Annotated in this window: 44 protein-coding genes and 2 tRNA genes; 28 read left to right on the forward strand and 18 right to left on the reverse strand. The window is 40.4% G+C overall.

What is annotated here, in order from left to right; all coding sequences use genetic code 11:
* The first annotated feature begins 823 nt into the window (after positions 1-823).
* The 13 genes from miaA to LPH68_RS13945 all read left to right on the forward strand — a co-directional run bounded on the left by miaA (position 824) and on the right by LPH68_RS13945 (position 15,771).
* Complete coding sequence (miaA, locus tag LPH68_RS13885) at positions 824-1,744, forward strand: tRNA (adenosine(37)-N6)-dimethylallyltransferase MiaA (protein WP_004316676.1); 921 nt, start codon at positions 824-826, stop codon at positions 1,742-1,744.
* A gap of 57 nt (positions 1,745-1,801) precedes the next feature.
* Complete coding sequence (locus LPH68_RS13890; RefSeq protein WP_004316677.1) at positions 1,802-2,728, forward strand: diacylglycerol kinase family protein; 927 nt, start codon at positions 1,802-1,804, stop codon at positions 2,726-2,728.
* A gap of 114 nt (positions 2,729-2,842) precedes the next feature.
* Complete coding sequence (gene kdsA, locus LPH68_RS13895) at positions 2,843-3,643, forward strand: 3-deoxy-8-phosphooctulonate synthase (RefSeq protein WP_004316678.1); 801 nt, start codon at positions 2,843-2,845, stop codon at positions 3,641-3,643.
* A gap of 81 nt (positions 3,644-3,724) precedes the next feature.
* The gene (locus LPH68_RS13900) at positions 3,725-6,562 is read left to right on the forward strand and encodes a pitrilysin family protein (protein WP_151923556.1); all 2,838 of its coding nucleotides are present in this window, start codon (positions 3,725-3,727) and stop codon (positions 6,560-6,562) included.
* A 24-nt stretch (positions 6,563-6,586) separates the two neighbouring features.
* Positions 6,587-8,080, forward strand: a complete 1,494-nt coding sequence (locus LPH68_RS13905; protein WP_008020902.1) for a DUF5687 family protein — start codon at positions 6,587-6,589, stop codon at positions 8,078-8,080.
* Positions 8,081-8,118: 38 nt separating this feature from the next.
* Positions 8,119-8,826 carry an ABC transporter ATP-binding protein gene (locus LPH68_RS13910; protein WP_074708534.1) on the forward strand — a complete coding sequence of 236 codons (708 nt, stop codon included), beginning with the start codon at positions 8,119-8,121 and terminating at the stop codon, positions 8,824-8,826.
* A 46-nt stretch (positions 8,827-8,872) separates the two neighbouring features.
* On the forward strand, positions 8,873-9,403 hold the full coding sequence (locus LPH68_RS13915) for a C40 family peptidase (protein ID WP_004316687.1): 531 nt from the start codon (positions 8,873-8,875) through the stop codon (positions 9,401-9,403).
* A 26-nt stretch (positions 9,404-9,429) separates the two neighbouring features.
* Positions 9,430-10,314, forward strand: coding sequence for a TraB/GumN family protein (locus LPH68_RS13920; protein WP_151923555.1), 885 nt, complete (start codon positions 9,430-9,432; stop codon positions 10,312-10,314).
* A gap of 38 nt (positions 10,315-10,352) precedes the next feature.
* Positions 10,353-10,991: an HAD-IA family hydrolase gene (locus LPH68_RS13925; protein ID WP_151923554.1), complete on the forward strand. Its 639-nt coding sequence runs from the start codon at positions 10,353-10,355 to the stop codon at positions 10,989-10,991.
* A gap of 193 nt (positions 10,992-11,184) precedes the next feature.
* A complete protein-coding gene (gene rplU, locus LPH68_RS13930) occupies positions 11,185-11,502 on the forward strand; it encodes a 50S ribosomal protein L21 (RefSeq protein ID WP_004316691.1) in 318 nt (105 codons plus the stop codon).
* A 21-nt stretch (positions 11,503-11,523) separates the two neighbouring features.
* The gene (gene rpmA / locus LPH68_RS13935) at positions 11,524-11,787 is read left to right on the forward strand and encodes a 50S ribosomal protein L27 (RefSeq protein ID WP_004316697.1); all 264 of its coding nucleotides are present in this window, start codon (positions 11,524-11,526) and stop codon (positions 11,785-11,787) included.
* Positions 11,788-12,037: 250 nt separating this feature from the next.
* Complete coding sequence (gene serS, locus LPH68_RS13940) at positions 12,038-13,312, forward strand: serine--tRNA ligase (protein WP_004316699.1); 1,275 nt, start codon at positions 12,038-12,040, stop codon at positions 13,310-13,312.
* A gap of 158 nt (positions 13,313-13,470) precedes the next feature.
* Positions 13,471-15,771 (forward strand): bifunctional dihydroorotate dehydrogenase B NAD binding subunit/NADPH-dependent glutamate synthase, encoded by a 2,301-nt coding sequence (locus LPH68_RS13945; protein WP_074910206.1) that lies wholly within the window; start codon positions 13,471-13,473, stop codon positions 15,769-15,771.
* A 144-nt stretch (positions 15,772-15,915) separates the two neighbouring features.
* On the opposite strand, the gene panD is transcribed toward LPH68_RS13945, so the two are convergent.
* Together panD and panC are read right to left on the reverse strand one after the other, a co-directional pair.
* Positions 15,916-16,269, reverse strand: coding sequence for an aspartate 1-decarboxylase (panD, locus tag LPH68_RS13950; protein ID WP_004316702.1), 354 nt, complete (start codon positions 16,267-16,269; stop codon positions 15,916-15,918).
* 18 nt (positions 16,270-16,287) lie between these two features.
* Complete coding sequence (gene panC / locus LPH68_RS13955) at positions 16,288-17,133, reverse strand: pantoate--beta-alanine ligase (RefSeq protein ID WP_074910211.1); 846 nt, start codon at positions 17,131-17,133, stop codon at positions 16,288-16,290.
* A gap of 142 nt (positions 17,134-17,275) precedes the next feature.
* On the opposite strand from panC, the gene LPH68_RS13960 reads away from it, so the two are divergent.
* Together LPH68_RS13960 and LPH68_RS13965 are read left to right on the forward strand one after the other, a co-directional pair.
* Positions 17,276-18,109 (forward strand): glycogen/starch synthase, encoded by an 834-nt coding sequence (locus LPH68_RS13960; protein WP_008020874.1) that lies wholly within the window; start codon positions 17,276-17,278, stop codon positions 18,107-18,109.
* Positions 18,110-18,131: 22 nt separating this feature from the next.
* The gene (locus LPH68_RS13965) at positions 18,132-19,871 is read left to right on the forward strand and encodes a DUF4270 domain-containing protein (protein WP_004316706.1); all 1,740 of its coding nucleotides are present in this window, start codon (positions 18,132-18,134) and stop codon (positions 19,869-19,871) included.
* A gap of 375 nt (positions 19,872-20,246) precedes the next feature.
* Here the strand turns inward: LPH68_RS13965 and LPH68_RS13970 are convergent, their stop codons facing one another.
* From LPH68_RS13970 to LPH68_RS13980, 3 genes are read right to left on the reverse strand one after another with little or no spacing between them, the layout of a single operon-like run.
* The gene (locus tag LPH68_RS13970) at positions 20,247-21,701 is read right to left on the reverse strand and encodes a glycoside hydrolase family 57 protein (RefSeq protein ID WP_004316708.1); all 1,455 of its coding nucleotides are present in this window, start codon (positions 21,699-21,701) and stop codon (positions 20,247-20,249) included.
* Between the two features lie 17 nt (positions 21,702-21,718).
* Entirely contained in the window at positions 21,719-22,984 is a 1,266-nt protein-coding gene (locus LPH68_RS13975) for a glycosyltransferase family 4 protein (protein ID WP_004316709.1), read from the reverse strand.
* A gap of 16 nt (positions 22,985-23,000) precedes the next feature.
* Positions 23,001-24,938, reverse strand: coding sequence for a glycogen debranching enzyme N-terminal domain-containing protein (locus LPH68_RS13980; protein WP_008019777.1), 1,938 nt, complete (start codon positions 24,936-24,938; stop codon positions 23,001-23,003).
* 213 nt (positions 24,939-25,151) lie between these two features.
* Here LPH68_RS13980 and LPH68_RS13985 point away from each other — a divergent pair, with 213 nt between their 5' ends.
* Positions 25,152-25,787 (forward strand): rhomboid family intramembrane serine protease, encoded by a 636-nt coding sequence (locus tag LPH68_RS13985; RefSeq protein ID WP_032851259.1) that lies wholly within the window; start codon positions 25,152-25,154, stop codon positions 25,785-25,787.
* 179 nt (positions 25,788-25,966) lie between these two features.
* On the opposite strand, the gene LPH68_RS13990 is transcribed toward LPH68_RS13985, so the two are convergent.
* From LPH68_RS13990 to LPH68_RS14030, 9 genes are all read right to left on the reverse strand, one after another.
* Positions 25,967-27,088, reverse strand: coding sequence for a DUF4972 domain-containing protein (locus LPH68_RS13990; RefSeq protein ID WP_004316715.1), 1,122 nt, complete (start codon positions 27,086-27,088; stop codon positions 25,967-25,969).
* 26 nt (positions 27,089-27,114) lie between these two features.
* Positions 27,115-28,278, reverse strand: coding sequence for a glycoside hydrolase family 99 protein (locus LPH68_RS13995; protein WP_004316718.1), 1,164 nt, complete (start codon positions 28,276-28,278; stop codon positions 27,115-27,117).
* A gap of 30 nt (positions 28,279-28,308) precedes the next feature.
* Positions 28,309-30,546 (reverse strand): GH92 family glycosyl hydrolase, encoded by a 2,238-nt coding sequence (locus LPH68_RS14000; protein ID WP_008645637.1) that lies wholly within the window; start codon positions 30,544-30,546, stop codon positions 28,309-28,311.
* Between the two features lie 15 nt (positions 30,547-30,561).
* On the reverse strand, positions 30,562-31,254 hold the full coding sequence (locus tag LPH68_RS14005; protein ID WP_151923552.1) for a DUF3823 domain-containing protein: 693 nt from the start codon (positions 31,252-31,254) through the stop codon (positions 30,562-30,564).
* 32 nt (positions 31,255-31,286) lie between these two features.
* Entirely contained in the window at positions 31,287-33,245 is a 1,959-nt protein-coding gene (locus LPH68_RS14010; RefSeq protein WP_008645635.1) for a RagB/SusD family nutrient uptake outer membrane protein, read from the reverse strand.
* Between the two features lie 6 nt (positions 33,246-33,251).
* Positions 33,252-36,380 carry a TonB-dependent receptor gene (locus tag LPH68_RS14015; protein WP_049701982.1) on the reverse strand — a complete coding sequence of 1,043 codons (3,129 nt, stop codon included), beginning with the start codon at positions 36,378-36,380 and terminating at the stop codon, positions 33,252-33,254.
* A 353-nt stretch (positions 36,381-36,733) separates the two neighbouring features.
* The gene (locus LPH68_RS14020; protein ID WP_049701981.1) at positions 36,734-39,331 is read right to left on the reverse strand and encodes a hypothetical protein; all 2,598 of its coding nucleotides are present in this window, start codon (positions 39,329-39,331) and stop codon (positions 36,734-36,736) included.
* Positions 39,332-39,561: 230 nt separating this feature from the next.
* The gene (locus tag LPH68_RS14025) at positions 39,562-40,173 is read right to left on the reverse strand and encodes an HU family DNA-binding protein (RefSeq protein ID WP_151923850.1); all 612 of its coding nucleotides are present in this window, start codon (positions 40,171-40,173) and stop codon (positions 39,562-39,564) included.
* Positions 40,174-40,419: 246 nt separating this feature from the next.
* Positions 40,420-41,019 (reverse strand): MarC family protein, encoded by a 600-nt coding sequence (locus LPH68_RS14030; RefSeq protein ID WP_004316176.1) that lies wholly within the window; start codon positions 41,017-41,019, stop codon positions 40,420-40,422.
* Positions 41,020-41,156: 137 nt separating this feature from the next.
* Between LPH68_RS14030 and LPH68_RS14035 the strand changes: the two genes are divergently transcribed.
* Positions 41,157-41,825 (forward strand): Crp/Fnr family transcriptional regulator, encoded by a 669-nt coding sequence (locus LPH68_RS14035; RefSeq protein ID WP_074708558.1) that lies wholly within the window; start codon positions 41,157-41,159, stop codon positions 41,823-41,825.
* A gap of 94 nt (positions 41,826-41,919) precedes the next feature.
* Here the strand turns inward: LPH68_RS14035 and guaA are convergent, their stop codons facing one another.
* Positions 41,920-43,443 (reverse strand): glutamine-hydrolyzing GMP synthase, encoded by a 1,524-nt coding sequence (gene guaA / locus LPH68_RS14040; protein ID WP_074708561.1) that lies wholly within the window; start codon positions 43,441-43,443, stop codon positions 41,920-41,922.
* A gap of 131 nt (positions 43,444-43,574) precedes the next feature.
* The gene (gene mscL / locus LPH68_RS14045; RefSeq protein WP_004316173.1) at positions 43,575-44,021 is read right to left on the reverse strand and encodes a large-conductance mechanosensitive channel protein MscL; all 447 of its coding nucleotides are present in this window, start codon (positions 44,019-44,021) and stop codon (positions 43,575-43,577) included.
* A 142-nt stretch (positions 44,022-44,163) separates the two neighbouring features.
* On the opposite strand from mscL, the gene gap reads away from it, so the two are divergent.
* From gap to LPH68_RS14080, 7 genes are all read left to right on the forward strand, one after another.
* Positions 44,164-45,174, forward strand: coding sequence for a type I glyceraldehyde-3-phosphate dehydrogenase (gene gap / locus LPH68_RS14050; protein ID WP_004316172.1), 1,011 nt, complete (start codon positions 44,164-44,166; stop codon positions 45,172-45,174).
* Positions 45,175-45,347: 173 nt separating this feature from the next.
* Positions 45,348-47,408 (forward strand): M3 family metallopeptidase, encoded by a 2,061-nt coding sequence (locus LPH68_RS14055; RefSeq protein ID WP_074708564.1) that lies wholly within the window; start codon positions 45,348-45,350, stop codon positions 47,406-47,408.
* Between the two features lie 38 nt (positions 47,409-47,446).
* Positions 47,447-47,962 (forward strand): DUF4847 family protein, encoded by a 516-nt coding sequence (locus tag LPH68_RS14060; RefSeq protein WP_087318520.1) that lies wholly within the window; start codon positions 47,447-47,449, stop codon positions 47,960-47,962.
* Positions 47,963-47,970: 8 nt separating this feature from the next.
* Complete coding sequence (locus LPH68_RS14065) at positions 47,971-48,420, forward strand: dCMP deaminase family protein (protein ID WP_008020857.1); 450 nt, start codon at positions 47,971-47,973, stop codon at positions 48,418-48,420.
* 30 nt (positions 48,421-48,450) lie between these two features.
* Positions 48,451-50,202, forward strand: coding sequence for a S41 family peptidase (locus LPH68_RS14070; protein WP_151923851.1), 1,752 nt, complete (start codon positions 48,451-48,453; stop codon positions 50,200-50,202).
* Positions 50,180-50,707: a 5-formyltetrahydrofolate cyclo-ligase gene (locus LPH68_RS14075; protein WP_004316167.1), complete on the forward strand. Its 528-nt coding sequence runs from the start codon at positions 50,180-50,182 to the stop codon at positions 50,705-50,707. Before LPH68_RS14070 ends, LPH68_RS14075 begins: the two co-directional genes overlap by 23 nt.
* Positions 50,652-51,443, forward strand: a complete 792-nt coding sequence (locus LPH68_RS14080; RefSeq protein WP_008771137.1) for a histidinol-phosphatase — start codon at positions 50,652-50,654, stop codon at positions 51,441-51,443. The genes LPH68_RS14075 and LPH68_RS14080 overlap by 56 nt, the downstream gene beginning before the upstream one ends.
* Here LPH68_RS14080 and LPH68_RS14085 read toward each other — a convergent pair.
* Together LPH68_RS14085 and LPH68_RS14090 are read right to left on the reverse strand one after the other, a co-directional pair.
* Entirely contained in the window at positions 51,430-51,717 is a 288-nt protein-coding gene (locus LPH68_RS14085) for a DUF721 domain-containing protein (protein ID WP_004316165.1), read from the reverse strand. The two genes, LPH68_RS14080 and LPH68_RS14085, sit on opposite strands and share 14 nt — an antisense overlap.
* Positions 51,704-52,822: a DNA replication/repair protein RecF gene (locus tag LPH68_RS14090; RefSeq protein WP_008645622.1), complete on the reverse strand. Its 1,119-nt coding sequence runs from the start codon at positions 52,820-52,822 to the stop codon at positions 51,704-51,706. The genes LPH68_RS14085 and LPH68_RS14090 overlap by 14 nt, the downstream gene beginning before the upstream one ends.
* A 160-nt stretch (positions 52,823-52,982) precedes the next feature.
* On the opposite strand from LPH68_RS14090, the gene LPH68_RS14095 reads away from it, so the two are divergent.
* The 4 genes from LPH68_RS14095 (at position 52,983) to LPH68_RS14110 (ending at position 54,525) form a co-directional block, all read left to right on the forward strand.
* Positions 52,983-53,666, forward strand: a complete 684-nt coding sequence (locus LPH68_RS14095) for a tetratricopeptide repeat protein (protein ID WP_004316163.1) — start codon at positions 52,983-52,985, stop codon at positions 53,664-53,666.
* A 150-nt stretch (positions 53,667-53,816) separates the two neighbouring features.
* A complete protein-coding gene (gene ribH / locus LPH68_RS14100) occupies positions 53,817-54,311 on the forward strand; it encodes a 6,7-dimethyl-8-ribityllumazine synthase (protein ID WP_004301766.1) in 495 nt (164 codons plus the stop codon).
* 50 nt (positions 54,312-54,361) lie between these two features.
* Positions 54,362-54,444 (forward strand) — tRNA-Tyr (locus LPH68_RS14105).
* 8 nt (positions 54,445-54,452) lie between these two features.
* A tRNA-Gly gene (locus LPH68_RS14110) sits at positions 54,453-54,525 on the forward strand.
* Positions 54,526-54,810: the final 285 nt, after the last annotated feature.

The raw sequence follows: 54,810 nt of genomic DNA on the forward strand, positions 1-54,810 counted from the left end.
AAAGTGAGTAAAAAGGGATAATTATTAACTTGGAAATAAAGAGATAAAGAATTTACCACCAAATTTGACGAAGAACCCGATTTTTCATTTTCATTTCTCATATTCTCATTGTTTTTAGATAAACGGAAGATAATCAGATTAATATCTTATGAGAAATACTTTTTAAAACGGTATTTCTCATAAGTTTATCCGTATTTTAGCTCTAAATAGACCTTATTCTCATAGTGTTTCAAGGTATTTCTCATAGTGTAATGTGCCGGAAGCCGGCATTAAATAAATAGAACGATGTATTCCTTTTGCTTGTTTCCATATACAGTGCCTTAGTCCCATATATTGTGGGAAAAGATTCCCAACAGCTTGGGAATCTTTTCCCACAATATATGGGACAATCGGAACTAATGAGCATCTTCAAGCAAAAAGCCACTATTTTATCTAAATAGTAGCTTCATTTCCTGATAAAAATAAGGTAAGTCGAAAGAAAAAAGGAAGGACGAATGGCTTTTGACTATGAGAAATACCCTGAAACACTATGAGAATAAGGTCGATTTTGAGCCAAAATACGGGTAAACTTATGAGAAATGCCGTTTTAAAAAGTATTTCTCATAAAATATCTATCTGATTATCTTTCGTTTATCAAAAACAATGAGAATATGAGAAATGAAATGAAAAATTCTTTTTCAGTGCGTGGAGGTGGGAATTCATTTTGTACAAGAACGAAAACATAAAGAATCCTTCTCCCTCTCCTTATCTTGATAAAAAAGTGATTGAATATCAAACAGGTTAAAATTATTTCGTAATTTTGCAGATATAAAAGAATGAAGCTATGCCGGACTATGATTTAATCGCCATACTCGGACCTACAGCCTCGGGTAAAACTCCCTTTGCCGCGGCCTTGGCCTATGAACTCAATACAGAAATTATCAGTGCCGACTCTCGTCAGATATACAGAGGGATGGATCTCGGTACGGGAAAAGACTTGGCAGACTATACAGTAAACGGACGTACAATCCCCTACCACTTAATCGATATTGCAGATCCCGGATATAAATATAATGTATTCGAATATCAACGCGATTTCCTGATTTCTTACGAATCAATCAAACAAAAAGGCTGTCTCCCCGTTTTATGTGGAGGGACAGGCATGTATCTGGAATCCGTATTGAAAGGATATAAGCTGATGCCCGTGCCGGAAAACCCTGAATTACGTATTCGTTTGGCAAATCATTCGCTCGAAGAGTTGACGGAAATATTAGGCCGGTACAAAACATTACACAATTCTACCGATGTAGATACCGTGAAACGTGCTATCCGTGCGATAGAGATTGAAGAATATTATGCTGCCCATCCGGTTCCCGAACGGGAGTTTCCTGAATTGAACAGCCTCATTATCGGAGTGGATATTGACCGGGAACTGCGTCGTGAAAAGATCACCCGCCGATTGAAACAACGGTTGGACGAAGGAATGGTAGATGAAGTGCGGCAATTGATCGAGCAAGGAATTGCGCCGGATGATTTAATCTATTATGGGTTGGAATATAAATACCTGACATTGTATGTTATTGGAAAACTAACCTATGAAGAGATGTTCAACGGTCTGGAAATTGCGATCCATCAGTTTGCCAAACGACAAATGACCTGGTTTCGCGGCATGGAAAGAAGAGGATTTACCATCCATTGGATGAATGCGGAACTGCCGATGAAAGAAAAGATAGCTTTTGTAAAAGAGAAACTGGAAGGGATTTAGTATCTTTGTCAGTTATATAGTGTGATTTTTAATACACAATAGGATAGATATACGAATATGAGTGTAGAACCAAAGAAATGGGGAGTGATTTACAACCCGAAAGCTGGTACCCGAAAGGTAAAAAAGCGCTGGAAAGAAATTAAGGAGTACATGGACAGTAAAGGCGTGGACTATGACTATGTACAATCCGAAGGTTTCGGTTCGGTGGAACGTCTCGCCAAGATTTTGGCCAACAATGGTTATCGCACGATTGTCATTGTGGGCGGTGATGGGGCATTAAATGATGCCATCAACGGCATTATGCTATCCGATGCCGAAGATAAAGAAAACATCGCTCTCGGCATGATTCCCAATGGTATCGGAAACGACTTCGCCAAATATTGGGGACTTAGTACCGAATATAAACCGGCTGTCGACTGTATCATTAATCACCGGCTGAAGAAAATAGATGTGGGGTACTGCAATTTCTACGATGGAAAAGAACACCAACGCCGCTACTTCCTCAATGCTGTTAATATCGGACTGGGGGCACGAATCGTTAAAATTACCGATCAGACCAAACGCTTCTGGGGGGTGAAATTCCTTTCCTACGTGGCCGCCTTGTTTTCTCTTATATTTGAACGGAAACTTTATAGGATGCACCTCCGCATCAACGACGAGCATATCCGCGGACGCATCATGACCGTATGCATAGGCAGTGCCTGGGGATGGGGACAGACGCCTAGCGCCGTTCCTTATAACGGATGGCTGGATGTCTCCGTTATCTACCGACCGGAATTCCTGCAAATTATCTCCGGACTATGGATGCTGATTCAGGGAAGAATCCTGAATCATAAGGTAGTGAAAAGCTACCGGACGAAGAAAGTGAAAGTACTACGGGCACAAAACGCCGCTGTGGATTTGGACGGGCGGTTGTTGCCCAGGCATTTCCCGCTGGAAGTAGGGGTACTTTCGGAAAAAACAACGCTTATTATTCCAAATTGATAAATTCAGGCACGGATTACGCGGATTACACGATTTTTAGTAAATCTACATCTGCAAAAGCTGTATAGTCCGCGTAATCCGTGCCAGAAACATAAACTTATAATTATATTAAAAATGATAGAACTTAAGAACAATCCTGCCGGTAACTTCTTTCTGTTGGCAGGTCCATGCGTTATAGAAGGTGAAGAGATGGCAATGCGCATTGCCGAACGAGTAGTAAAAATCACCGAAGCTCTACAAATTCCATACGTATTCAAAGGCTCTTACCGCAAGGCTAACCGCTCACGCCTGGATTCGTTTACAGGTATCGGTGACGAAAAAGCACTCAAAGTATTAAGAAAGGTACATGAAACTTTCGGAGTTCCGACTGTGACAGATATTCACAGTGCAGATGAAGCAGCTATGGCAGCCGAATATGTAGATGTACTTCAAATCCCGGCTTTCCTTTGCCGCCAGACCGATTTGTTGGTTGCAGCAGCGAAAACCGGAAAAACAATTAACATCAAAAAAGGACAGTTCCTTTCTCCGCTGGCAATGCAGTTTGCTGCCGATAAAGTGGTGGAAGCAGGAAATAAAAATGTGATGCTTACCGAACGCGGAACGACTTTCGGTTATCAGGACCTTGTTGTAGACTATCGCGGCATCCCTGAAATGCAATCATTCGGTTATCCGGTTATTCTGGATGTTACCCATTCCCTACAGCAGCCCAACCAGACCAGTGGAGTAACCGGTGGAATGCCGCAACTGATAGAGACTGTAGCTAAAGCAGGTATCGCTGTGGGTGCTGACGGGATATTCATTGAGACACATGAGAATCCTGCGGTAGCAAAAAGTGACGGTGCCAATATGCTAAAGTTAGACCTCCTGGAAGGGCTGTTAACGAAGTTAGTCAGGATACGGGAAGCTATAAAATAACTCTTTTCCCTGTCTATTTGTGATTTACAACCAAACACGACGACAAATAACAAAGAAATATTTATTTAAACTAAATAGAACATGAAACATTTATTACGTGGATTATTTATTGCAGTCCTTTTTATATGCTGCAATTTCCAGCTCGTACTTGCACAACCCATGCAAGAACTGCCTGTGGACAAAAACGTCCGCATCGGTAAACTGGACAACGGGCTTACCTATTACATTCGACACAATGCACTTCCTGAAAAACGAGTAGAATTCTACATCGCACAGAAAGTAGGTTCCATCCTTGAAGAACCGCAACAACGTGGTTTGGCTCACTTCCTGGAGCACATGGCTTTCAATGGAACCAAAAACTTCCCGGGTGATGAGACAGGTCTTGGCATTATACCTTGGTGCGAAACGAAAGGTATCAAATTCGGTACAAACCTGAATGCATATACCAGCGTCGATCAGACGGTATATAATATCAGCAACGTACCGACTGAAAACATTAATGTAGTAGACTCTTGCTTGCTTATCCTTCACGACTGGTCGAGCGCTATCGATCTTGCTGACAAGGAAATAGACAAAGAACGTGGCGTAATCCGCGAAGAATGGAGAAGCCGTAACAGCGGTATGCTCCGTATCATGACCAATGCACAGCCTACGATGTATCCGGATTCTAAATATTCAGACTGTATGCCTATCGGAAGCATTGACGTTATCAACAACTTCCCGTATCAGGATATCCGCGATTATTACGCCAAATGGTATCGTCCGGACCTGCAAGGTATCGTTATTGTAGGTGACATCAACGTAGATGAAATTGAAGCCAAACTTAAAAAAGTATTCGCAGACGTAAAAGCTCCGGTAAATCCGGCCGAACGTATCTACTATCCGGTAGCAGACAATCAGGAACCACTTATCTATATCGGTACTGACAAAGAAGTGAAAAATCCTTCTGTCAACATCTTCTTCAAACAAGATGCGACTCCGGATTCTTTGAAAAATACCATCGCTTATTACGCAACGAGCTATATGGTCAGCATGGCTATGAATATGCTGAACAACCGTTTGAACGAACTTCGCCAGACTGCTAATCCTCCTTTCACAAGTGCCGGTGCAGAATATGGAGAATATTTCCTTGCCAAAACTAAAGAAGCATTCAGTATCAGCGCAAGCAGCAAAATCGACGGAATCGATTTAGCTACGAAGACTATCCTGGAAGAAGCAGAACGCGCACGCCGCTTCGGATTTACAGCAACAGAATATGACCGCGCACGCGCCAACTATCTGCAAGCCGTAGAATCTGCTTACAACGAACGTGAAAAAACCAAAAGCGGCTCTTATGTCAACGAATACGTTAACAACTTCCTTGATAAAGAACCGATTCCGGGAATCGAAGTTGAATATACGCTTTTGAACAAATTGGCTCCGAATATTCCGGTAGAAGCTGTTAACCAGATCATGCAACAACTGATTACTGATAATAACCAGGTAGTTCTGCTGGCCGGTCCGGAAAAAGAAGGAGTAAAATATCCTACTAAAGAAGAGATTGCCGCTCTGCTGAAACAAATGAAGTCATTCGACTTGAAGCCTTATGAAGACAAAGTCTCTAACGAACCGCTGATCTCGGAAGAACTGAAAGGTGGCAAAATTGTTTCTGAAAAAGCCGGAGACATTTATGGTACGACTAAGTTAGTGCTTTCCAACGGTGTAACTGTATATGTGAAGCCTACTGATTTCAAAGCTGACCAAATTGTTATGAAAGGAGTAAGTTTCGGTGGTACGAGCATATTCCCGAACGAAGAGATCATCAATATTGCTCAATTAAACGGAGTAGCCCTGGTGGGTGGTATCGGTAATTTCAGCAAGGTTGACTTGGGTAAAGCTCTTGCCGGTAAACGTGCAAACGTGGCCGCCGGTATCGGCAATACAACAGAAACGGTTTCCGGTAGCTGTGCACCGAAAGATTTTGAGACAATGATGCAGCTCACTTATCTGACTTTCACTTCTCCACGCAAGGACAATGAAGCATTCGAATCTTACAAGAATCGTTTGAAAGCCGAACTTCAGAATGCGGATGCCAACCCGATGACTGCTTTCAGTGACACTATTACAAGTGTATTATATGGTCATCATCCGCGTGCTATCCGAATGAAAGAATATATGGTAGACCAGATCAACTACGACCGTATTCTCGAAATGTACAAAGACCGCTACAAAGACGCAAGCGACTTTACTTTCTACCTGGTGGGAAATGTAGATTTGGCAACGATGAAACCGTTGATCGCCAAATATCTGGGTAGCCTGCCATCTATCAACCGTAAAGAGACTTTCAAGGACAACCACATGGATATCCGCAAAGGACAGATCAAGAATGTATTCGCAAAAGCACAGGAAACTCCGATGGCTACCATCATGTTCCTTTATAGCGGTAGTTGCAAATACGACTTGCGCAACAATGTCCTGCTTAGCTTCTTAGATCAGGCTCTGGATTTGGTTTACACAGCAGAAATCCGTGAAAAAGAAGGTGGTACATACGGCGTAAGCTGTAACGGCAGCCTGGGTAAATATCCGAAAGAAGAATTGGCGCTTCAAATCGTATTCCAGACTGATCCTGCCAAGAAAGACCACCTTTCTGCGATCGTTGTGGAACAACTCCACAAAATGGCCAAAGAAGGTCCGTCTGCCGAACACATGCAGAAGATCAAAGAATATATGCTGAAGAAGTATAAAGACGCCCAAAAAGAAAATGGCTACTGGCTCAATAACATGGACGAATACTTCTACACCGGTATCGATAATACAAAAGACTATGAAAAGTTGGTCAACAGCATCACTGCTAAAGAAGTACAAGACTTCCTTGCCAAGTTGCTGAAACAGAACAACGAAATTCAAGTCATTATGACTGTACCGGAAGAAAACAAATAAATATTTCTCTAGTATATCTACTGAATGATGATATTCAACGAATTACGTAAACATGGAAGGCTCGCCGCCAAACGGCACCCGATGTATGAAAAGAACAAAGTTGCTAAAATACTCGGTTATGTCATGGGCGCATTTTGGGCCGGTTACCTGATATTTTTCGGTACGACGTTCGCGTTCGGTTTTTCAGATATGGTTCCCAACCGGGAACCATATCATGTAATGAACGCAGTGGTTCTGATCTTTATCCTGGCACTGGACTTCCTGTTGCGTGTTCCGTTACAAAAAACACCGACACAGGAGGTAAAACCTTACCTCCTGTTGCCGGTTAAACGAATTCGTGTCATCGACTTTTTACTGATCCGCTCGGGACTAAGTCTGTTCAACCTGTTCTGGTTGTTTCTGTTTGTCCCTTTTTCCTTCATCACTATTACCAAGTTTTTCGGTATCTCCGGTGTTATCACCTATCTTATCGGTATCCTGCTATTAATTATTGCCAACAATTACTGGTACTTGCTTTGCCGCACTCTTATCAACGAACGTATTTGGTGGATTCTATTACCTATCGCTTTCTACGGTGGAATAGGCTGCCTTCTTTTTATCCCCGAAGATAGTCCCCTCTTCTATTTCTTCATGGATCTGGGAGACGGATATATACAGGGAAACATTTTCTATTTTCTCGGCACCATACTTGTGATTGCCCTTTTATGGCTGATTAACCGTAAAATCATGTCTGGGCTGATTTATGCAGAGCTAGCCAAAGTGGATGATACCCAAATAAAACACGTCTCCGAATATAAATTCTTCGAACGCTACGGAGAAGTGGGCGAATATATGCGGCTGGAACTGAAAATGCTCTTACGCAACCGCCGCTGCAAAGGTGCACTACGCAATATCTCTATCGTAATTGTAGCTTTCTCCGTTGCACTTAGCTTTTCCAGTGTCTATGACGGTAATTTCATGACCTCTTTTATTTGTGTGTACAACTTTGCCGTATTCGGAATGATTATCCTTTCACAGATTATGTCATTCGAGGGCAACTACATTGATGGTCTGATGTCTCGCAAAGAATCGATTATGAGTTTGCTGAAAGCTAAATATTACACATATAGTATTGGTGAGATTATACCTTTCATACTGATGATCCCCGCTATCATCATGAACAAACTTACCTTACTGGGTGCTTTTGCCTGGTTTTTCTATACCATTGGCTTTATCTATTTCTGCTTCTTCCAACTGGCTGTTTACAACAAACAGACAGTACCTCTGAACGAAAAAGTGACAAGCCGACAAAACAATAGCGCCATACAGATGTTGGTCAATTTCGGTGCTTTCGGCGTACCGCTTATCTTATACAGCCTGTTAAATGCACTTTGGGGAGAAACAATCACTTACACAATCCTGTTAGTGATTGGTCTCGGATTTACCCTGACCTCTCCTTTATGGATAAAAAATGTATATCATCGCTTCATGAAACGGCGGTACGAAAATATGGAAGGCTTCAGAGACAGCCGCCAATAAACGTTCATGAATCATTAACTATATAAACATTGAAGATCATGATTACCATTGATAAACTTAAAAAGAATTTCGGTGAAAAGGTTGCCGTAGACATAGAACATTACGAAATCAATCAAGGCGACATGCTCGGATTGGTGGGTAACAACGGTGCCGGTAAAACAACTCTTTTCCGATTGATGTTGGATCTGCTGAAAGCAGACGATGGAAAAGTGATTATAAATGATATTGATGTCAGCCAGAGTGAAGACTGGAAAAGCATTACCGGTGCTTTCATTGACGATGGCTTCCTGATCGATTATCTCACTCCGGAAGAATATTTCTATTTCATCGGGAAAATGTATGGACTCAAAAAAGAAGAAGTAGACGAACGTCTTATCCCTTTCGAACGCTTTATGAGCGGAGAAGTGATCGGACACAAAAAATTAATTCGCAACTACTCTGCCGGTAACAAGCAAAAGATCGGGATAATCTCCGCCATGCTTCATTATCCGCAATTATTAATCTTGGATGAACCGTTCAATTTCCTCGATCCAAGTTCACAGTCTATCATTAAACATCTGCTTAAGAAATACAACGAGGAGCATCAGGCTACGGTTATCATATCCAGTCACAACCTCAATCATACCGTAGATGTATGTCCACGGATCGCTTTACTGGAACACGGGGTCATCATCCGGGATATTATCAACGAAGATAACTCCGCAGAAAAAGAACTGGAGGATTATTTTAATGTAGAAGAAGAGTGAGGGAGATTTATGAGTTATGAGTTATGATTGATGGGGTTGATAATTAATGATTGAGATACAGTTGATGAAGGCAAAATTAAAATTTATCTATCTATTAGTTGGGCTGGCTGCTATATTTAGTTCCTGTCGCACTTCCGCTCCCCGGCTGGACTATCAAGCATTGGCACGAGCTTCTATTTTATTAGGTGTAGATGTCAATCTGGAAGATAATCATAAGCTCTATCTCGAAGCAGCCGATTGGATAGGGGTTCCTTATCGTGGTGGAGGTGATTCTAAACGAGGAACAGATTGTTCGGGGCTGGTTTATCAAGTGTATCGAAAGGTATACCGCACCCAAGTGCCACGCAATACAGAGGACTTGAAAAAAGAAAGTAATAAGGTCGCTAAGCGAAACCTTCGGGAAGGAGACTTGGTATTCTTTACCAGTAGCCGTTCAAAAAAGAAAGTAGCTCATGTAGGTATTTATCTGAAAAACGGAAAGTTCATTCATTCCAGTACCAGTAAAGGAGTGATCGTCAGCAACTTGAACGAGAGTTATTATACCAAACACTGGATAAGCGGAGGCAGAATACGTTAATTATCAACTTCTAATGATATAAAATTATGAAATCATTCATCGGAGCAGTTATATTTATCTGTGTGGCATTCAGTGCCAATGCACAACTTTTATGGAAAGTGTCCGGTAACGGACTAACCCAACCTTCCTACATCATAGGTACTCATCACCTGGCACCATTCAGCATCATGGACAGCATTGCCGGACTTCAAAAAGCGATGAATGAAACGCAACAGGTGTATGGAGAACTGAAAATGTCGGAAATGCAGTCGCCCGCCACCATGGGAAAGATGCAAAAGGCAATGATGATTGAAAGTGATACCACACTGACCTCCCTCCTTTCTCCGGAAGACTTTGAGAGTGCTAACAAATTCTGCAAAGAAAACCTGATGGTAGACTTAAATATGGCTCCGAAGCTAAAACCTGCCTTCCTGTTGAATAATGTAGTGGTAATGGCTTACGTAAAACATGTAGGAAAGTTCAACCCGCAAGAGCAACTCGACACGTTCTTTCAAAGCCAAGCCGCCCAAAACGGAAAAAAGGTGGACGGGCTGGAAACTGCCGAATTCCAATTCAACCTGCTTTTCAACGGTAGTTCACTACAACGACAAGCACAGCTACTCATGTGCACTCTTAATAATATAGAAGCAGAAGTAGAAAACCTAAAAAAGCTCACGAACGCTTACATGAAACAGGATTTGAACACTATGTTCAAAATCAGCGAAGAGCGCAAAGGCAATCAATGCGACGCACTTCCCAGCGAAGAAGATGCCCTAATTTACAACCGTAATAAAATATGGGCTGAAAAATTACCGGCTATCATGAAAGCCGCTCCGACTTTTGTTGCGGTAGGCGCCCTGCACCTTCCCGGGGAAAAAGGATTATTAAAGTTACTAAAAAGCCAAGGATACACAGTAGAACCTGTGAAATAAGAAAAGTATTTAGTACTTTTGCGGAAAAGTTTTCCCCAATGAACTACAAAACCTATTTATTCGATTTCGACTATACATTAGCCGATTCGTCGCGTGGTATCGTTAAATGTTTCAGAATTGTGCTCACCCGGCACCAGTATTTAACCGTTACCGATGAAGCTATCAAGCGCACGATCGGCAAAACACTGGAAGAATCATTCAGTATCCTTACCGGAATTACCGACCCGGAACAGTTAGAATCTTTCCGGCAGGAATACAGACTGGAAGCTGATGTACACATGAATGTAAATACCCGTCTTTTTCCTGATACATTATCTACACTGAAAGGATTGAAGAAACGGGGTGCCCGCGTCGGAATTATCTCTACCAAGTATCGCTTCCGGATATTGAGTTATCTGGAAGAATATCTGCCAAAAGATTTTCTCGATATAGTTGTGGGAGGAGAAGATGTAAAAGCACCGAAACCTTCACCGGAAGGGGTACTATTTGCTTTGGAACATTTGGGAAGTACACCCGAAGAAACTTTGTATATCGGAGATAGCACGGTAGATGCTGAAACGGCCCGAAATGCAGAAGTAGATTTTGCAGGCGTATTGAACGGAATGACAACAGCCGAGGAACTCCGTAACTATCCACACAAAATCATTATGCAGAATTTGGGAGAGTTGGTCCAATAGACTGCAATGAGAGTTAAAATGCTCATTTATTTACTGTAATCATTTTATCTCCTACAAAAAATAAAAGAAATATTTGTCGGGAACGAATAAAAATAGTACTTTTGTGCCCGATTATTCCGCAACGGGTTCGATAAAGAGTTCTTTAAGTGATTAAAGACCACCCGCCGGAGCTAACTTATACATTATATATAAGATGTACGCAATTGTAGAAATTAACGGTCAGCAGTTTAAAGCAGAAGCTGGTCAAAAGTTGTTTGTTCACCACATCGAAGGTGCAGAAAACGGTTCAACAGTAGAATTTGAAAAAGTTCTTTTGGTAGACAAAGACGGAAACGTTACAGTAGGTGCTCCTACCGTAGAAGGTGCTAAAGTTGTTTGCCAGGTTGTTTCAAACTTGGTTAAAGGCGACAAAGTTCTTGTTTTCCACAAGAAAAGAAGAAAAGGACACAGAAAACTGAACGGTCACCGTCAACAGTTCACTGAATTAACAATTACAGAAGTAGTAGCTTAATCAATTAAAAAGTAAGAAGAAATGGCACATAAAAAAGGTGTCGGTAGTTCTAAGAACGGCCGCGAATCACAGAGCAAGAGATTAGGCGTTAAGATATTTGGTGGCGAAGCTTGCAAAGCAGGTAACATCATCGTTCGTCAAAGAGGTACTGAATTCCACCCGGGTGAAAACATCGGAATGGGTAAAGACCACACTCTTTTCGCTTTAGTAGACGGAACAGTTAATTTCAAAGTAGGTAAAGAAGATAGAAGATATGTTTCTATCGTTCCTGCAACAGAAGCATAATTATCCGGACTGAAAATAGTTAAGACAAGGAGATGCAATCCACAAGATTGTATCTCCTTTCTTTTTATACCAAAACATACTTTATCGCCTGACAAGTATACGCCTTTTTAACATTCAAATATTCACCTCATGGATATTTTTCATTTTTTCCATCCTTATTATTGCCAAAATATTACAGAAGTGTAATATCGTTTATTTTTTTATCTATCTTTGTAGACTTAAAAAAAGGTTTTTCATAAAAAGTATAGATATGCTTACCATTAAACAAATTACAGAAAACACAGAGGCGGTACTCCGCGGACTGGAAAAGAAGCATTTCAAGAATGCAAAGGAAACGATCGATCAGGTGATCGCTCTTAACAACAAGAGACGTAGCACACAAAATGAATTAGATAAAAACCTGGCAGAGGTTAACTCACTTTCGCGCACCATCGGTCAACTGATGAAAGAAGGCAAAAAAGAGGAAGCAGAAACTGCACGTGCCCGCGTTGCCGAACTAAAAGAAGGCAACAAAGAACTAGATGCTGCCATGACACAGGCTGCAACGGATATGCAGAATGTACTTTATACCATCCCCAACATTCCTTATGACAGCGTACCGGAAGGCGTAGGTGCCGAAGATAACGTCGTAGAAAAAATGGGAGGTATGGAAACCGAACTTCCTAAAGATGCACTCCCCCACTGGGAACTGGCAAAGAAATATGATTTAATAGACTTCGATCTGGGTGTAAAAATCACAGGTGCGGGTTTCCCTGTATACAAAGGTAAAGGAGCACAACTTCAACGCGCCCTTATCAACTTCTTCCTGGATGAAGCACGCAAATCCGGATATACCGAAATCATGCCGCCGACAGTAGTCAACGCCGCTTCCGGCTATGGCACCGGACAGCTTCCGGACAAAGAAGGACAGATGTATCATTGTGAAGTAGATGATTTATACCTGATCCCGACAGCGGAAGTTCCCGTTACTAATATCTACCGTGATGTGATTCTGGAAGAGAAACAATTGCCTATAATGAATTGTGCGTATACACAATGTTTCCGTCGCGAAGCAGGTTCTTATGGTAAAGATGTACGTGGCCTGAATCGTCTGCACGAGTTCTCCAAAGTAGAATTGGTTCGTATCGACAAACCGGAGCATTCTAAACAATCTCATCAGGAAATGCTGGACCATGTAGAAGGACTGTTGCAAAAACTGGAACTCCCCTATCGCATTCTCCGTCTTTGCGGTGGAGATATGAGTTTCACTGCTGCTCTTTGTTTCGACTTCGAAGTATATTCTGAAGCACAGAAGCGTTGGTTGGAAGTAAGTTCCGTATCCAATTTCGACACTTATCAGGCCAACCGCCTGAAATGCCGTTACCGTAATGCAGAAAAGAAAACCGAACTCTGCCACACACTGAACGGTTCAGCATTAGCATTACCACGCATCGTTGCTGCCCTACTCGAAAACAACCAGACTCCGGAAGGTATCAGAATTCCGAAAGCATTGGTTCCGTATTGCGGCTTTGACATGATAGACTAAGACTTGGCATGACAGACTAATAAAAGTACCCATATACAGAGAGCCACTCATCAAAAGAGTGGCTTTTCTTTTATATTTCGTAAATTAGCTGTATCTTTGCCAAAATTTATATCATTCTGATAGCAGTTACGTAATAAAAACAACAAATTAATTAGATAATGAACAAAATCATTAGCAAGGAACGCTTTTCTGAAAAAGTATTCAAATTTGAAATTGAAGCTCCTTTAATTGCTAAATCCCGTAAGGCCGGACACTTTGTCATCGTGCGTGTAGGTGAAAAAGGAGAACGTATGCCATTGACTATCGCAGGTTCTGACCTCAAAAAAGGTACCATTACTCTGGTAGTGCAGGAAGTCGGGCTTTCTTCTACCCGTCTCTGTGAACTGAATGAAGGCGATTACATCACTGACGTAGTAGGCCCGCTCGGACAAGCTACCCATATAGAGAAATTCGGAACAGTAGTCTGCGCTGGTGGTGGTGTAGGCGTAGCTCCGATGCTTCCTATCGTACAGGCTTTGAAAGCAGCCGGCAACCGTGTTATCACTGTACTGGCCGGACGCAACAAAGACCTGATTATTTTAGAAAAAGAAATGCGTGAAAGCTCTGACGAAGTAATTATCATGACAGATGACGGCTCTTACGGTCGTAAAGGTCTGGTGACAGAAGGCGTAGAAGAAGTTATCAAACGCGAGAAAGTGGACAAATGCTTCGCTATCGGTCCTGCCATCATGATGAAGTTCGTTTGCTTGCTGACTAAGAAATATGAAATTCCGACTGATGTTTCATTGAACACCATCATGGTGGATGGAACTGGTATGTGTGGTGCTTGCCGTATCACTGTAGGAGGAAAGACTAAATTCGTTTGTGTAGACGGTCCCGAATTCGACGGTCACCAAGTGAATTTTGATGAAATGCTGAAGCGTATGGGCGCGTTCAAAAATATCGAGCGCGAAGAAATGCATAAACTGCAACCGGAATGTGAAGCAACCAAAGAAATCGACGAGAAAAGCCGTAATGCAGCCTGGAGACAGGAATTACGCAAATCAATGAAACCGAAAGAACGTACGGCCATTCCCCGTGTAGAAATGAACGAGCTTGACGCTGAATATCGTTCACACAGCCGTAAAGAGGAAGTAAATCAAGGATTAACAGCAGAACAGGCTGTTACAGAAGCTAAACGTTGTCTCGACTGTGCTAATCCGGGATGTATGGAAGGCTGTCCGGTAGGTATTGATATTCCTCGCTTCATTAAGAATATCGAACGTGGAGAGTTTCTTGAAGCTGCTAAAACATTGAAAGAAACAAGTGCGCTTCCGGCTGTTTGCGGTCGTGTGTGTCCACAAGAAAAACAATGCGAATCAAAATGTATTCATTTGAAAATGAATGAAAAGCCCGTCGCTATCGGTTATCTGGAACGTTTCGCAGCTGATTACGAACGTGAAAGCGGGCAAATCTCCGTACCTGTCATTGCAGAGAAGAACGGCATCAAAATAGCTGTAATCGGTTCGGGACCTGCAGGATTGGCATTTGCCGGAGATATGGCTAAATATGGATATGATGTAACTGTATTCGAAGCATTGCATGAGATTGGTGGTGTGTTGAAATATGGTATTCCAGAATTCCGTTTGCCCAACAAGATTGTAGACGTAGAAATCGAGAACCTTAGCAAGATGGGTGTTAACTTCATCAAAGACTGTATCGTAGGAAAAACAATCGGCGTAGAGGACTTGAAAGCTGAAGGTTTCAAAGGAATATTTGTGGCTTCCGGTGCCGGGCTGCCTAACTTTATGAATATCCCGGGAGAGAATTCCATCAATATCATGTCGTCCAACGAATACCTCACTCGCGTTAATCTGATGGACGCTGCCAGTGAAGATTCGGACACTCCGGTAGCTTTCGGTAAAAACGTAGCAGTAATCGGTGGTGGTAATACAGCGATGGACTCTGTTCGTACTGCCAAACGTCTTGGTGCAGAGCGCGCTATCATTATCTATCGTCGTTCGGAAGAGGAAATGCCTGCACGTATCGAGGAAGTAAAACATGCTAAAGAAGAAGGAGTTGAATTCCTTACTCTACATAATCCGATCGAATATATTGCTGATGAACAAGGTTGCGTAAAACAGGTTATTTTGCAAAAGATGGAATTAGGCGAGCCGGATGCTTCCGGACGTCGTAGTCCTGTAGCCATCCCGGGAGCAACAGAAACAATTGATATCGACCTGGCAATTGTCAGCGTCGGAGTATCCCCTAACCCAATTGTTCCAAGCTCCATCAAAGGACTGGAACTAGGACGAAAAGGAACCATCACTGTGGATGACAACATGGAATCTTCCATCCCTATGATTTATGCAGGAGGCGATATCGTTCGCGGTGGAGCTACTGTTATTCTGGCGATGGGCGATGGCCGTAAAGCCGCTGCCGCCATGAATGAACAATTGAAGGCAAACGCCGGTAACTAATTGCCGCTTATTAACAGGTGGGCTAAAACCAACTCACACGTGGGCGGAACATCACTCGTCCCCCGGCATAAAAATAAAATAAGAAAAGCCCCGTCTACAAAATGTAAACGGGGCTTTTCTTATTTCAAATATCAAAGATACTTTCTACTTTACCACTTTGTTCGTCGCAGGATCGGGGAAGATTACAGCCGGTTTAAACGACTTGGCTTCCTCAAAATCCATCAATGCATAGGACATGATTATAACAATATCATCCGGTTGCACCTTGCGGGCAGCAGCACCATTCAGGCAAATTTTACCCGAACCGCGTTCACCTTTGATAATGTAGGTTTCAAAGCGTTCACCATTGTTATTATCAGCGATATACACTTTCTCTCCCGCAATCATGTTTGCAGCATCCAACAGGTCTTCATCAATCGTGATACTACCCATGTAGTTCAGATTGGCCTCTGTGACACGTGCACAATGAATTTTCGACTTCAACACTTCAATCATCATAAGGTTTCGTCTTTTTAGTTATTCTTTATATTTAATATTATCAATCAGCCGGACTTCTCCACAGAATACTGTGATGCATCCAACTGCATAGGAAGTATCTTCCCAATTACTAATTTTCTGCAATGTGTTTCCGTCTACAATCTCAAAATACTCCATGCGCAAGCCCGGAGCAGCTTCGATTGCATCTTCTACCATCTTTTGCGTCTCGCTCACCGTGTGAGTGGCTGCAAAGTTACGACTTTTAAATAAAGTCCGGGAAATATTTAAAGCATTTTCACGTTCTTCTGCCGATAAACGTTTATTCCGGCTACTCAATGCCAGTCCGTCTTCCTCACGCACAATTGAACAACCAACAATTTCAAGGTTATATTTCAATTGTCGAACCATCTCACGAATAATTGCTAACTGCTGAAAATCTTTCTCCCCGAAATATGCGCAGTCCGGCTGTACGGCATTAAACAGTTTGCTGACAATCTGGCAAACACCGTTAAAATGCCCCGGACGGAAAGCACCTTCCATCACCGTATCTAATGGTGCATAGCTAAATTGACGGGTATCCGGTTCCGGGTACATTTCGCTTACCGAAGGAGCAAAAGCGAAATCCGCCCCGCATTCTTCCAACAAACGGCAATCTGCATCCAATGTACGCGGATATTTCTCCAAATCGTTTTTATCGTTAAACTGTGTGGGATTCACAAAAACACTCACAACAGTTACACCATTCTCACTTACGCTGCGCTTTACCAGAGATGCATGTCCCGCATGTAAAGCACCCATTGTAGGAACCAGTCCCACCTTTTTACCTTGGGCTCTCAAGGCAGTCAATTCTGCCTGTAAGTCCTTGATAGTGTGCACTACTTTCATTTTCGTCAATTGGTTTATGTTTTACTCGTTTGCAAAAACTCTGCAAAATAAACTAATATTTGCCACATAAAGAAAGAATATCTTATTTAATGTGTCTTTTTTTTCGTATCTTTGCAGAATATTATAGTGAACTATTGTTATTATGACAAAGGCGAATAAAGTTTTATTTATTACTCAAGAGATTACACCTTACGTTTCAGAATCCGAAATGGCCAATATAGGTAGAAACCTTCCACAGGCGATACAAGAAAAAGGCCGTGAAATCAGAACCTTTATGCCTAAATGGGGAAATATCAATGAGCGCAGAAACCAGCTGCACGAAGTGATCCGCCTCTCCGGTATGAACCTGATCATCGACGATACTGACCACCCCTTGATTATAAAAGTTGCATCTATCCAATCCGCACGCATGCAGGTATATTTCATCGATAACGATGATTATTTCCAGAATCGTATGCAGACAGCGGACGAAAATGGTGTAGAATATGAAGATAATGATAGTCGTGCCGTTTTCTACGCACGCGGCGTATTGGAAACAGTGAAAAAACTTCGCTGGTGTCCTGATGTCATTCACTGTCATGGCTGGATGACAGCTCTAGCTCCTCTTTATATAAAGAAAGCCTATAAAGACGAACCTTCTTTCCGCGATGCCAAAGTGGTATTCTCTGTTTATGAAGATGACTTCAAGAATACACTTAGCGATGATTTCGCAGCCAAATTGATGCTGAAAGGTATTTCCAAAAAAGATTTAGGTGATTTGAAAGAGCCGGTAGACTATGCTGCTCTGTGCAAACTCGCTGTTGATTATTCGGATGGAGTCATACAAAACAGCGAAAAAGTAGACGAGTCTATTATTGAATATGCCCGCCAATCTGGCAAATTGGTACTTGACTACCAGAACCCGGAAAACTATGCAGATGCCTGCAACGAGTTCTACGATCAGGTATGGGATGCTACTGCAAACGAAGAAGAATAAAAAAAATCAAGATACGACGATCATGAAAGCAAAATACGCCTTAATAGCTTTACTGGCAATCACTTTTTGGGGTTGTGATGATAACACTGCCGGACTGGGATTGGGAATGTTTCCGGGAAGCGACCAGAATATCAATGGAAAGCTATCTACCTTTGATGTGACTACAGAATCCGTTCATGCCGGTAAGATATATGCAATGACTAATGTGGGGTATGTAGGTAAGTTCACTGATGAAACATTCGGAACTTATCAGGCAGGGTTCTTAGCAGAACTCAACTGTCCGTCAGGAATGACATTCCCTGGAGTATACAATGGTACTGCTCTTAACGATAAAAAGAAAGCTACCAATATAATGGTAGACGAAGCTGGGCTTGGAGACGACGCTATTGGAATATACAATACAGATAATATAAATGATCCAAAAAGAAAACTCATAGGCAACATTCATACTATTGAGCTTTATTTGTGGTATAGCAGTTACTTTGGAGACTCATTAACAGCTTGCCGTTTAAGTGTCTATGCATTAAATGAAAATTTAGATACAAAGAACGCCTATTATACAGATATTACTCCAGAGGATTATTACGATGCAAATACTGATAACAGTCTATTAGGAACGAAAGCTTATACAGCTGTTGATCTTTCAGTAAAAGACTCCATTCGTAAACTTAGTACATATGTTCCCAGCGTACACGTTTCTTTCAGAGATAAAGCTGCTAAAGAAATTGGAAAAGAAATTATTAAAAGAGCCAACGAGTTAGGTGTCAATTTTGACAATAAGGAGTTTAGAAAGATTTTTAAGGGAATTTATGTAAAGAGTGATTACGGCGATGGTACTGTGCTTTACATAGACCAAGCTCAAATGAACGTAGTATATAAATGCTATGCAGTTGATACACTTACAGGTGTTAAACTGGAAAAGAAAGTAGTAAAAGAAGGAGAGTCTAAAGACTCTACTTATTATGGATATCGTACCTTTGCCACTACTCGTGAAGTAATTCAAGCTAATCAGTTAGACAATGATAAGGATGCCATTCAAAAATGCATTAATGAGGATACGTGGACTTATTTAAAGAGTCCAGCAGGGATTTTCACTCAAATAACTCTTCCTATTAGCCAAATAGCAGATTCACTTCTTAACCAAACAGCAGAAAAGCGTCAAAGTGACATACTAAATGCTGTTAAACTAGGAATACCTATCTATAATGAAACCAGTGACAAAAAGTTTGGTATGTCGACTCCTAGCAATGTTTTATTAATACGTAAAAAGTACAAAGACAGTTTCTTTGAAAAAAACCAGCTTAGTGATGAAATAACTTCATCTCTATTTAGACCCACCACAACTAGCTTTACTCAATACACATTCAACAATATCACTCAAATGATTAATGATTGTTTAGCAGATAGGGAAAAAGCAGAGAAAGAAATACATGAAAAGGGGTCTATAACAATCAAAATAACCGATTTAGATGGAAATAGTAAAGATGAAACCGTCAATAATATTAAAGATTGGGAAGACTTAAGCGAATGGAACAAATTCGTACTTATCCCAGTACTTGTGACCACAGATTCTTCTTCAAGTAATAGCTACTATGGTTCCAGCAATGTTATTAGTATACAACATGATTTAAAACCTGGCTATGCACGTTTAAAAGGAGGCAAGAAAGGAACTATACAAGATGCCAAAGGTAACCCTGTATATCCAGAGTATGTGCTCAAGCTTGAAGTTGTTTCTACAAACTTTGGAACAAAATCAAAATAAGAAATAGTTGAAATATTATAAAGCAATAGCGCAGGTTACTCAATGTAACTTGCGCTATTGCTTTATAATATATTTATAGAGAAGTCAGATAAAATAATTCCATAATAAAACCGCTCAAACAGCAATCTTTGCTAGCGTACGTTATAGTTATAAATAAGCCTAAGATTCCTGATTAATATAGAAGAAATAGTGACGGTATATGCTTAGGATATTAACGGTATCGTCACCATATAGCGTCACTATTTCTATCGGATAGCGTTATTACTATCTTACAAAAGTATATTCTCCTACAAAGATCTTAACTTAATCCATAATAAAAACCGTGAGTTTGATTTTATCTCACTCACGGTTCCATATAATAGATTCTTATACTTCTTATTTAACAGCAGCCTTTTTAGCTTTCCCCGTAGACTTCTTCGACTCGGCTGTTGCTTTCTTTACTTCAGCTTTCTTTGCAGCAGGTTTTGATTTAGTAGCAGGGGCCTCTTTCACTACCGGCTCTTTAGCATTAGTAGCCTTTTTGACCGCCGTTTTCTTTGCCGCTTCTACTTTTGCCTGTAATTTAGCCAATACCTTTTCCAATTCAGTAATCTCATCCCCCTGATTCTTAATGGTAGTCAACAAAGAATTTAGTTCTTCACTGTCTACATCAACAGGATACAGTGCATCTACCCGTTTGATAAAGTCACCCAAAATATTCATATAGTTGGTGAAAGCATCATAAGGAGAATCATAGATACCACGGTTCAACCACATCCCATTGTTCTTCGTTGTCATAAAACGGAAGTTATTGCTGGCCTGCAAGTAATCCCAATCCTGCTTAATACGACGATCATCACATAAATGAACACGTTCGGCTACACTATACAGTTTATTGAAAGCCTCACGTTGCATAACATTACCCAGCCAACAACTAGTATCTCTTTCTTCATCTACCCATGACATCGGATAGGCAACATCAAGCTGCGACACTGATTTCAGCTTCGTTACGATTTCCGTCGGTGTAGAGAACGTGATTCCCTTAGCTTTTGCACATTCAGGCAGTGCCTTCATAAATTCAAGAATATTGGAAGATAACGGTTGAGCCATACCAAGTGCACTCAATTCCATAAAGATATTGATGACTTGTTCTTCTTGTGGCAATGCATCGATCCAATTAATATACTTATCGGCAAACAAAGGATATTCCGCCCAATCTGAATTAGAGAAACGCAAACTGATGTCGTCAGAGAGTTTGAAATCCCGCAACAAGAGCTTAAGACTTGGAGCCTGATTACAGTGATAAACATAATGCGGGCTCTTCCATCCCAACACATGTTTAGCACCTTCCGTCAACATCCCTTTGAAGCCCATAGAAGCTACCAATCCACCAATTTCATCAGAATAAATCAGACTAGAATTGCGGAACACTTTCGGTTCTTTACCAAACATCTGTTTCATCTTATCACGTTGACGAAGTACTTCTTCACGGAAGCAATCCTCATTGGCCAGTGAAGACAAGCCATGAGAATAAGGCTCACATAAGAACTCGCAACACCCAGTTTCATTCAACTGGTGCAATAAATCAATGACTGCCGGAGCATGAATTTCCAATTGCTCCAAGGCTACTCCCGAGATAGAAAGCGCTACTTTAAAAGCTCCCCCCGAATTTTTCGCCATCTCAATCAATGTATTGAGAGCAGGAATATACGAACGTTCAGCGACCTCATTCATACCCGTTTCGTTGGCATAATCATCATAATAATAATGGTCATTACCAATATCGAAGAAACGATAACGTTTCAAATGGATAATTTGATGTATTTCAAAATAAAGACAGATAGTTCTCATTTTTATTTATTGTTTTGTTATTTACCATAGTTTCTTAACACAGACTCGTAGAGAGCACGGATTCTCAAGCCGACTTTTTCCCACGTAATCCCATCTACTTCCTTCTTTCCCTCTTCTTTGAGATATTCGAAAAGAGACGGATTGGTACACAGAGAATGGATAGCGTCAGCCATCGCATGAATATCCCAATAGTCAGTTTTTATCACCTTATCAAGAATCTCGCCACATCCAGATTGCTTAGAAATGATGGAAGGTGTTCCACACTGCATAGCTTCCAGCGGAGCGATACCGAAAGGTTCAGAGACAGACGGCATGACAAATACATCACTGTTCTTATAAACCTCATATACCTGTCTACCTTTCATGAAGCCCGGGAAGTGGAATCGATCGGCAATACCACGTTCGGCCACCAGGTTAATCATGGCATTCAACATATCGCCCGACCCCGCCATTACAAAACGAATATTACGAGTACGCTGCAATACAAGCGCAGCAGCTTCTACAAAATATTCCGGTCCTTTCTGCATCGTAATACGTCCGAGGAAAGTGACCACCTTTTCTTTTGAGTGATCGGGACGCGGAATATCCAGCAGTTCCTGCGACAATGGATAAACAGCATTATGCATTGCAAATACCTTTCTGGGGTCCTGATGATACTCGTTAATAACAGTGCGACGAGTAAGCTCGGATACGCACATGATACAATCGGCATGATCCATACCATTCTTCTCAATCGAATAAACAGTAGGATTGACTTTGCCACGAGAACGGTCAAAATCCGTAGCATGCACATGGATGCAAAGCGGCTTTCCGCTAACCATTTTGGCATGTACTCCGGCAGGGTAAGTCAGCCAGTCATGCGCATGAATGATATCAAACTCCTGCTGACGGGCTACGACTCCGGCAATGATCGAGAAATTATTAATTTCTTCGTGCAAGTTCCCGGGATAACCACCTGCAAATTCCATACATCCCAAATCATTCACATGCATATAAGAAAAATCAGCATAGATATGATCGCGGAAGGAGTAATATTCTTCCGGTGTCATTTCCAACAAACGTGATTTCAAGTAGTCATAGTGGACATCACGCCACACGATGGGTACTTGATTCATACCGATTATTTTCAAGAACTTCTCTTCTTCGCCGCTAGGTTTAGGCATACAGAAAATCGTCTCCATATCACCTTGCAGACTCAATCCTTTAGTTATTCCATAAGAAGCAACCGCAAGACCACCATATATTTTGGGAGGGAATTCCCATCCAAACATTAAAACTTTCATCTTCGTTCCTCCTTTTTTAATAATACTTAGACAGTAGCTTTAAGACACGCAGTATTTCTGCTACATTCATCGCAAACGATACTGCGCCACGTCCTTTGAAAGGCGGGTTCCCATCAAACAATTCGGGAATGGAACCAACACAGTGGCTTGTCATCTCATCATCATAACTAATCAGCTGACGTTCAACGAATGACAACCCGCTCATCTTATAAATTCGAAGATAAGCTTCCAGATAGAATCCCATCAACCAAGGCCAAGCAGTACCCTGATGATAAGCATAATCCCGTTGTATCTGCGGACCTACATAGTTCGGATTATATCCACCGCTCTTCGGACTCAACGAACGAATTCCTTTCGGAGTGAGCAGCTCTTTGGTCACAATATCGAGCACCTGTTTCTTTTGCGCACGATCCAAAGGAGAATAATCAAACGCTACGGTAAATATCATATTAGGACGTACACTCCAGTCCATCATATTACCATCTACGTAATCAAGCAAATAACCATATTCATTACGGAATACCTCGACAAAAGATTTTCCTGTCACTTCTGCCTGTGCATCAAGTTCATCTGCCAAGTACACATCACCACCTTCACGCACCAGATCAGCGATGAAACGCAACGCATTATACCATAAGGCATTAAATTCAACAATATATCCAGTACGAGGAATCACCGGATGGCCGTTCACAGTAGAATTCATCCATGTAATCGCTTTGTCCGTACCATTGGCAAAAAGTAATCCATTATCATGCAAGAAAAGATTCTCATGTCTTCGCTGACGGATAAACTCCATAATATCTTTCAGAAGCTCTCCATATTTCTGACGGCATTGTTCGCGGGAAGTCTCTTTGGCATATTGCTGCATAGCCCAGACAGCCCAAAGCAAAACGTCAGGATGCTCCATTTCATAAATCTTGTATCCAACAGGTTCTTCATTAATAAAATTACGAATCGCCTTTTCCGCCGTTTTCATCACATCCTCAAACTGGTCGATCTCATCAAGCGCAAGCGTCAGTCCAGGCAAGGCGATAAACATATCACGAGCACGGCATTTAAACCACGGATAACCGGCAAGAATATAATGTTCATCTTCCTGTTGGTTATGGAACTGATGAGCGGAATTTTTCAGACAGTGGTAAAAGCTATCACGTGGGGTACGATCAGCTACTTCAGCCTCAAATGTTTGTTTCAGTCTACGAGGAGTTACTTCTGAAGTTCCGGCAGAGAATACAATACTCTCTCCTTTCTTTATATCCACTTCGAAATAGCCGGGAACATAAAGGTCTTCATTGAAGTCATACCCACGTTCCTGTTCTTTCGGGTATTCAATCCCCCGATACCAGTCGGGCATGAAATGAAATTCACACTTTTTATTCAACTGCATATAAAGTTCCGGATAACCGGGATACATACAGGTTTTAATACCATTTTCCACCAGTTGATACTCGCGACTTGCCTGTGGGTTTTCGTGAGTGTACTCACGTACACTTCTGAAAGCAAGGAACGGCCGGAAGCGCAGGGTTGTAGCCGAGTGCGCATCAAGTAAAGTATAACGAATCAGGATTCTATTTTCATGATGTACAAAGATTTTTTCTTTGCGGAGGATTACACCTCCGACACGGTAAGTTGTTGCCGGGATATGCTCACAGTCAAACTCACGGATATACTTGTGTCCGTTAGGACTAAAGTTGTTTCCCTGATATTTGTGCAACCCCAAGTTAAACTCCGCACCGTGTTGAATTACCGTTTCATCAAGAGAAGATAGCAGCACATGATTTTCATCGTCGAGATTGGGAACTGGAATTACCAACAGGCCGTGATATTTGCGTGTGTTACAATCAACAATCGTCGTACAATGATAAGCTCCTGCTTTGTTCGTCCGGAGGATTTCTCTCTGAAGAGATTCTTCCAGATTCGTCATGAGGGTCTTGTCAAATCGTAAATAACTCATAGTTGTGCATTATTAAAGGTTAATTATTGGTCATTATATCGTATATCTATTTATTGTTACATACCGTATATATTGGCTGTAGCAGCATATACAATAGGTATAACGCCCAAATGTACAAATTATAGATAAAAACAAAAATAAAAAGGCTTTTTATTTTCAGATTTTGTGCAAATATTCGTAGTATTGCGTAAAATATCTAAAGAAAAGAATGTCATGAAGCAAGATATTCAGCGTATCATGCTGGCTGCAGCAAAGCCTTTGTTCCTTATTTTTATTCTCTATATACTCAAGATTATGGAAGTCGGGATGGACTGGGACTTCTCTCGCTTGGGGGTATATCCTATGGAGAAACGGGGACTGACCGGCATTTTAACCCATCCGCTGATACACAGCGGGTTCAGTCATCTATTAGCAAATACAATCCCTTTATTCTTCTTGTCATGGTGTCTTTTTTACTTTTACCGGGGAATAGCCGGTAAAATTTTTATTCTCATTTGGCTCGGAAGCGGACTACTTACTTTCCTGATCGGAAAACCGGGATGGCACATCGGTGCCAGCGGACTGATCTATGGCTTTGCCTTCTTTCTCTTTTTCAGTGGTATTCTCCGCAAATATGTTCCACTCATTGCCATCTCTTTACTTGTCACCTTTTTATATGGAGGAATTATATGGCATATGTTTCCTTATTTCTCCCCTACCAATATGTCGTGGGAAGGACATCTTAGCGGAGGAATTATGGGAACGCTCTGCGCTTTCGTTTTCGTAAATCACGGACCGCAACGGCCGGAACCTTTTGCAGATGAAACGGAAGAGGAAAATAATGAAGAAGAGAAGGGAAAAAGCCCTTAAAGGGCTGAAATAGCAGAGTAAACAGACCACATTTAATTTATCAAATAAAAGTAAAGCTGTCAAAAGCCTGTTTTACTATCTGATTGATTAGAGACAAAATATCCCAAACATAGTAAATCCAAACTTCTGACAGCCTCAAAAAGCTTCTGCCCTACCAAAGGAAGCAGATAAAGAATCTTTTATTCCAAAGGAATCCACTTATACTCTCCAAGCAACTTAGCAGAATATTTGCCTGTCAAATCAGGTATATTAGTATCATCCTCCACTGTTGCATCAAACTCCCATCCACAAACTAAATCATCTTCCTGTCCTGTAACCCTAATTTCCTCATTCATCAGCTTTTTAATTTCTCCCTGTGACTTGGCAGATTTCCAAAGATGGAAATGTTTGATATATCCAGATAGTTTCCAGTCATTTGTCATACCAAGATTCCCCCCCATATGTCTAAAAGCAATCATAGATGTTCCCAAATCATTCGGATTATAAGGATTACCATCAAGCCCTGTCGCCTGATCCTTCAATTCGCCATTCATATACACTTTTACAACAATAGGTTTTCCTTCTGAATTAACATCTCCATCAACTCCTTTCTCGTTAATAACTGCTGCAAAATGAACCCATTTCTCTGTCGTACTGAAATCAATGCCAGGTTCCAACAATCCCCAATTATCCATTCCCAACGACATACGTAGTCTCTTATTATCAAAGTTATTAATTACCCATCCTTTTCTATAATGTCCGGTACCATCTTCGATAAAGACATCCACCACACTACCAAAACCGGAAGTATATTTCAACTTCACCCACAACTCAACAGTGAAAACTTGTTCACCAGTATTACCAAACTTGGAATAGTTCTCACTTGCTCCAAAATCAATATACCCGTCATTTTGTCCGTCTACATACAATTCTGCAGCTACAGAAACATATTCTATAATCACAGTTGCTTTAAAATCCTCCATCGCTTTTTTAGCAGCCTGAATCAATTCATCCACTTTCTCCTGTGAAGGATTAGTCTCTTCTCCGTTTTCAATTTGCCGGATGCTCTTTTTTATCTGGATTAATACCAGTTCAAGTATATCCCTGCTCTCTTCCGGATACATTCCCGTCTTATTTCCATACTGCGATCCATCCCTCAATGTTTCCAGCTGATTTTGATAATCAGTCAGTTGGCTTATAAAAGCTACTGTGTCTACCTTTAGCACATTATCGTCGTCATCAGAACAAGAAATAGAACATACTGATATAAACAATGCACATAGCATTATTAACAACATCTTTACTTTTGTGACTTTTTTCATGGTTTATTTTTTATTAATAAATATGATTACTGTTTGCTTTCTCTAAATTTCCCAACCCAGTACGCAGTGCGGGTGAGATAATAATCAGGTTCACGGTTCTCATAATCCAAATAAGTAAACTCGGAACTTGTGTAAGGCACAGCCGGTTCTATCTGGCTCCCTTCATGCCATTCATTAAAGGAGGTAATAGAAATAGCCGAAACCCCAGCTTCAATGGCCTTTCGATACATAGCGTCATAATACTGCCCATCCGTTCTAGTCCGGATTACCGAACCATTCCAAGGACGTATACGTGTGTCTATATATCCGGGACCCACACTTGGAATAAATATCTTACCATTTTCCTTTGCCCATTTTTGCATACTTACCCAATTAGTCGGGGTAGAACCATACGTGAACCCGGTAGCTGCAAAATATGTATAGAAACCATCAAAATGAGCATTCAAAATAAAAGGCCGTTGCACTGTCGGACTAGAAGTCCATAATCCAATCATCAAAGCATCATAGGCTGTATTTCTGATTGTAATGGAACCACCAGGACTTAATAACTTTTCCCATTCACTAGGTTCGATTAAATAAGAGTCATAAATAAAAAACAAAGGTTTGCCATCCTTTCTGTAGAAGGCCGGGTGATTTCCATACCTCGTTATCAATTTAACTATGTTCTCCCGGAGATTCTGCACATTTCTGCTGGGATATGGCTCCAAGTGAAAACATACTTTTATTTTTTTCTTATCTGCTGCATCCAGTATAAGACCGATTCTCTTGGCTTCAGTCTCATCCTGTTCATTCCACCAGGTAAGTGCCAGCACTCCGGTACGCGCCATAACAAACATATCCATATGTTTGGTCAAAATATTAGGATCACTACTACTATATCTTCCTAATTGAGGATAAAAATTACTGGCTATACTCTCCTGTGTACCCGGAATGGTCCCCGGATTCTGACCGGATCCACCATTAGGATCGGGTGCTATAGCATGGGCCCAATGTCTATATTGACCGTCAATAGCCTCACTTCCATACCAATCATAATAAAAGCAGAAAGTATCATAATCCAACTCTGTACCTAAATTATTATTTCCTCCGTTATTCTCCGAATTAGAAGGATTATTATCATCTTCTTTGCTACAACTTTCCAATGAAAGTGACAAGAAAAAAATCATCATAAAAAAGAGTCTCTGCATCATAATTGATTTAATTTTAATTATTCATATTCTTTATTTTCTCATTTCAAATGAAGGGGGGACAGACTGGTCTTGAGACGCCCACTCCTTATTGGGATAGGCCCCCATCGTTACTTCTAATTTATTTCCCTTCATCAGTTCCTCATGACTAAACCAAGATTTATCCCATTCCACTCCATCCAGCTTAACCGATTGAATGTATTTATGTTTCGGCGAATAATTATGGCAATATACTTCAAAGGTTTTGTCATCACTCAACTGAATTTTTGCCCGTTCAAACACCGGACTTCCAATGACATATATAGGTAATCCTGGCGTAACCGGATAAAAACCCAGCTGCGAGAAGACAATAAATGCACTCATGCCACCACCATCCTCATCTCCCGGCATTCCCATCAAATCATTTCTAAACCATTCCTCCAGTAATGCCCTAATCTTTTTCTGGGTCATCCAGGGTTTATTGGCATAGTTATATAAGTAAGGAATATGTAAACAAGGTTCATTTGCCATAGAAAACTGTCCGACATTACCTGTATGATCAGGAAAACGCGAGAAAAATTCATACTTGCTTTTTCCTAAAGGAGTATCAAACATCTTTTCCAGCTCATCAACAAACGCCTCTTTCCCTCCCATCAGTTTGATAAGATCCGCTACATTATGGGGGACATCCCAACGATAAACCCATCCATTATTTTCGCCATAATAATCCCTTCCACCCATTCCACCGGAATAACGATAATCAAACGGAGTGATAAAATTTCCTTCACTATCTTTAGGATGAAAAAATTTTGTTTCTGCATTAAACAATTGATGATAGTTCAAACTTCTTTGCAAAAAGTAATTGTAATCCTCTTTATTATCCAGCAGTCTGGCTATTTGTGCCAGACACCATTCATCGTACACTGTACCTAATGTCACAGCAACAGCTTGCCTTTTCTCAAAACTATGTACTTCGGAAACAACTTCCTCTTCACCAGAAGCTAACGCCGGAAAATATCCGTTTGACACATAAAAAGAATCTAGCTTTCCGGCTTCCATATCCGACCACGGTGCTAATGTCTTTTCAGTGATAGCATTTCTACAAGCACGATATGCTTCCTTTAAATCGAAATCCGTAATTCCTTTTACATAAGCGTCAAGTACAGTAGCCACCCCATGATTTGAATTCATCCGTCGGCTATCACCTGTTATCTCCGGAAAAGTAGGCATCCAAAAATGTTTCATCTGACCAGCCATCCGGATAAAAGACTGAATCATATATTTCTCGCGTTCCGGTTCCAGTAATATTCTCAATGGATGGGTAGCTCTATACGTATCCCAGATCCAATCATCAGTATAAAAAGGAACACCGCTATCCTGATGAACCTGATTGTCAAAAGCACTATAATACTGTCCATCTTCAGAAAGACAAACCATTCGTTCATATGTTCTGTATAAAGAAGTATAGAATATAGTCTTACTATCCTCACAGTTTCCCTTTACCTGAATCTTTCCAAGAGCATCATTCCAAATAGTTCTACCTGTTCGTGTAAGAGTTTCCAAATCCTTTCCAGCCACTTCGCGTTCCATATTTTTTTTCGCCTGATCTACACTTATAAAAGAGATTCCATAACGAAGATTAATCCTTTTATCATTCTCTGGAAATTTCATTACGACAGTATTTCCTTCTTCCGTTTGTAAAGGAACCACGTCCGTTTCCAGATAAAGATACACTCTTGTCTCATAGGAACCGATTTGCTGATAACCAAAAACTTTGTTTTTCTCTACATGCAACTCTCCATTTGTCGCCCCGATCAAAAGCCCAGGTTGCCCTGCCCGGAAATCTAATTGATATAAAGCCGACTGATGAGAAGGGACATATTTTACCTCTATATCATAGTCACTCAAAAAAACACTGTAATAATAAGGCTTGATCTTTTCATTATCGTAATTATACAATATAAAAGAAGACCTACTACCCTTCTCTAAACTATCACAAAAGCTATTGAACGGATTGATAGAGAAGGCCGAATTTCCTCTATGACTTGTCACTATCACAGGTAATCCCTTCAATTTATTACTTGTATAATCCTCCCTTTGAGGATATATTCGTAACATACTGTTAGGTAAATGGACAGTCGGATAAGTCGGTACCAACAAGTGACTAATATTTCCCATATATGGATTTACGTAATCAACAGGAGCTTTTATCTCCACACATCCTCCAAACGAGAAAAGCGGTAACAACAAAAACAGTCTGTATGCAAGGCAATCTTGTATTTTTCTTTTCATAAATGTCCTATTCCTTTATAAGTCGATTTCTACTGCAGGAGAATAATTATATTTAGCTTCCGACGTACTGCTCAATGCTCCGATTCTGAAAAAATAACTATGTTCCCGTTCAATTCCAGTAGTCTGGCCCAAATCCATGCTCAATTCGTACTCCGTCAAAGGTGATACAGCAGTATTTATTTCACTACTCACTTTAGCTGTCTGGATATTACTACTTACATGGGACTCTGTATGTGCAAATAGAGCGATTGTCTTTACCGGATCTACCGTATATTGCTGTAAACTGAATTTTGCTACTACTTTATTACCTTTATATCTAATATCAGGATTCACGATACGTATGTAAGGCAGAACCTCAAACACCTTATAATTCTTTCCTTTATTAATTCTAAAATCAATCGTATCTTGAGGAATATAATTCCCCTTATTCAGAATTATTTTGTAATCGCCCGCAAACATGAGATTATTTTGGAATGTTCCGTCATTTTTAACAGCCATTGCCTGAACAGGAGGATTGTCCCATCCGAGTTCAATAAAATAAATCTGCGAACCTCTGATTATCTCTTGCTCCACCAACTCACCTGTCTCCATATCCCGGATTTCCCCACCGAATGTAGCATTTGGGGCTATATCCAGATTGTCCTTTTCACATGCTACAAAACATATGGAAAAGAATATTATTGTCAATAAATAAAAAGTTGCTTTCATATTTTCTGTCTTTAAAGTAAAGTTTTGATATATCAAGGATTCTGAACAAGTCCGTTGCTACCGGTACCAGGAATATCCTGATAGTACCAGGAATAATCAAACGAATGTTTGTTCACTCCAGGAGCATCCATGCGTACAAAGATGTATTTAGGAGTTTCTCCTCTTAAATCGAGGAACGGAACTAAGGACTTCTTTATTCGGTTCTCATATTCCTTATGAAATATCCTCCAACGAATCAGATCCCATCTGCGTCTATTCTCAAAAGCAAATTCAACAAAACGCTCTTTACGTACATTCTCTATTGTTAATGGAATTTCGTCTTTGTGTGCAGCTCGCTTTCTAACAGCATTAAGCGCTTTTTTTCCTTTTTTCAGCTGTTCACCCGTTGCAGACGAATGTTCTATGGATGCTTCCGCATAATTCATCAGAATCTCAGCATAACGAAATTCGATCCAGTCTGTAAATCCCTTATTCCACTCAGAAGTCACGTCTTTACTTTCCTGCAAGAATTTGCGAAGAAGAAAACCAGAACGGGTGTAGTTACCACCAACAGAACTAAATCCCGAATACATTTTCTGATCCTGCGCACCAAACGAATAGTAGGTCTTTCCATCTTTCCCCTGAGTACTGGCATCTGTTCTGAACACATAACTTCCATCGGGACGAATAAATCCTCCCTGAATAATGATTTTCTGTCCTTTCCATTGCGTACCCGGAAGAATCATAGTAGCCCACATACGAATATCCTTATCATTGAATATTTCATAAGGAGCATCCATTGGATAAGAATAATAGTTAGCATTTCTGTCAAAACCAGAAAAAATTTCATTATTATCCACACGAGTACGGATAGGCTTACTTAATCCTTGCCCGTCATCCGTATAATCTTCATAAATATCGGCCAGATCTAACGAAGGATTCATACGTCCCGGATGCGGCCAGCCGTTTGCTACCTGATTAGGACGATACCAAATATCATAATTGTGTGCAAGTTGGGTACCAGATGTATATCCTTTAATAAAAATAGGTTCCTTCGTTCCATTCAATACACTGTTTGGATCCTCAAACAGTTTTTTATAATTTACGATAGCTTCGTCTCTGCTTTGAGGCTCTGCACCATATAAACCATACAACCCACTCTTCATTATTTCATCAGACGACTGCATACAGATTTCATAATAACGATCTGCTTCCGAAGCATCAATACCCACAAGTTTCTGTTCTACAGCCGGCCCCGACAGACCCACATAAGGCTCATGAGTATATTTGGCAATCGAAGCTGCATATAAAGCTGCCCGAGACTTCAGTGCCAATGCAATCCATTTATTAGCACGACGAGTATCTTCTGAAGACTCACTTAGTTTCCGGATAGCGTCATCACAATCGCTCAAGATAAAATCCCATGTATCCTTTTCTGTGCTGCGGGGCACTTTCAATTCTTCTACATCTCCATTATACACCTGAACTTTCTTGATAATCGAAACTCCACCATACCGCTTTGCCAAAGCAAAATATGTATATGCACGTAGAAAAGCAGCTTCACCCTCCAATAATGTTTTTTTATTATTGGAAGTATTCAACGTAGGAATCGTTTCCAACAGGTTATTAATATCCCTTATCAATGTGTAAATACCAACAGAAGCATTATACAAACCTTTATCATCCGTATATCTTTCCCAAAAATTAAATCCTTCACTTCCCCATTCGTCGAATTCAGAATGCATCGCTTCGTCACAGTACATAGCAGCAGCCCGTCCACCATTATTCGGATCAGTATTCCCAATTCCCAAATTAAAGCCCTTATCAATCGCATAAGAGAAGTCCTCGATAGGAAGACGGCCGTAAAGATTTGCCATGTGCATCGCAATCCCCTCTTCAGTAGTCAGGACTTTGTCTGCAACCACCTTATTATTAGGCTCTATATCCAGAATATCCGTACATCCTGCAAAAAGAAGAGCCATATTCAGCAATAGTATAATCTTATATTTCATAATCTATCAGAAATTAGCAGTAAAACCAATATTAAAACTTTTAGTCAGAGGATAATTCATTCCAGCACTATAAGAGCCTTCCACCTTTTCCGGATCAAACGCTTTCACAAAAGAATCACAGAAGGTTAAAAGATTATAGCCATTAATATAGAATCGTATATTACTAATACCACTCTTTCTCAAAATACTGTCTGGCAATGTATAACCCAGTTCCAAAGTTTTGAGTCTTAAATAAGAAGCATCACGACGCCAGATATTACTCTCTTTATACATAGCTCCAGTATCCTGTATTAAACGGGTAGCAGGCCATTTCCCGGCAACCCATTTACTATTCGGATTGTAAGGGTCTTCTTTGCGCCATCTGTCATAGAAATAGGCTGGAGTATTCGCTCCTTTTGACCACAGTACCTCGGCATAAACCTCTGAAAACTGGACAGTATACATTCCCGCTCCCTGAAGCAAAGCGTAGATATCGAAATTTTTCCAAGAAGCCTCCAAATTAAAGCCATAATGAATCAGTGGAGTACCTGACCAAAAGAGAGGCATTCTATCATTATCATCGATAATACCGTCACCATTAGCATCTACATAACGGTAATCCCCCGGCAGTTCCTTGCTATTTCCCAACTCTCCATCCTGAACAGGAGCATATTTTATTTCCTCTGTAGTCTGGAATTGCCCATTAGTTTGATACCCCCATGTGAAATCATTCCAACGTCCGGAAGACTGATTTCTCCAACGATCCATGCTACTGATGAAAGGTCCTCTTTCTACATGCTCCATCCGGGTGCGGGCTAAGTTCATATTCGCTTTGACGCTATAAGAAAAATTTCTGATCTTATTAGTATGCCCGAGCGTTATGTCAATACCCCTCGTCAAATCACTATTCAAATTTTCCTGTGGCAGTTGCGAACCAAATGTATTAGGTAATGCCACCACTCTTGTAGCTAACAATCCGCTTCTTTTTCTTTGGTATAAGTCGAACTCCAAAGAGAATAATCCTTTGAATATAGAAAGATCGAATCCTATATCAAGTAACTTAGCTTTATACCAAGTTAAATTCGTATTCGTAATAGAGGGAGCAGAAATGCCCGAAGTGGTAGTTCCGTCATTAAATTCATAAATACCAACATTAAGATTATACCCCGACACATATTGGAACGGATCACCTGCATCCTGTCCGGACTCCCCGTATGAAGCCCTGATCTTCAGATTATCAAGAAAGCCCAACTTTTCCTTCAAAAACTTCTCTTCCGACAAACGCCAACCAATAGACCCCATAGGGAAAAAAGCCCATCTGCTACCAGGAGCATAGCGGTAAGAACCATCATTTCTGAATCCTAATTCTAATAAATACCTTCCTTTGTAATCATAGTTAAACCGACCGACATACGAGATAAAAGCCTGTTCGTTGGACATCCCCCCTGAAACAGCATCTTTCAATCCGGCATAATCTACTTCATCATAAGTCAATAAATCAAACTTACGTTCTATATTCGACCAATCGCTTTTTTCCTGTCTCCTTTCATAAACCAATGTAGCACTTACATTATGTGTATCATTAAACAACCTATTGTAACTGATTTGTGCTTGCATGTCAAGCCTGCTCGCTTCGTTATTATTCACTTGTATCATAGAAGGATTATTGTATTCATTCTCTATATATTCATCCGTTTCGATAGCGTATGTATAAGTAGAAAACTTCTTTCTCAATCCTTTATGTTTATTGTGATTATAATCATAGCCTAATTGCCCTTGTATAGATAATCCCTGCACAAACGGTACTTCATATTTTAAAGTGAATGTCGATTGAAAGTTTTTATTATAATAATAATGATAACCTGTCATATCCGCATCCGCCAAAGCAATGGGATTAATTCCCATACTTTGAGTTGCCAAATAGTCCGGATTGTTATTGGCATACGCAGGCACAGTCGGCACATTCACACGGGTCTGCTTGAAGATCTCATAGAAAGAGTTCCATGGCTGGCTGGTCTTATCATATCTACCTGCCAAATTAACTCCTGCGGTCAATCCTTTAGCTATTTTTATATCAGTATTCGAACGAAAAGTAAATTTCTCATATCCCAAATCACCGGATTTCAACAACCCTTCATCAGATGCATAGCTAAAACTACCAAAGTATGAGACAATATCCGAACCTCCTTGCAAGGACAAAGTATATTGCTGTTGAATAGAACTATTCTTAATCACATGATCGTATAAATCAGTACTGGCATATCCAGAAGCACCCGTCTTCCATAATTCCAGTTCTTCTTTTGTAACCAATGGATTACCTTCTCCTAATATTGCAGCATCATTTCTAAGCTCCATATATTGAGCTGCGTTTGCCATCCTAGGAATATTAGTCGGTTTAGACCATCCCCAATTAGCCGACAAGGATATTTTCGCTTTTCCTTTATATCCTTTTTTTGTTGTTACAACAATGGCTCCATTAGCCGAATTCATACCATAAATAGCTGCAGTACCATCTTTCAGGAAAGAAATGCTTTCTATATCATCCGGATTAAGACGCTGAAACTCATTAGCCCCATCTCTGACAATCCCATCAATAATGAAAAGCGGAGTACCCAAACCACGGATATTGATATCGGAACGAAATTGTCCCGGTTCACCGTCATTCTGCCGTATCTTCAATCCCGAGACTTTCCCTTCAAGTGATTGTGCCAGACTGGTAGCTTTCGTTTTAATAATCTCATCATTTTTAATATTAGAAATAGCACCCGTCAAACTCTCTTTTTTCTGAACTCCATAACCTACCACTACCACTTCATCCAACGCCTGTGTATCTTCCAGCAATTTGATAACTAAAGACCGCATATCAGACACTTTTATTTTTTGAGTGCGGTAACCAAGAAAACTAATAGTTAATTCCGTCCCGACAGGAACCTCAATGGAAAAATCTCCATTCATATTAGAGATAGTTCCCTTCCCGACCACAGAAGATTGAATACTGGCTCCAATAATCGGTTCGCTGGCGTTGTCTATAACTTTACCCGTTATCAGGTTACTTTGGGCAAGAACAGAAACTGAGAACAGTAAGTCTCCCATCATCACAAGAAAGAACCTTAAATGCACATTCCAGTGCTTCTCTTTGCAAATGCGTGCTTTCATAAATTATAAATTAAGTTGATATATTGTTCAATCAATCATCTATTATAGATCACTATGAATCATGAACCTACTCAAGAGGTATCAGTACACTTCATAACTCGATAGATTTGCGATTAATTGGTACTGCGAAAGTATATGAGAGGCATTATCACAACATTAATTTCATATTAATAATATGATTTTTCTTATCACATTCCATATAAGTACCTGATAAACAAAGAGAAAAAAATAGAAATATTTTGCCCTCTTATGAAGAAAATAAAAGAACCCGAAAGCAATAAAGCCACTTCCGGGAAATCATTAATGCACTTTTAATGCAAAATTTATTTCATTCAAAAAATAAATTCCACCTATCAGCTCTCACAAATCACATCATCGTATGTAAATTCGGGAGAAGTATTCAATAAACGGTTATAATCAGCACAATACTTATCAAAACATTGTTTAGCAAGTCCTTTTTGTCCAGACAGAAATAACGCCCTGCACTTTATACGAATAGCATCTTCATCCGTACAGTCATGCATCAGTATAATATCCGCTATTTTCAGCAATAGTTTGTTGTCTTTCCCAATCTCTTCACGAACACTGATAGAAAGAAGTAGTTCTATAACGTTATGAGAATACTCCGATTTATATTCATCCACCCATTCCGTACTTACATTAGGCAGCAACACCCCCAAAGATGCCAACTCTACAAAGTTGACAATCATTTCTTTATTAGAAGAATTATAGAATTCAAAAGCATTTAAGATCTGGCATACCTGATGATAATCACATAGGGTATCTTTACCCATATCAATATACCAATAATCATTTTTATTAACAATCTGTACTTCCCCGACCGTCTCAAGAATTAGCCGAAGTTTACGGATATTAACCCTACGGTTGTTGGCTGCACTCGTTTTACTCATATCAAACCAAAAAGTCTCTTCCAATCTTTGTGAAGTTGTTCCCTTTCCACCTTTGATGGAGTTTAGCAATAGGAAAAGAAAAAGTAATTTAAGAGTAGGCGTAAATTCACCCGTTATATTATTCCCTTGTTTATCAAAGACCTGAAAACCACCAAGAAGTAAAATTGCAGATATTTTTCTGTTAGATGGCTTAGCAATCTCTTGTTCTCCATATTCCACTTTGGAAATAGTCATCGAAACTCCAGTTGTTTTACTTTTCTTTTTCTTGTAGACATATACAATAACGAAGAAGAAGAATACCAGACATATTAAAATGCTTCCATAGATAACCCATGTAGAAAAATGACAATCTTTGTTCTTTTCCATATAAATCTCATCTGACGATAAAGGAGGATATACTAAAGAATATACATCTAAAACTGCCTCACCCGGTATCTTCTCCTGAACAACAAAAGCATACAACATCTGGTCTTGATAAAGAAATAAATCACAATAAGACTTAATATCCAGAAAATCATATTCGATAGAATCACTTACTATTTTGGATTGTGGATTTGAGGTACAAATATCAAAACTGCACAAGTTGAGATTGGTATGGAAACGATCATTATTATAAACCAAAGCATACAACTTATCAGCGACAGTATCTATTATCATTGAATTACTAAACGTAAAATGCTCGCCTTCATTAAAAAAAGACCACACTTTAGAACATGATTTATCCCGGATATTCAACCGATAAAGATCATAGTAATTCTGTGGAGACTCTTCCTGCTTTCCTGAACGGCTTCCATACCCGCCCATTATAAGAATGTGGTCTTTATCTTCAATGCCCATAGCACTTAAATACCGAGGAGTGATACAGGAATCCAAAGAAATAATTTGCCATTGATCTCCGTCATTCAAACCTTTTTCCACAAAATCTGCATTATAAGTATGGCGTCCATATCCTCCAAAAAGGATCAAATGATTGGTTTCCGGATCTATCATACGATTATGATGCTGTCTGGAGTCCACTTCCCACGTAGAAGGAATCGACCATTCATGCGTGGCAAAATTATATTTGCTTAAAAGAGGATGTTCAGTAGAATAGGAAATCAACTCGTCAGTAGCAGCAGAATAAATAACCTGTCTGGATACTCCAAAATAAGGTTCTCCTTTTTCAACTGATAGAGTATCTACCTGTTTATTATCGACATGGTAGACCAATACCTTCTCTTTTAGTACCATAAATATCCTACCACCTATACTATCATAAGCTAATTGAAGATTTTGACATTGAAACTTCTTACTATCAAATTTCAGGGATTTCTCTTTCTGCCAGTTATAATGTCTATCTATTTCCCAAATGCCATTTTGAACAATTGCACGTTGAGCCTCTACTTCATCCATTGTTTCTCCTTTTCTGTTATGCAAGGCCAGCTTCCAGCATCGTATTATTCTACCATCCTGATTATACAATTCAATGTTACGCAAACTAACGGGAGGAACATCGGTCGTATAATACTTTGGATGCCTATTGCTTCCAAATAAGAAACTTAGACTGTTAAAGTCTTTAAAAGAATGACGCATCATTTGAGTAGCCTCATTCACCGAAATCTTAATCCCCTGTTCTGTGAAATCAAGCCTTATCTTAATCCACTCATCCTTTACTATTTGAGTACTGTCTATAAAATCCACATTCTCAACAATCGAACTACCTTTGTTCAATATAAAATTGAATTTGGATCGTAGTTGATAAGATATAAAATCCAAGCAAGAAGAAGTATCGTCGGAGATTATTCTAAACACATATCCATAAGTATGCAATTCCTCTCTCAACTTAATGTCAAAACTAAGCGAGAACTTATTACCCAGATGCAGACTTCTATCCGGAGTCAGATCAAGACTTGTTCTTTGATCCTGATTAACAGTATGTGCTTTGAAGGTAAGTCCATAACGATAATTGGACAATATAGTAGTATTTGCATAGCCCCATTGCAATGTTACAAACAAGCAGAAAATGAGAAGGCTGATCAACAAATATCGTTTTTGTTTCATTGTTCCGTGATTTTTTCTTTTTACTTATATACAATAAGGTTAACTTAATAACAGAGGTCTTTTCATGACAAACAAGAAATTCCCATCTATCTGCAACTATGACAGGAGACGTTCAAGTAATGCAAAGACACATATTAAATATTTATCTACATCCAATATACCCATATCCAGCCCCCCTATCATGATTTTCCGGCCCTACTTACGCCTCTCCACCCAGTATCAGGGATGGTTTATTTTCCATAATACCCGGATCTGGGCACATAAATCGGTTGAAAACGAGTTCCTATATTCTCTATTTTACCTTGTTCTTTCAAACGTTGTATATGACGCGATGCCATAATTTGAGTAAACTGGCAAATGGATTGTAAATTACGCCGAATCAAGACTTGGTGAATAGTGAAAAACTCCGTCAAACGCCGATCAATTTCTTCCTCTGAAAGGACAGCCGAATGGCACTTCCATTTCGAACGTTGTATATGCATGTCATATAATTCACCTTTGAGTTCTTTATCCGCCTGAAAACGAATAGCTTTGAAAGAAACTTTATCAGAACGTGTCTTAACATCATATACCGGTTCTGTAGTCTGCAACGTCACCTGAAAATATCCTATCCCTTTCAAATGTACACGTTCACCATTTTTAAGATGAGAGCTCATGAAATGACTTAATGACATCAGAACGCCTTCAACCTCTGCCTCACCGAACGTTGTAGCTCTATGAATTTCAGCTGCCAAATATTCAGTACTCACAGAATTGAAGTTAACAACTCGGGGATGATATTGCTCTTCCTCTCCTTCTTCTCCCGTTCCAGGATTCTTATAAAACTCAAATTGTACTGCCATCTTTACGGTTATATATTAGTTTCTCCTTCATAAGGACACCGACATCCTCACCATTTCTCACCAACATCCTTGTAGTTTATTACCAACATCAGTAACCTCTCACTAAAATGATGAGACATTATCACCCGAATGAGAAGCCCTTTTCACCTCGATGACAAGCTCTTCTCACCCTAGTGAAAAGTATAAGTAAAATCGTCAAATATACAAAAATAACAAGTAGAAAACAAGTAAAGATTAGATTATTAATCAAGACCGATGCAACGCTTCAATCAATAACGTTATATTGGCCGTAAACAACCTTACAGAAATAGCCAATAAGATGATACCAAAAAACTTACGAATAATATAGATACCACCTTTTCCCAAGAAACGTTCTACACGACCAGTCATACTCACTACAAAGTAAACCCAAATCATGTTCAATACTAAAGCTATAATGATATTAACACTGGCATATTCCGCCCGAAGAGAAAGCAAAGTAGTGAAAGCTCCGGCACCTGCCAACAAAGGAAAGACAAGCGGCACCAAAGTAGCTTCTTTGATAGGACCCTGATTTTTGAAAATCTCAATATCCAAAATCATCTCCAAAGACATGAGGAAGATAACAAACGCACCGGCAACTGCAAACGATTCGATATCTACATGGAAGAGTTTCAGCATCATATCTCCTGCATAGAAAAATCCGATCAGCAAAACAAAAGAGATGACGGTAGCTTTCATTGCATTCACATCTTTCCCCTTTTCTTTCAGGTTAATTATAATAGGTATAGAGCCGATAATGTCTATCACGGCAAAAAGTACGATAAACGCACTAACCATCTGTTGCCAATTGAAGCCTGCAAACATAATTTCCTCCTTTTTTTCTGCAAATATACTCTATTTTTATACATTCAAACAATAAAAAAAACAAAAAGAAGGGTCAGATATTGACAGCCGTGTTGTATTATGAGTAAATTTGTACGATTAACAAGAGATTACAACATATGGAAACAATGTTCGACACTTTGCTCCAATTGCCTTTATTTCAAGGTCTTTGTCATGAAGATTTCACAAGTATTCTGGATAAGGTCAAGCTACACTTTATCAAGCATAAAGTGGGAGAAACTATCATTGAGAGTGGTAGTCCGTGTAAACAACTCTGCTTCCTGTTAAAAGGCGAGATTTCTATCGTCACAAATTCCAAAGAAAATATATACACCGTCATTGAACAGATGGAAGCACCTTACCTGCTGGAACCACAGTCGTTGTTTGGCATGAACACCCATTACACTTCTGCTTATGTGGCACATACAGAAGCGCATACTGTCAGTATCAGCAAAGCATTTGTACTTAGCGACCTGTTCAAATATGAAATATTCCGGCTCAACTATATGAATATCGTAAGTAACCGGGCACAAAATCTTTACTCCCGCTTATGGGAAGAGCCGACACAGGATTTAACAGAGAAAATCATTCGCTTTTTTCTGTTGCATTGTGAAAAGATTCAGGGAGAAAAGATATTCAAAATGAAGATGGACGATCTTGCCCGCTACTTAGATGACACCCGGCTGAATACTTCAAAAGCACTCAATGAGCTACAAGACAAAGGATTATTAGAATTACGCCGGAAAGAGATTCTTATTCCGGATGCACAGAAGCTGGTAAGCGAATAGATACGGACTGGCTCATTATAAAAAGACCTATTCATCATAAAAATAGCCTCAACAGGAATTCCTATTGAGGCTATTTTTAGATTATAAAGTGTTATTATTCCCACTCAATGGTTGCTGGTGGTTTAGAACTGATATCATAGGTTACACGGTTCACTCCCTTCACCTTATTAATAATATCATTCGATACCTTACCCATAAATTCATAAGGCAGATGCGCCCAGTCGGCTGTCATGGCATCTGTAGATGTCACAGCACGTAAAGCAACTGCTCTTTCGTACGTACGTTCATCTCCCATCACGCCTACAGACTGTACTGGCAACAAGATAACTCCTGCCTGCCATACTTTATCATACAATCCCCAGTCACGCAATCCCTGAATAAAAATATCGTCAGCATCCTGCAGGATACGTACTTTTTCAGGAGTAATATCACCCAGAATACGCACTGCCAGCCCCGGTCCCGGGAACGGATGGCGGGTAATCAGATGTTCCGGCATACCCAACTCACGACCTACCCGACGAACTTCATCCTTAAACAACAAACGAAGTGGCTCACACAATTTCAGATTCATCTTTTCAGGAAGTCCACCTACATTATGATGGCTCTTAATCACTGTACCCGTGATAGACAATGACTCGATGCAATCCGGATAGATTGTACCTTGAGCCAGCCATTTCACGTCTTTTATCTTATGAGCTTCTACATCGAACACATCAATGAAACCCTTACCTATAATCTTACGTTTAGCTTCCGGTTCGGCCACACCAGCCAGTTCCGTAAAGAACTTTTCGCTGGCATCAACGCCAATCACATTCAAACCAAGACATTCGTAGTCTTTCATCACATTCTTGAACTCATTCTTACGCAGCATACCATGATCTACAAAGATACAAGTCAAGTTCTTGCCGATAGCTTTATTCAGCAGCACTGCCGCAACCGATGAATCGACTCCACCACTCAAACCGAGAACAACCTTATCATCACCCAACTGTTCTTTCAGTTCGGCAACCGTGCTCTCAATAAAAGAAGCCGGCGACCAGTCTTGCTTGCAGCCGCAAACATCTACCACAAAGTTCTTCAGGATTTGAGTTCCGTCTTCACTATGGAATACTTCCGGATGGAACTGAACACCCCATACCTGCTCCCCTTCTATCTGATAAGCAGCAATCTCTACTTTATCTGTTGAAGCTATTTTCTTGAAATTATCAGGAATAGCAGTAATCGTATCTCCATGACTCATCCACACCTGCGACTCCTCACGCACTCCTTTAAACAGTACATTACCTTTGCAGAAAGAAGCCAAATGAGCACGTCCATACTCACGCGTTCCGGCCGGTTCCACTTTTCCGCCATTGGTATATGACAGATACTGTGCACCATAACAAATACCCAATATCGGATATTTACCACGAATTTCACTCAAATCTACTTTGAAAGCATCTTTATCGTAAACCGAAAAAGGGCTTCCGGAGAGAATGACTCCTTTAATAGTCGGGTCTTCTTTAGGAAACTTGTTATAAGGAACGATTTCACAATACGTATCCAATTCACGTACACGGCGACCTATGAGCTGTGTTGTCTGCGAACCGAAATCAAGAATTATTATTTTTTCCTGCATATCAATGGTTGGATTTTGAATAAATTGAGTTGCAAAAGTAGAAAAAAGTACGCAATCTATATTAATAATGAAGAGAAAAATAAAGGAGATTCACAAGTTTACACCTGAAATCTCCTTCATTTTAATTAGAATCAATTATTTTTTTCTTTCAGCAAATCACGTATCTCCGTCAACAAAACTTCTTCTTTCGTTGGCGCAGGAGGAGTTGGAGGAGCAGCCGCTACTTCTGCCTGTTTTTTAGTTGTCAGTTTCGTAATCAAACGTATAAATAAAAATATAGCAAAAGCGATAATCAGAAAATCAAAGGTGGCCTGCAGAAACTGGCCATAATCCAATGTTACAGCCGGAGCTATCTCCTTACCGTCGGCACCGATCTCTGCCGCTTTCATCACCCATTTCAAATCCGTAAAGTTCACACCGCCAACCAATAAACCAATCGGAGGCATAATAACATTAGCAACCAATGATGATACGATTTTTCCAAACGCACCACCAATAACAACACCGACAGCCATGTCTATGACGTTACCTTTCATGGCAAACGCCTTAAAGTCCTGTAAAAATGTACTCTTTCCCATCTTTTTTCAATATTTAATGTGAATTTAATGCGCGAATATAAAAACATTTTTGTAATTTTGCACCGCATTTGAAAATAAAACAAGTGCGGAGGTAGAGAGATATTTGAACAAATATTATAAAACCCTTAAAAGTTTAAACAAAATGATTAAAGTAGGTATTAATGGATTCGGACGTATCGGACGTTTCGTTTTCCGCGCTGCAATGACAAGAAACGATATTCAAATCGTAGGTATCAATGACCTTTGCCCGGTTGATTACTTGGCTTACATGCTGAAGTATGATACAATGCACGGTCAATTCGACGGTACTATCGAAGCAGATGTTGAAAACAGCAAATTGATCGTTAACGGTCAAGCTATCCGTATCACAGCTGAAAGAAATCCGGCTGACTTGAAATGGAACGAAGTAGGTGCAGAATACGTTGTTGAATCTACAGGTTTGTTCTTGAGCAAAGACAAAGCTCAGGCTCACATCGAAGCTGGTGCAAAATATGTTGTAATGTCAGCTCCTTCTAAAGATGACACTCCGATGTTCGTTTGCGGTGTAAACGAAAAAACATACGTAAAAGGTACTCAATTTGTATCTAACGCTTCTTGTACTACTAACTGTTTGGCTCCTATCGCTAAAGTATTGAACGACAAGTTCGGTATCCTTGACGGTTTGATGACTACAGTTCATTCTACAACTGCTACTCAGAAAACAGTTGACGGTCCTTCTATGAAAGACTGGAGAGGTGGTCGTGCTGCTTCTGGCAACATCATCCCTTCTTCTACTGGTGCTGCTAAAGCTGTAGGTAAAGTAATCCCTGCATTGAACGGCAAATTGACTGGTATGTCTATGCGTGTTCCGACTTTGGACGTATCTGTAGTTGACTTGACAGTTAACTTGGCTAAACCGGCTACTTACGCTGAAATCTGCGCTGCAATGAAAGAAGCTTCTGAAGGCGAATTGAAAGGTATCCTGGGTTACACTGAAGATGCAGTAGTTTCTTCTGACTTCTTAGGTGACGCTCGTACTTCTATCTTCGACGCTAAAGCAGGTATCGCTTTGACTGATACTTTCGTTAAAGTTGTATCTTGGTATGACAACGAAATCGGTTACTCTAACAAAGTTCTTGACTTGATCGCTCACATGGCATCAGTTAACGCTTAATTAGAAGCTTGAACCATATAGAAAACCGCTGCGGGAAACCGTAGCGGTTTTTTTATACATTTCATTTTATATATTGTTAAAAAGCAACGTGTTATCCGTCGAATAAGCGACAATTTTAGTAGCTTTGTACTTCTATGGAGAGATTATTAATAACATTGATACTAGTTTGCACTATGAGCAATATAACAAACGCCCAGAATCCTTTCTACGGGCAATACCATACGCCGCACGGAACCGTGCCGTTCGACCGGATTGAAACTGAACATTATGAGCCTGCTATCCTCGAAGGAATCAAGCTGCAAAATGCTGAAATAGAGGCTATCATACAGAATCCGGAAAAGGCTGATTTTAGCAATACGATAGAAGCTTTCGAAGCATCAGGGGAATTACTGGATAAAGTAGTTGCCGTCTTCGGTAATATGTTGAGCGCAGAAACGAATGACGATCTGCAAGAACTCGCTCAAAAGATTATGCCGTTGCTTAGTGAACACAGCAATAATATCACACTGAATGAAAAGTTATTCGCACGTGTGAAAGAAGTGTATAACCAAAAAGAGACTTTGCAACTGACACAGGAACAAAAACAGTTACTGGAAAATGCATACAACAGTTTTGTTCGTCATGGTGCCAATTTGGAAGGAGAAGCGCGGGAAGAGTACCGCCGCCTGACTAACGAGTTGAGTAAACTGACGCTTACTTTCAGTGAAAACAATCTGAAAGAAACAAATGCCTATCAGATGCTATTGACAAAAAAGGAAAGTCTCGCCGGATTACCCGAAATTATCATAGAAGCTGCTGCTGAAACAGCCAAGAGCGAAGAAAAAGAAGGATGGGCGTTCACGCTTCATGCTCCAAGCTACGTTCCTTTCATGACGTATTCCGACAACCGTGATTTACGCCAGAAATTGTATATGGCTTACAATACAAAATGTACGCACGATAACGAATTCAATAATATCGATATCGTAAAAAATATAGCTAATACACGTATGAAAATAGCCCAGCTATTGGGATACAAAGATTATGCGGAATACACGCTAAAGAAAAGAATGGCTGAAAACAGTGAGTCTGTATACAAACTGCTCAACCAACTGCTGGAAGCATACGCTCCTACCGCACAACAAGAATACAAAGAAATACAAGAACTGGCCCGCGAAGAGCAGGGAGATGATTTCGTTGTAATGCCTTGGGACTGGAGTTATTACTCAAACAAACTGAAAGACAAAAAATTCAATATCAATGAAGAAATGCTCCGTCCTTACTTCGAATTGGAACAAGTGAAAAAAGGAGTGTTTGGACTAGCTGAAAAGTTATATGGAATTACTTTCCGGAAAAATACAGAGATTCCGGTTTACCATAAAGAAGTGGAAGCCTTTGAAGTATTTGATAAAGACGGAAAATTCTTAGCCGTCTTATATACTGACTTCCACCCGCGTTTAGGTAAGCGCGCCGGAGCTTGGATGACGAGTTACAAAGACCAATGGATAGATAAAAAGACTGGCGAAAACAGCCGTCCGCATGTATCCGTTGTGATGAACTTTACCAAGCCAACCGAGAATAAGCCTGCTTTATTAACATTCAATGAAGTAGAAACATTCTTGCATGAGTTCGGACATAGCCTGCATGGTATGTTTGCCAATTCCACCTACAGAAGTTTAAGCGGAACCAATGTATATTGGGACTTTGTGGAGCTTCCTTCGCAGATTATGGAGAACTTCGCCATAGAGAAAGATTTCCTCAATACATTTGCCCGTCATTATCAGACAGGAGAAGTTTTACCGGATGAATTAATAAAACGTCTTATAGACGCTTCTAATTTTAATATTGCTTATGCTTGTCTGCGGCAACTAAGTTTCGGTTTACTTGATATGGCGTGGTATACTCGTAATACTCCTTTTGAAGGAGACGTGAAAGCTTATGAACAGGAAGCCTGGAAGGATGCACAAATATTGCCGGTTGTACCGGAAGCTTGCATGAGTACGCAGTTTTCCCATATCTTTGCTGGTGGATATGCTGCCGGATACTATAGTTATAAATGGGCGGAAGTACTGGATGCTGACGCTTTCTCATTGTTCAAGCAAAAAGGAATATTCAATCAGGAAGTTGCAGACTCGTTCCGCAATAATATTCTGTCGAAAGGAGGAACGGAACATCCAATGGTACTTTATAAACGTTTCCGCGGGCAGGAACCAAGTATTGATGCTTTATTAATCAGAAATGGGATAAAGAAATAAGTATTAAGTATAAGGTATTAAGTATTAAACATAACCGTATGAAGAAGAATATCTATAAAATAGTAGGATTATTACTATTGCTTCCTTTATTTTCAGGGTGTAATGATTCGGACGATGTAGCCGCTATCTTTACAGGAAAAACGTGGAAACTAAATTATATCACTGTGGATGGAGGTCATGAGATGTTTGGTTTTTGGGAGAATGAGGAACAAGAAAAAGCAAGTATCAAAGAGCTTAATAAGAATGGTACATACAATATCGTATTTGATGGTACAGTAGATGGAGATGTTATGAACGGAAATATAAAAGGAACTGTCATTGCAACCAGTACTTTTGAAGGAAAATGGAGCGCCAATGCCAAAAACAACAGCTTTAAAGCTACTGTTACCACTGCAGGTAATTATGGTAACGACCAACTCGCCAGAAATTTTATAGAGGGGCTTAATGCTGCTACATCTTACGAAGGAGATAGTAATAACTTATACCTTTTATACAAACCGGCATCCGGTAAACAAACTTTCCGTATGGTTTTCCGGGTAGTTAGTAATAAATAGTAAACAACATGGACACTGAAAAGAAACAATTAGAACTTGACAAACGTTATATACGCATGGCCAGTATATGGGCTGAAAATTCCTATTGCCAACGCCGTAAAGTAGGAGCTTTAATTGTTAAAGATAAAATGATTATCTCCGATGGATATAACGGAACGCCTTCCGGTTTTGAGAATGTATGCGAAGATGAAAACAATCTGACAAAACCATACGTTCTGCATGCGGAAGCAAATGCCATTACCAAAATAGCACGTTCAAACAACAGTAGCGATGGTGCTACCATGTACGTCACCGCCTCTCCTTGCATCGAATGTGCGAAGTTAATCATACAGGCAGGAATCAAACGGGTAGTTTACTCCGAACATTATCGCCTGGAAGATGGAATTGAGTTATTAAAACGGGCGGGAATCGAAGTTATCTACACAGAATTAGATAACCATTCCTCTCCGAATAAATAAGAAGACGAACGTTTTAAAAAAGGAATAGACATGAGTACAAAAAACTCTTCACGTTTTACACCTGTCATCATAGCAGTCAGCGTGGTAGTCGGGATTCTTATCGGTACATTTTATGCCAAGCATTTTGCCGGCAACCGTTTGGGTATTATCAACGGTTCCTCCAATAAGCTAAACGCATTGTTACGCATTGTAGACGATCAATATGTCGACACCGTAAACATGGCCGATTTAGTGGAAAAAGCCATGCCGCAGATTCTGGCCGAATTAGATCCACATTCAACTTATATCCCTGCTCAAAATCTCGAAGAAGTCAACTCGGAACTGGAAGGTAGCTTTAGCGGAATCGGTATCCAGTTTACCATACAGAACGACACCATTCATGTGAATGCAGTCGTTCAGGGTGGCCCTTCTGAAAAGATAGGATTGATGGCGGGCGACCGTATTGTTACCGTGGACGACAGTTTGTTTGTCGGTAAGAAAGTAACTAACGAACGGGCTATGCGCACTCTGAAAGGTCCGAAAGGTTCACAAGTGAAATTAGGAATCAAACGAACAGGAGAAAAAGACTTATTGCATTTCAACATTACCCGTGGAGACATTCCTCAAAATACCGTTGATGCAGCTTATATGCTAAACGATGACATAGGTTACGTGAAAGTCAGCAAATTCGGTCGTACCAGTCATGTAGAATTGTTGAATGCACTGGCACAACTCAACCATAAAAAATGCAAAGGTCTAATCATTGACCTCCGCGGTAACACCGGAGGATATATGGAGGCTGCCATCCGCATGGTGAATGAGTTCCTGCCCGAAGGCAAATTAATCGTATACACTCAAGGCCGTAAATATCCACGTGCAGAAGAATTCGCCAACGGCACAGGTAGCTGTCAGAAAATGCCACTCGTCGTATTGATTGACGAAGGTTCTGCTTCTGCCAGTGAAATCTTCACCGGAGCTATTCAGGATAACGACCGGGGTACAGTTGTAGGACGCCGTTCCTTTGGTAAGGGGCTTGTGCAACAACCGATCGACTTCAGTGATGGTTCGGCTATCCGCCTGACAATCGCCCGCTACTACACTCCATCCGGACGCTGCATCCAACGCCCATACGAAAGCGGTAAAGATCGTAACTACGAACTGGATTTATATACCCGTTACGAACATGGGGAATTTTTCTCACGCGACAGTATCAAGCAGAATGAGAGCGAACGCTATAACACCAGCCTGGGACGTACTGTTTATGGCGGTGGTGGTATCATGCCGGATATATTCGTACCGCAAGATACAACGGGAGTCACCTCTTATCTTTCTACTGTTATCAACCGGGGACTGACTATTCAATTCACATTCCAGTACACCGACAATAACCGGAAGAAACTTAGCCAATATGAAACAGAGGAAGAATTGCTGAATTATCTTCGTCATCAGGGATTGGTAGAACAGTTTGTCCGTTTTGCCGACAGCAAAGGAGTGAAAAGAAGAAATATCCTCATTCAGAAGTCATACAAACTTTTGGAGAAGAACCTCTTTGGTAACATCATCTACAATATGCTTGGACTGGAAGCTTATCTTCAATATTTTAACAAGACAGATGCTACCGTCATTAAAGGCATTGAGATACTCGAAAAAGGAGAAGCTTTCCCAAAAGCTCCGGTAGCCGTTGAAGAGGAAGAAGTGACGAAGGACAAAAAAGATGGAAAGAAAAAAAGAACTGCGCAAGCGTATAGCATTACTGAAGACCCAGCACGCGGATTCGACTATGCGAAAGCTGCAATCAGCTAACATACTGACCGCCCTTGAAGCCCACCCGGCTTTCAGGGCGGCCAATACCGTACTACTGTACCATTCGCTAAATGACGAAGTAGACACACATGAGTTTATCCGAAAATGGAGCAATAAGAAACGAATCTTGCTCCCCGTAGTGGTAGGCGATGATTTGGAGCTTCGGATATATACCGGGCCTGAAAATATGTCAATTTGCGGTGTCTATGGTATAGAAGAACCAACCGGGGAAGCATTCACAGACTATGCAGCCATCGATTTCATCGTCGTTCCCGGAGTCGCTTTCGACGCAAAAGGTAATCGTTTGGGACGAGGAAAAGGATACTACGACCGCCTCTTGCCACGCATACCAACAGCTTACAAAGCTGGGATTTGTTTCCCATTTCAATTAGTAGAAGAAGTTCCTGCGGAATCATTCGACGTCCGCATGGATATAATTATAACAATCAATGAAGACGAATTATCACACCCATACCACCCGCTGCCATCATGCGACAGGGAGTGACGAAGAATTTGTTTTAAGTGCCATCAAAGGCGGCTATCAAGAAATAGGCTTTTCAGACCACACTCCGTGGAAATACCACACCAATTATATCTCCGACATCCGCATGCTCCCTGAAGAGTTGCCGGGGTATGTGGAAAGCCTCCGTTCGCTACAAGAAAAATACAAGAATCAAATCAGTATAAAAATAGGATTGGAATGTGAATACTTTCCTGAATATATACACTGGTTAAAAGGAATCATCAAAGAATATAAGCTGGATTACATCATCTTCGGAAATCACCATTTTCATACAGATGAGAAGTTTCCCTATTTCGGCCGGAATACAGATTCGGTAGACATGCTCGAGCTCTACGAAGAGAGTGCTATTGAAGGGATGGAAAGCGGACTATTTGCCTACCTTGCCCATCCGGATTTATTCATGCGTTCCTACCCGGAATTCGATCATCATTGCAAACTGGTCAGCAGACATATCTGCCGGACAGCAGCACGGTTAAACCTACCGTTGGAATATAATCTTGGTTATGAAGAGTATAATGACATTCATGGAATCACCACCATTCCTTACCCGGATTTCTGGAAAGTAGCCGCCCATGAAGGTTGTACCGCTATCATCGGTGTAGATGCTCACAATAATCAATATCTGGAAAATCCTTTTTATTACAGCCGTGCAACCGAAACACTTCGCAAGCTGGGTATAAAGGTTATAGACAGAATCCCTTTCCTCAACGAAAAATAATGTTTGTAATAACCATAGCACCGACTCTCTGATTGAGTGTGCGCACCAATACCTCACGCCCCATCATCAACTCCTGCCGGAGAGCAGCAGAAGTAAGATGCACATACAATGTCTGATTACGAATATAAAGATTGCTGGTATAAGCCGCCGCCGGTCCTAAGACTTGAGGCCAGGCATCCAACAGTCTTTGTTCGTTCAGCGGAGACTCCAAACTCTCCTGACGAAGAAACTGTTGAATCAGTTTTCCTATTTGTTCGGCATCATTGCGCTTCATCGTCAGCCTCCATTTCTTGAATTGTACCCTCTTCTACACGAAATATCTTATAATCACTACCTACCTTATGTAAAATACGGTCCAGATGCCCCCGGTTCGTATCCGTTATAAATATCTGCCCGAAATTGTCTCCGCCCACTAACTTCACTATTTGCTCTACGCGGGAAGCATCCAGTTTATCAAAAATATCATCTAATAATAATAAAGGAACAGTTCTGCCCGTACGTTTCAAGAAATCAAACTGTGCCAGTTTTAACGCCACCAGATATGTCTTATTCTGTCCCTGCGAGCCTTCTTTCTTTATCGGAAATTCGCCCAACAGCATATTTAACTCATCCTTATGAATCCCCCGCAAAGAGAACCCCATTATCTTATCCCGCTCCCTGCTCTGCTTCAACACTTCCAACAAAGAAGCATCCCGTGCATGAGACTCATAAGATAATCCCACAGCCTCTTTATCCTGCGAAATAAAAGAATAGAAAGATTGGAAAATAGGAATAAACTCCCGGATAAACGCTTCACGCTTCCGGAAAACGATTTCACCGGCTTGAGACATCATTTCCTCCCATACAAGAAACAATTCTTCCTCCACCGGGAACTCACTCTTCAGCAATGTGTTACGCTGCGCCAATGCTTTATTATACCGTATCAGTGCTTCAAGATATTCTTTATCATACTGCGAAATCACTACATCCATAAACCGGCGACGTTCATCACTCCCTCCGGCTATCAATTCAGAATCGGCAGGTGAAACCATCACCAAAGGCAGGAAGCCGATGTGATCCGAGAAACGACTATATTCTTTCTTATTCCGTTTAAATTGTTTCTTCGAACGGCGTTTCATTCCACAATAAATCTCTTCAGGAGTTCCGTCCTCCGCTTCATAGAAACCCTGGATGACAAAGAAGTCTTGTTCATGACGAATATTCTGCGAATCAATCGGATTGCCGGAACTTTTACAGAAGGATAAGAAATACACTGCATCCAGCAGATTCGTCTTCCCCATCCCATTCAGTCCAAAAAAACAATTCAGTTTGGCAGAGAATCCCAGCTCCACCTCTTCCAGATTCTTATAATTTAATATAGATATTCGTTTCAGTATCATTGTGCACACGTTAATTTGTTCACAAAAGTAGCAAGATTTTCGTGGTTTTCGGGTGTAAAACAAAAAAAGATGCTTCTAAATTTCGTTTGTAGATATAAAAAAACTACTTTTGCGAGTCGAAATATCAAACTGTGAATAATAACAAAAAGAATCATATAAAATGGCAGAACAAAAGAATCAGAACGAACATCTGAACGTAGAAGATGCACTGACACAATCGGAAGCATTTCTTATCAAGTACAAAAACGCAATTATTGGCGGTGTTGTTGCTGTGATTATTATTGTAGCAGGTTTTATCATGTACAAAAACCTCTATGCTGAACCACGTGAAGAAAAAGCACAAGCAGCTCTTTTCAAAGGACAGGAATACTTTGAACAGGATGCTTTTGAACAGGCTTTAAACGGTGACAGCATCGGTTACACAGGTTTCCTGAAAGTAGCTGATGAGTACAGCGGAACAAAAGCTGCTAATTTGGCAAAAGCTTATGCTGGTATTTGCTACGCACAACTTGGCAAATATGAAGAAGCAGTGAAGATGCTAGATAGCTTCAATGGAAAAGACCAAATGGTTGCTCCGGCAATCTTGGGTGCTGCAGGTAACTGCTATGCACAACTTGGCCAACTGGACAAAGCTGCCTCTACTTTACTGTCGGCAGCAGACAAAGCTGACAACAACACATTAAGCCCGATTTTCCTGATACAAGCCGGAGAAATCCTGGTAAAACAAGGAAAATATGACGATGCAGTAAACGCTTACACTAAGATCAAGGATAAATACTTCCAGTCTTATCAAGCTATGGACATCGACAAATATATCGAACAGGCTAAATTGATGAAAAAATAATACCTTATTATATAAGGAGATCGAGGCACGGATTACACCGGATTAAGCGGATTATCTATTAAAACCGTGGAATCCGTGAAATCCGTGCCTTTCTTCTTAATTTCCCATACTTTCAAACTTCATTTTATAATTCTCAACTTTTAATTTACTATGGCAACAGCTTACCATAACTTATCCGAATATGATTTCAATTCCGTTCCGAATGCAGAAGCAATGAAATTTGGCATTGTCGTATCCGAATGGAACTTCAATATTACCGGTGCTTTACTGAAAGGCGCAGTCGATACATTAAAAAAACATGGAGCAAAAGACGAAAATATTCTGGTAAAAACTGTACCGGGAAGTTTCGAACTAACTTTTGGCGCCAATCAAATGATGGAAAATTGCGATCTTGATGCAATTATTGCAATTGGTTGCGTAATTAAAGGAGATACTCCACATTTTGATTATGTTTGTATGGGAGCAACCCAGGGAATTACCGAATTAAACGCAACTGGCGATATACCAGTTATTTACGGATTAATTACCACAAATACAATGGAGCAAGCAGAGGATCGTGCCGGTGGCAAACTGGGTAACAAAGGAGACGAATGTGCAATTACTGCAATAAAAATGATCGATTTTGTTTGGAGTTTAAATAAATAGTTGTATCTTTGCACCGCAATTGAGAAACAAACCTCCTCAAAAGCAAAAAAGGGCAAATACCAGAGTGGCCAAATGGGGCAGACTGTAAATCTGCTGTCTTTCGACTTCGGTGGTTCGAATCCATCTTTGCCCACAAAAATTGCGGAAGTAGCTCAGTTGATAGAGCATTAGCCTTCCAAGCTGAGGGTCGCGGGTTTGAGCCCCGTCTTCCGCTCTCCAAAGAGAATCTGAGAAATTAGATTCTCTTTTTTTTGTTTTACTTTAGACCGCTAAGATTATGAAACGGCGGCATATCCCTAAAAATTAATTCATTCCGGTACGGAAATGCGGCTCAGTCTGAAAACGGCTCAGTCTGAAAACTTGGGGGATTGCGTTAAAATGGCTCAGTCTGAAACCTTGGGGGATTGCGTTAAAATTCTTATTTTTGCATCATGAAAACATCCTCTTCCCAAACGATTGATCCTGTTGCTTCTTTAAGCTTGTTCTTGCCTTCAGGAAT

Origin of the sequence: Bacteroides sp. 1_1_30 (assembly GCF_020982715.1) — a bacterium.
In the GTDB taxonomy this organism is placed as follows: Bacteria; Bacteroidota; Bacteroidia; order Bacteroidales; family Bacteroidaceae; genus Bacteroides; species Bacteroides xylanisolvens.

Excerpts from the sequence above, each read along its gene's own strand:
- LPH68_RS13890 (WP_004316677.1), top strand. The coding sequence starts at position 1,802 with ATGAGTGTAGAACCAAAGAAATGGGGAGTGATTTACAACCCGAAAGCT.
- panC (WP_074910211.1), bottom strand. The coding sequence starts at position 17,133 with ATGAAAGTAGTGCACACTATCAAGGACTTACAGGCAGAATTGACTGCC.
- LPH68_RS14090 (WP_008645622.1), bottom strand. The coding sequence starts at position 52,822 with ATGATACTGAAACGAATATCTATATTAAATTATAAGAATCTGGAAGAG.
- LPH68_RS14070 (WP_151923851.1), top strand. The coding sequence starts at position 48,451 with ATGAGTACAAAAAACTCTTCACGTTTTACACCTGTCATCATAGCAGTC.
- LPH68_RS13925 (WP_151923554.1), top strand. The coding sequence starts at position 10,353 with ATGAACTACAAAACCTATTTATTCGATTTCGACTATACATTAGCCGAT.
- LPH68_RS14005 (WP_151923552.1), bottom strand. The coding sequence starts at position 31,254 with ATGAAAGCAACTTTTTATTTATTGACAATAATATTCTTTTCCATATGT.
- LPH68_RS13915 (WP_004316687.1), top strand. The coding sequence starts at position 8,873 with ATGATTGAGATACAGTTGATGAAGGCAAAATTAAAATTTATCTATCTA.
- LPH68_RS14000 (WP_008645637.1), bottom strand. The coding sequence starts at position 30,546 with ATGAAAAGAAAAATACAAGATTGCCTTGCATACAGACTGTTTTTGTTG.
- LPH68_RS14065 (WP_008020857.1), top strand. The coding sequence starts at position 47,971 with ATGGACACTGAAAAGAAACAATTAGAACTTGACAAACGTTATATACGC.
- LPH68_RS13900 (WP_151923556.1), top strand. The coding sequence starts at position 3,725 with ATGAAACATTTATTACGTGGATTATTTATTGCAGTCCTTTTTATATGC.
- LPH68_RS13980 (WP_008019777.1), bottom strand. The coding sequence starts at position 24,938 with ATGAGTTATTTACGATTTGACAAGACCCTCATGACGAATCTGGAAGAA.
- LPH68_RS13945 (WP_074910206.1), top strand. The coding sequence starts at position 13,471 with ATGAACAAAATCATTAGCAAGGAACGCTTTTCTGAAAAAGTATTCAAA.
- rpmA (WP_004316697.1), top strand. The coding sequence starts at position 11,524 with ATGGCACATAAAAAAGGTGTCGGTAGTTCTAAGAACGGCCGCGAATCA.
- miaA (WP_004316676.1), top strand. The coding sequence starts at position 824 with ATGCCGGACTATGATTTAATCGCCATACTCGGACCTACAGCCTCGGGT.
- LPH68_RS14015 (WP_049701982.1), bottom strand. The coding sequence starts at position 36,380 with ATGAAAGCACGCATTTGCAAAGAGAAGCACTGGAATGTGCATTTAAGG.
- LPH68_RS13905 (WP_008020902.1), top strand. The coding sequence starts at position 6,587 with ATGATGATATTCAACGAATTACGTAAACATGGAAGGCTCGCCGCCAAA.
- LPH68_RS13965 (WP_004316706.1), top strand. The coding sequence starts at position 18,132 with ATGAAAGCAAAATACGCCTTAATAGCTTTACTGGCAATCACTTTTTGG.
- LPH68_RS13960 (WP_008020874.1), top strand. The coding sequence starts at position 17,276 with ATGACAAAGGCGAATAAAGTTTTATTTATTACTCAAGAGATTACACCT.
- LPH68_RS14055 (WP_074708564.1), top strand. The coding sequence starts at position 45,348 with ATGAGCAATATAACAAACGCCCAGAATCCTTTCTACGGGCAATACCAT.
- LPH68_RS14095 (WP_004316163.1), top strand. The coding sequence starts at position 52,983 with ATGGCAGAACAAAAGAATCAGAACGAACATCTGAACGTAGAAGATGCA.
- LPH68_RS14030 (WP_004316176.1), bottom strand. The coding sequence starts at position 41,019 with ATGTTTGCAGGCTTCAATTGGCAACAGATGGTTAGTGCGTTTATCGTA.
- LPH68_RS14080 (WP_008771137.1), top strand. The coding sequence starts at position 50,652 with ATGAAGACGAATTATCACACCCATACCACCCGCTGCCATCATGCGACA.
- LPH68_RS14025 (WP_151923850.1), bottom strand. The coding sequence starts at position 40,173 with ATGGCAGTACAATTTGAGTTTTATAAGAATCCTGGAACGGGAGAAGAA.
- gap (WP_004316172.1), top strand. The coding sequence starts at position 44,164 with ATGATTAAAGTAGGTATTAATGGATTCGGACGTATCGGACGTTTCGTT.
- LPH68_RS13995 (WP_004316718.1), bottom strand. The coding sequence starts at position 28,278 with ATGATGCAGAGACTCTTTTTTATGATGATTTTTTTCTTGTCACTTTCA.
- serS (WP_004316699.1), top strand. The coding sequence starts at position 12,038 with ATGCTTACCATTAAACAAATTACAGAAAACACAGAGGCGGTACTCCGC.
- LPH68_RS13985 (WP_032851259.1), top strand. The coding sequence starts at position 25,152 with ATGAAGCAAGATATTCAGCGTATCATGCTGGCTGCAGCAAAGCCTTTG.
- LPH68_RS14020 (WP_049701981.1), bottom strand. The coding sequence starts at position 39,331 with ATGAAACAAAAACGATATTTGTTGATCAGCCTTCTCATTTTCTGCTTG.
- rplU (WP_004316691.1), top strand. The coding sequence starts at position 11,185 with ATGTACGCAATTGTAGAAATTAACGGTCAGCAGTTTAAAGCAGAAGCT.
- panD (WP_004316702.1), bottom strand. The coding sequence starts at position 16,269 with ATGATGATTGAAGTGTTGAAGTCGAAAATTCATTGTGCACGTGTCACA.
- LPH68_RS13990 (WP_004316715.1), bottom strand. The coding sequence starts at position 27,088 with ATGAAAAAAGTCACAAAAGTAAAGATGTTGTTAATAATGCTATGTGCA.
- mscL (WP_004316173.1), bottom strand. The coding sequence starts at position 44,021 with ATGGGAAAGAGTACATTTTTACAGGACTTTAAGGCGTTTGCCATGAAA.
- guaA (WP_074708561.1), bottom strand. The coding sequence starts at position 43,443 with ATGCAGGAAAAAATAATAATTCTTGATTTCGGTTCGCAGACAACACAG.
- LPH68_RS13920 (WP_151923555.1), top strand. The coding sequence starts at position 9,430 with ATGAAATCATTCATCGGAGCAGTTATATTTATCTGTGTGGCATTCAGT.
- LPH68_RS13910 (WP_074708534.1), top strand. The coding sequence starts at position 8,119 with ATGATTACCATTGATAAACTTAAAAAGAATTTCGGTGAAAAGGTTGCC.
- LPH68_RS14060 (WP_087318520.1), top strand. The coding sequence starts at position 47,447 with ATGAAGAAGAATATCTATAAAATAGTAGGATTATTACTATTGCTTCCT.
- LPH68_RS13975 (WP_004316709.1), bottom strand. The coding sequence starts at position 22,984 with ATGAAAGTTTTAATGTTTGGATGGGAATTCCCTCCCAAAATATATGGT.
- LPH68_RS14010 (WP_008645635.1), bottom strand. The coding sequence starts at position 33,245 with ATGAAATATAAGATTATACTATTGCTGAATATGGCTCTTCTTTTTGCA.
- LPH68_RS14035 (WP_074708558.1), top strand. The coding sequence starts at position 41,157 with ATGGAAACAATGTTCGACACTTTGCTCCAATTGCCTTTATTTCAAGGT.
- ribH (WP_004301766.1), top strand. The coding sequence starts at position 53,817 with ATGGCAACAGCTTACCATAACTTATCCGAATATGATTTCAATTCCGTT.
- LPH68_RS13970 (WP_004316708.1), bottom strand. The coding sequence starts at position 21,701 with ATGAGAACTATCTGTCTTTATTTTGAAATACATCAAATTATCCATTTG.
- LPH68_RS14075 (WP_004316167.1), top strand. The coding sequence starts at position 50,180 with ATGCGAAAGCTGCAATCAGCTAACATACTGACCGCCCTTGAAGCCCAC.
- kdsA (WP_004316678.1), top strand. The coding sequence starts at position 2,843 with ATGATAGAACTTAAGAACAATCCTGCCGGTAACTTCTTTCTGTTGGCA.
- LPH68_RS14085 (WP_004316165.1), bottom strand. The coding sequence starts at position 51,717 with ATGAAGCGCAATGATGCCGAACAAATAGGAAAACTGATTCAACAGTTT.